Annotated in this window: 54 protein-coding genes and 4 pseudogenes (1 of these 58 cut by a window edge); 17 read left to right on the plus strand and 41 right to left on the minus strand. The window is 69.5% G+C overall.

All coding sequences use genetic code 11. From position 1 onward, the window contains the following. On the plus strand, positions 1–372 hold a 372-nt coding region (locus NRK68_RS37075; protein WP_444465707.1), incomplete at its 5' end, for a DEAD/DEAH box helicase family protein. Between the two features lie 3,258 nt (positions 373–3,630). Here NRK68_RS37075 and NRK68_RS35290 read toward each other — a convergent pair. Both NRK68_RS35290 and NRK68_RS35295 read right to left on the minus strand, forming a co-directional pair. Beyond that, on the minus strand, positions 3,631–4,725 hold the full coding sequence (locus NRK68_RS35290; RefSeq protein ID WP_183068873.1) for a lytic polysaccharide monooxygenase auxiliary activity family 9 protein: 1,095 nt from the start codon (positions 4,723–4,725) through the stop codon (positions 3,631–3,633). 247 nt (positions 4,726–4,972) lie between these two features. Beyond that, the gene (locus tag NRK68_RS35295) at positions 4,973–5,248 is read right to left on the minus strand and encodes a hypothetical protein (RefSeq protein WP_257858275.1); all 276 of its coding nucleotides are present in this window, start codon (positions 5,246–5,248) and stop codon (positions 4,973–4,975) included. 122 nt (positions 5,249–5,370) lie between these two features. Between NRK68_RS35295 and NRK68_RS35300 the strand changes: the two genes are divergently transcribed. Next, positions 5,371–5,517, plus strand: a complete 147-nt coding sequence (locus NRK68_RS35300) for a hypothetical protein (protein ID WP_183068871.1) — start codon at positions 5,371–5,373, stop codon at positions 5,515–5,517. Between the two features lie 247 nt (positions 5,518–5,764). On the opposite strand, the gene NRK68_RS35305 is transcribed toward NRK68_RS35300, so the two are convergent. The 7 genes from NRK68_RS35305 to NRK68_RS35340 form a co-directional block, all read right to left on the minus strand. Next, positions 5,765–6,901 carry a hypothetical protein gene (locus NRK68_RS35305; RefSeq protein ID WP_257858428.1) on the minus strand — a complete coding sequence of 379 codons (1,137 nt, stop codon included), beginning with the start codon at positions 6,899–6,901 and terminating at the stop codon, positions 5,765–5,767. Positions 6,902–7,078: 177 nt separating this feature from the next. After that, entirely contained in the window at positions 7,079–7,513 is a 435-nt protein-coding gene (locus NRK68_RS35315) for a hypothetical protein (protein WP_257858276.1), read from the minus strand. Further along, positions 7,510–8,280, minus strand: a complete 771-nt coding sequence (locus tag NRK68_RS35320; protein WP_257858277.1) for a methyltransferase domain-containing protein — start codon at positions 8,278–8,280, stop codon at positions 7,510–7,512. Before NRK68_RS35320 ends, NRK68_RS35315 begins: the two co-directional genes overlap by 4 nt. Beyond that, positions 8,277–9,056: a DUF2071 domain-containing protein gene (locus tag NRK68_RS35325; RefSeq protein WP_257858278.1), complete on the minus strand. Its 780-nt coding sequence runs from the start codon at positions 9,054–9,056 to the stop codon at positions 8,277–8,279. The genes NRK68_RS35320 and NRK68_RS35325 overlap by 4 nt, the downstream gene beginning before the upstream one ends. Beyond that, positions 9,053–9,427, minus strand: coding sequence for a metalloregulator ArsR/SmtB family transcription factor (locus tag NRK68_RS35330; RefSeq protein WP_257858279.1), 375 nt, complete (start codon positions 9,425–9,427; stop codon positions 9,053–9,055). Before NRK68_RS35330 ends, NRK68_RS35325 begins: the two co-directional genes overlap by 4 nt. 265 nt (positions 9,428–9,692) lie before the next feature. Next, positions 9,693–10,274: a hypothetical protein gene (locus NRK68_RS35335; protein ID WP_257858280.1), complete on the minus strand. Its 582-nt coding sequence runs from the start codon at positions 10,272–10,274 to the stop codon at positions 9,693–9,695. Positions 10,275–10,509: 235 nt separating this feature from the next. Continuing rightward, positions 10,510–10,707: a hypothetical protein gene (locus tag NRK68_RS35340; RefSeq protein ID WP_257858281.1), complete on the minus strand. Its 198-nt coding sequence runs from the start codon at positions 10,705–10,707 to the stop codon at positions 10,510–10,512. Positions 10,708–10,952: 245 nt separating this feature from the next. Here NRK68_RS35340 and NRK68_RS35345 point away from each other — a divergent pair, with 245 nt between their 5' ends. Together NRK68_RS35345 and NRK68_RS35350 are read left to right on the plus strand one after the other, a co-directional pair. Then, positions 10,953–11,240 carry a hypothetical protein gene (locus NRK68_RS35345; RefSeq protein WP_257858282.1) on the plus strand — a complete coding sequence of 96 codons (288 nt, stop codon included), beginning with the start codon at positions 10,953–10,955 and terminating at the stop codon, positions 11,238–11,240. A gap of 90 nt (positions 11,241–11,330) precedes the next feature. Then, complete coding sequence (locus NRK68_RS35350) at positions 11,331–12,101, plus strand: hypothetical protein (protein WP_183068863.1); 771 nt, start codon at positions 11,331–11,333, stop codon at positions 12,099–12,101. Positions 12,102–12,109: 8 nt separating this feature from the next. On the opposite strand, the gene NRK68_RS35355 is transcribed toward NRK68_RS35350, so the two are convergent. After that, positions 12,110–12,739 (minus strand): UDP-N-acetylmuramate dehydrogenase, encoded by a 630-nt coding sequence (locus tag NRK68_RS35355; RefSeq protein ID WP_257858283.1) that lies wholly within the window; start codon positions 12,737–12,739, stop codon positions 12,110–12,112. Continuing rightward, the gene (locus tag NRK68_RS35360; protein WP_257858284.1) at positions 12,736–12,993 is read right to left on the minus strand and encodes a hypothetical protein; all 258 of its coding nucleotides are present in this window, start codon (positions 12,991–12,993) and stop codon (positions 12,736–12,738) included. The genes NRK68_RS35355 and NRK68_RS35360 overlap by 4 nt, the downstream gene beginning before the upstream one ends. 399 nt (positions 12,994–13,392) lie before the next feature. On the opposite strand from NRK68_RS35360, the gene NRK68_RS35365 reads away from it, so the two are divergent. Continuing rightward, positions 13,393–14,493, plus strand: a complete 1,101-nt coding sequence (locus NRK68_RS35365; protein ID WP_257858285.1) for a hypothetical protein — start codon at positions 13,393–13,395, stop codon at positions 14,491–14,493. Positions 14,494–14,622: 129 nt separating this feature from the next. Here the strand turns inward: NRK68_RS35365 and NRK68_RS35370 are convergent, their stop codons facing one another. From NRK68_RS35370 to NRK68_RS35405, 8 genes are all read right to left on the minus strand, one after another. After that, positions 14,623–15,051 carry a hypothetical protein gene (locus tag NRK68_RS35370; RefSeq protein WP_183068859.1) on the minus strand — a complete coding sequence of 143 codons (429 nt, stop codon included), beginning with the start codon at positions 15,049–15,051 and terminating at the stop codon, positions 14,623–14,625. A 5-nt stretch (positions 15,052–15,056) separates the two neighbouring features. Continuing rightward, a complete protein-coding gene (locus NRK68_RS35375; RefSeq protein ID WP_183068858.1) occupies positions 15,057–19,781 on the minus strand; it encodes a putative T7SS-secreted protein in 4,725 nt (1,574 codons plus the stop codon). Continuing rightward, on the minus strand, positions 19,781–20,425 hold the full coding sequence (locus NRK68_RS35380; RefSeq protein ID WP_183068857.1) for a hypothetical protein: 645 nt from the start codon (positions 20,423–20,425) through the stop codon (positions 19,781–19,783). The genes NRK68_RS35375 and NRK68_RS35380 overlap by 1 nt, the downstream gene beginning before the upstream one ends. Then, complete coding sequence (locus tag NRK68_RS35385; RefSeq protein WP_257858286.1) at positions 20,422–20,970, minus strand: SseB family protein; 549 nt, start codon at positions 20,968–20,970, stop codon at positions 20,422–20,424. Before NRK68_RS35385 ends, NRK68_RS35380 begins: the two co-directional genes overlap by 4 nt. Then, entirely contained in the window at positions 20,967–21,398 is a 432-nt protein-coding gene (locus tag NRK68_RS35390) for an ASCH domain-containing protein (RefSeq protein WP_183068856.1), read from the minus strand. The genes NRK68_RS35385 and NRK68_RS35390 overlap by 4 nt, the downstream gene beginning before the upstream one ends. 279 nt (positions 21,399–21,677) lie before the next feature. After that, positions 21,678–21,842, minus strand: coding sequence for a hypothetical protein (locus NRK68_RS35395; RefSeq protein WP_257858287.1), 165 nt, complete (start codon positions 21,840–21,842; stop codon positions 21,678–21,680). A gap of 603 nt (positions 21,843–22,445) precedes the next feature. Next, positions 22,446–23,735 carry a hypothetical protein gene (locus tag NRK68_RS35400; protein WP_183068854.1) on the minus strand — a complete coding sequence of 430 codons (1,290 nt, stop codon included), beginning with the start codon at positions 23,733–23,735 and terminating at the stop codon, positions 22,446–22,448. 1,519 nt (positions 23,736–25,254) lie between these two features. Continuing rightward, on the minus strand, positions 25,255–26,895 hold the full coding sequence (locus tag NRK68_RS35405; protein WP_257858288.1) for a hypothetical protein: 1,641 nt from the start codon (positions 26,893–26,895) through the stop codon (positions 25,255–25,257). Positions 26,896–27,132: 237 nt separating this feature from the next. Between NRK68_RS35405 and NRK68_RS35410 the strand changes: the two genes are divergently transcribed. The 3 genes and pseudogenes from NRK68_RS35410 (at position 27,133) to NRK68_RS35420 (ending at position 30,046) form a co-directional block, all read left to right on the plus strand. After that, entirely contained in the window at positions 27,133–27,540 is a 408-nt protein-coding gene (locus NRK68_RS35410; protein ID WP_257858289.1) for a hypothetical protein, read from the plus strand. 653 nt (positions 27,541–28,193) lie between these two features. Next, positions 28,194–29,125 (plus strand): annotated as a pseudogene (locus NRK68_RS35415) (FAD-dependent monooxygenase); the annotation flags it as partial. Positions 29,126–29,404: 279 nt separating this feature from the next. Then, positions 29,405–30,046, plus strand: a complete 642-nt coding sequence (locus NRK68_RS35420) for a carbonic anhydrase (protein ID WP_183068849.1) — start codon at positions 29,405–29,407, stop codon at positions 30,044–30,046. A 313-nt stretch (positions 30,047–30,359) separates the two neighbouring features. Here the strand turns inward: NRK68_RS35420 and NRK68_RS35425 are convergent, their stop codons facing one another. The 6 genes and pseudogenes from NRK68_RS35425 to rpmF form a co-directional block, all read right to left on the minus strand. Further along, positions 30,360–31,346 (minus strand): L-threonylcarbamoyladenylate synthase, encoded by a 987-nt coding sequence (locus tag NRK68_RS35425; protein ID WP_257858290.1) that lies wholly within the window; start codon positions 31,344–31,346, stop codon positions 30,360–30,362. 440 nt (positions 31,347–31,786) lie between these two features. After that, a complete protein-coding gene (locus NRK68_RS35430; RefSeq protein ID WP_183068847.1) occupies positions 31,787–32,119 on the minus strand; it encodes a hypothetical protein in 333 nt (110 codons plus the stop codon). A gap of 1,034 nt (positions 32,120–33,153) precedes the next feature. Continuing rightward, positions 33,154–33,531 carry a DUF6247 family protein gene (locus NRK68_RS35435; RefSeq protein ID WP_257858291.1) on the minus strand — a complete coding sequence of 126 codons (378 nt, stop codon included), beginning with the start codon at positions 33,529–33,531 and terminating at the stop codon, positions 33,154–33,156. 136 nt (positions 33,532–33,667) lie between these two features. Beyond that, positions 33,668–33,834: pseudogene (gene rpmG, locus NRK68_RS35440) on the minus strand (50S ribosomal protein L33). Between the two features lie 77 nt (positions 33,835–33,911). Further along, entirely contained in the window at positions 33,912–35,096 is a 1,185-nt protein-coding gene (locus NRK68_RS35445; RefSeq protein ID WP_257858292.1) for a GTP-binding protein, read from the minus strand. Positions 35,097–35,100: 4 nt separating this feature from the next. Further along, positions 35,101–35,271, minus strand: a complete 171-nt coding sequence (rpmF, locus tag NRK68_RS35450; RefSeq protein ID WP_183068845.1) for a 50S ribosomal protein L32 — start codon at positions 35,269–35,271, stop codon at positions 35,101–35,103. Between the two features lie 408 nt (positions 35,272–35,679). Between rpmF and NRK68_RS35455 the strand changes: the two genes are divergently transcribed. After that, entirely contained in the window at positions 35,680–36,555 is an 876-nt protein-coding gene (locus NRK68_RS35455; RefSeq protein ID WP_183068844.1) for a DUF4394 domain-containing protein, read from the plus strand. A gap of 479 nt (positions 36,556–37,034) precedes the next feature. On the opposite strand, the gene NRK68_RS35460 is transcribed toward NRK68_RS35455, so the two are convergent. The 4 genes from NRK68_RS35460 to NRK68_RS35475 form a co-directional block, all read right to left on the minus strand. Next, the gene (locus NRK68_RS35460) at positions 37,035–37,274 is read right to left on the minus strand and encodes a chaplin (protein ID WP_183068843.1); all 240 of its coding nucleotides are present in this window, start codon (positions 37,272–37,274) and stop codon (positions 37,035–37,037) included. Between the two features lie 269 nt (positions 37,275–37,543). After that, a complete protein-coding gene (locus tag NRK68_RS35465) occupies positions 37,544–37,792 on the minus strand; it encodes a hypothetical protein (protein ID WP_257858293.1) in 249 nt (82 codons plus the stop codon). Positions 37,793–38,072: 280 nt separating this feature from the next. Beyond that, positions 38,073–38,708 carry a TetR/AcrR family transcriptional regulator gene (locus tag NRK68_RS35470; protein ID WP_257858294.1) on the minus strand — a complete coding sequence of 212 codons (636 nt, stop codon included), beginning with the start codon at positions 38,706–38,708 and terminating at the stop codon, positions 38,073–38,075. A 140-nt stretch (positions 38,709–38,848) separates the two neighbouring features. Then, positions 38,849–40,465, minus strand: coding sequence for a right-handed parallel beta-helix repeat-containing protein (locus NRK68_RS35475; protein ID WP_257858295.1), 1,617 nt, complete (start codon positions 40,463–40,465; stop codon positions 38,849–38,851). Positions 40,466–41,051: 586 nt separating this feature from the next. On the opposite strand from NRK68_RS35475, the pseudogene NRK68_RS35480 reads away from it, so the two are divergent. From NRK68_RS35480 to NRK68_RS35490, 3 genes and pseudogenes are all read left to right on the plus strand, one after another. Beyond that, positions 41,052–41,529 (plus strand): annotated as a pseudogene (locus tag NRK68_RS35480) (ATP-binding protein); the annotation flags it as partial. 81 nt (positions 41,530–41,610) lie between these two features. Beyond that, positions 41,611–42,114: a hypothetical protein gene (locus NRK68_RS35485; RefSeq protein ID WP_183068888.1), complete on the plus strand. Its 504-nt coding sequence runs from the start codon at positions 41,611–41,613 to the stop codon at positions 42,112–42,114. Positions 42,115–43,094: 980 nt separating this feature from the next. Next, a pseudogene (locus NRK68_RS35490) lies at positions 43,095–43,253 on the plus strand (IS5-like element ISDge16 family transposase); the annotation flags it as partial. A 91-nt stretch (positions 43,254–43,344) separates the two neighbouring features. Here NRK68_RS35490 and NRK68_RS35495 read toward each other — a convergent pair. The 3 genes from NRK68_RS35495 to NRK68_RS35510 all read right to left on the minus strand — a co-directional run bounded on the left by NRK68_RS35495 (position 43,345) and on the right by NRK68_RS35510 (position 45,708). Further along, positions 43,345–43,701, minus strand: a complete 357-nt coding sequence (locus NRK68_RS35495; protein ID WP_183068838.1) for a PRC-barrel domain containing protein — start codon at positions 43,699–43,701, stop codon at positions 43,345–43,347. 482 nt (positions 43,702–44,183) lie between these two features. Further along, positions 44,184–44,636: a hypothetical protein gene (locus NRK68_RS35500; protein WP_257858429.1), complete on the minus strand. Its 453-nt coding sequence runs from the start codon at positions 44,634–44,636 to the stop codon at positions 44,184–44,186. 910 nt (positions 44,637–45,546) lie between these two features. Further along, a complete protein-coding gene (locus NRK68_RS35510) occupies positions 45,547–45,708 on the minus strand; it encodes a hydrophobic protein (RefSeq protein WP_183068836.1) in 162 nt (53 codons plus the stop codon). 279 nt (positions 45,709–45,987) lie between these two features. Between NRK68_RS35510 and NRK68_RS35515 the strand changes: the two genes are divergently transcribed. Next, positions 45,988–46,164 (plus strand): CsbD family protein, encoded by a 177-nt coding sequence (locus NRK68_RS35515; RefSeq protein WP_183068835.1) that lies wholly within the window; start codon positions 45,988–45,990, stop codon positions 46,162–46,164. Between the two features lie 286 nt (positions 46,165–46,450). Here the strand turns inward: NRK68_RS35515 and NRK68_RS37025 are convergent, their stop codons facing one another. Next, positions 46,451–47,335, minus strand: a complete 885-nt coding sequence (locus NRK68_RS37025) for a DUF4241 domain-containing protein (protein WP_373024773.1) — start codon at positions 47,333–47,335, stop codon at positions 46,451–46,453. A gap of 137 nt (positions 47,336–47,472) precedes the next feature. Here NRK68_RS37025 and NRK68_RS35520 point away from each other — a divergent pair, with 137 nt between their 5' ends. Continuing rightward, positions 47,473–47,616: a hypothetical protein gene (locus tag NRK68_RS35520; RefSeq protein ID WP_257858296.1), complete on the plus strand. Its 144-nt coding sequence runs from the start codon at positions 47,473–47,475 to the stop codon at positions 47,614–47,616. Here NRK68_RS35520 and NRK68_RS35525 read toward each other — a convergent pair. Together NRK68_RS35525 and NRK68_RS35530 are read right to left on the minus strand one after the other, a co-directional pair. After that, positions 47,595–48,254 (minus strand): hypothetical protein, encoded by a 660-nt coding sequence (locus tag NRK68_RS35525; RefSeq protein ID WP_257858297.1) that lies wholly within the window; start codon positions 48,252–48,254, stop codon positions 47,595–47,597. The genes NRK68_RS35520 and NRK68_RS35525 overlap by 22 nt on opposite strands. 272 nt (positions 48,255–48,526) lie before the next feature. After that, positions 48,527–48,784, minus strand: coding sequence for an ATP-dependent DNA ligase (locus NRK68_RS35530; RefSeq protein WP_257858298.1), 258 nt, complete (start codon positions 48,782–48,784; stop codon positions 48,527–48,529). Between NRK68_RS35530 and NRK68_RS35535 the strand changes: the two genes are divergently transcribed. Beyond that, entirely contained in the window at positions 48,704–48,943 is a 240-nt protein-coding gene (locus NRK68_RS35535) for a hypothetical protein (RefSeq protein ID WP_257858430.1), read from the plus strand. The genes NRK68_RS35530 and NRK68_RS35535 overlap by 81 nt on opposite strands. A 312-nt stretch (positions 48,944–49,255) precedes the next feature. Here NRK68_RS35535 and NRK68_RS35540 read toward each other — a convergent pair whose 3' ends face one another. The 6 genes from NRK68_RS35540 to NRK68_RS35565 form a co-directional block, all read right to left on the minus strand. After that, positions 49,256–49,741, minus strand: coding sequence for a hypothetical protein (locus NRK68_RS35540; RefSeq protein ID WP_257858299.1), 486 nt, complete (start codon positions 49,739–49,741; stop codon positions 49,256–49,258). 216 nt (positions 49,742–49,957) lie between these two features. Beyond that, positions 49,958–50,527 (minus strand): hypothetical protein, encoded by a 570-nt coding sequence (locus NRK68_RS35545; protein ID WP_257858300.1) that lies wholly within the window; start codon positions 50,525–50,527, stop codon positions 49,958–49,960. A gap of 655 nt (positions 50,528–51,182) precedes the next feature. Then, entirely contained in the window at positions 51,183–52,106 is a 924-nt protein-coding gene (locus NRK68_RS35550; RefSeq protein ID WP_257858301.1) for an NADP-dependent oxidoreductase, read from the minus strand. 105 nt (positions 52,107–52,211) lie between these two features. Continuing rightward, positions 52,212–52,607: a MerR family transcriptional regulator gene (locus NRK68_RS35555; protein WP_183068831.1), complete on the minus strand. Its 396-nt coding sequence runs from the start codon at positions 52,605–52,607 to the stop codon at positions 52,212–52,214. A 10-nt stretch (positions 52,608–52,617) separates the two neighbouring features. Then, positions 52,618–53,157, minus strand: coding sequence for a hypothetical protein (locus NRK68_RS35560; protein ID WP_257858302.1), 540 nt, complete (start codon positions 53,155–53,157; stop codon positions 52,618–52,620). Positions 53,158–53,263: 106 nt separating this feature from the next. Beyond that, positions 53,264–54,115, minus strand: coding sequence for an NmrA family NAD(P)-binding protein (locus tag NRK68_RS35565; protein ID WP_257858303.1), 852 nt, complete (start codon positions 54,113–54,115; stop codon positions 53,264–53,266). Positions 54,116–54,650: 535 nt separating this feature from the next. On the opposite strand from NRK68_RS35565, the gene NRK68_RS35570 reads away from it, so the two are divergent. Together NRK68_RS35570 and NRK68_RS35575 are read left to right on the plus strand one after the other, a co-directional pair. Continuing rightward, positions 54,651–55,526, plus strand: coding sequence for a potassium channel family protein (locus tag NRK68_RS35570; RefSeq protein ID WP_183068828.1), 876 nt, complete (start codon positions 54,651–54,653; stop codon positions 55,524–55,526). Between the two features lie 793 nt (positions 55,527–56,319). Then, positions 56,320–56,938 carry the 5' portion of a bestrophin-like domain gene (locus tag NRK68_RS35575; RefSeq protein ID WP_257858304.1) on the plus strand. 80 nt of this gene lie beyond the right edge of the window, so 619 of the gene's 699 nt are visible here — the first part of the coding sequence; it begins with the start codon at positions 56,320–56,322; the stop codon falls past the right edge of the window.

A 56,938-nucleotide genomic window follows, 5' to 3' on the forward strand; every position in this document is an offset into this window, starting at 1 on the left:
GGACTGAGGGCTACGGTCATTTCCGCGTGCGGAACCGGGAAGACTTTCATCGCCGCCGCGGCGGCGCTCCGGCTGGCGCGGCACGGACGGGTTCTGGTGCTGCTGCCGACGCTCGATCTGCTCACGCAGACGGTGCGGGAGTGGCGGCTCGCCGGGCACACCGGGCCGGCAGTCGCGGTCTGCTCTCTGGAGGACGACCCGCAGCTGTGGCAGCTCGATGTGCGGACGACCACAACTGCCTCCTCCTCATATTTTTTTTATTCCCTTTCTTTTCCATATCCTTTTTTACCTCTTCCCTACTCACTCTCCCTTATCAACTCCTCTTCCCCCTCCTTCTCTAACTTTCATCCTCTTCCTACAAATCCATTATAAAATTCTACTCTTCTCCCCTCCCACAAAAAAAATAAAACCCTTTACTTCTATTTCCTTCTTTTTCTTACTTCCCCCTCCATTCTTACCACCCCTCTCATCTCCCTCACACCCATCCCTCCCCCCCCCCTTTACCATTCATGTCACTTTCCTCCTCTTACCCTTTCTCCTTCTCTTTCTCTTCTTAGTCCTCCTCCTCGCCTATTGATTATTCTCATCTTTTACTGTCTGATTCTTCTTCTAAATGATCTTCTCTGTTGACTTTTTATTGTATTCTAGTTACTTCTCATCTCACTTCTGTCCTTATTTTCGCAGTCATCCTACTTATCATGTGTGTTTTCACTCAGCGTGTTCGTAACCTTTAGATGTAGATAATCTTCCTGTTATTATCATCTCATTTCGTCAAATCAATTGTACAAACTCAACCAATGTATATTTCTAAATGCTACATCTAAAGCTCCAACATACTAAGATGTGTTTAAGCGTAAGAACTACCCGGTACAACACACTCTGTGATCCACGCTACTACACATCCGTTCATCAGTGTGAGACCATAATTCAGTATGTAATCTGTTTCACTACTGCTTTCTCTCCGCAAATCTTCTGAGTAAATTTTTCTCCTGCTTCCTCGCCGTCTGACATCATTTATCTATCTTCCTCTTACTGTAATGTGTGAGACGTAAATTCGTACTATCGACTCCGGCTTTAACATCACTTAACAGTTCCACCAACCCTATCACGAACGCCCGACATCATCCCATTTTAATCTTCTATTGTTGTCCGTCCAGACTCATTTCTTACGTGCCGCCACTGAGATACTTCCTACTACTTCTTTGACCACTCCTCGCTGCCACTCCCCTTTCCACTCTGTCCTCCTGTCCATATACTACACCTCAAACCTGCATGTATTCCTCGTGCTTGCTAATATTTCATATTCTTGCTAACACCTACCCTGCATGTAGTCCGCACACTACCTGAGTACCTGTCACCATTACGTTACTCTCAGTAACTAAATACCTACTGTTGTAACTCCTTTCCTTGTCTATGATAGCCTCTATCCTATCAGATGTGTACCAATACTTTACTACTAACCTGCGCGCACTAAGAGGGCGACGCGTCTCGAATTATTTTTTATTAAACGCACGCTAATGTACGGTGCTCTGTTAGCACACTACTCACTCGGGCTCTACCCCATGGTGAGCTAGTAGTCGACATTTGATCCAGAAGTACCATACGGCTGTCAGCTATGAACTGCTGTTCTAACTATGAAAGCAACCGGCCAGGGCAAGACTCGAGGCCACTACTGAAGTCGGCCTGTTTCCATGGCTCCGAACCGGGAAAAGCTCCCAGAAGACAAGTCTTTCGTCCGCAATTCTAGACGCCCTCGTAATTTCGTGTACTGGAATGGGCTAGCGAGAATCTCACGTATGTGTGTGTCGGACCGTGGAAATGCTGTGTGTGTGTGTGGTGTGAGCAAACGATGAGAATCGCGCACCGGTGAACACACGGAGCATCAGGCCTCAGGTCCGGACAGGGCGCCTCAGATGCGATAAGAACGATATATTTGCTGTCTTCTTGAACAAGCTGAGTTATGGTGTGAGAATGATTCCGGCTGCTCGCTCCGACTTCGACGACCCCCGCGGAACCCGAGCGCTCCATCGCGAAGTGGATCACTACCAGGTGCTCGCACACACACGCTGGGCAAGGACTGGCAGCCGGTGGGAGGCTCAGACGCTCAGCACACTCGCGTATCTACTCGGATCTAGGGGAGTCTGCGCGAGCTATACTGGAGGTCTCCACTGACTCTCGAGCATCGTCGAGGCCTCCGGGGCGCTTCACAGTGGTGTGTGAGGTGTAGGCACTGTCGGACCAATGAATCAGACGCGCTCGTCGAAGTTACCGAGCTCGAGAAGACCATAAGATGACCGCGAGTGAATGTGGATTGCCCTGGATCAGTAGCCTGGCGTGCAGCTTGTGTAGTGCAATGGATGGGACATAAAACGCACTCGTGAGCCAGGACTGTCGACGGCTCGTCTAACACGACGGAGCTTGGCTGCGTGGGCTAGACTAGCGACTCCATCCACGAAGGGAGCCATGCAAGGCCGACGTGGCAGCAGTGGCGCTATAGCTACTTCATTGGCACTCTCGTCCTAATGACTCGGTGCAAGAGTGGAACAGACGTGAAAACCAACAGTCCGCTCCGCCGGACTGAGCGCTCAGAGCGCGCTCAAGACGCTCGGTCAACGCGGACAGCGGAGAGAGCTATCGATGTATGAGAGATATAGAGATATATAGATGTGATCGAACCAGACTGGGAGAACCCGGGACCGAAACCGCCGTGGAAGTAGTGGAGCGGTTGCCGCCTCTCGCGCCTCACTGAACAGGTCCTCTCATAGTGATTCACGCCTCCTATGACCCCTGAGCGACCATGCTATCCCTCCGCCTCGCATCGGCGTATGAGATGTCACGACCGAGCCCCCCAGGCACCACCTCCCGTGTCGTGCCGAGAGATGTGACCCCGTTACCCAGACACCTCGGCGAAACGAGTCTGACACGCCGTCGGCATCGCCTCTCCGCCACGAGAAGGAGATCTCGCCCGGCGAACCGGCAGCACCGCCCGACACCGCCCGGTCACAGTCCAGCCGCGGCTCCCCGCGCCTACAGAGACCCGCACGCTTCGAGACCGTATGCCGCACCCCAGAATAGGGCCCCCTGCGCGGTGGCCCGCTACATCGACCCCGAGCGAGAACGCTCCATCATATCGCGCTCACACGCCCCACGCGCCGCGGCGCAGCGCCGCCCACCCGGAGGGACGCCCTTCCAGAACAGGCCCGCCACGGCTCCCAACCCGCTCGATCTCCATCGCGCGGGAACGCCTCACGAATCCCGCCCCGCGCCGCAGACCCCGCCCAGCGCTCTCTCCGTCTCTCACGCAAGAAAACTATCCCGCGCTCAGCGTCACCTCACCGTGTGGGCATCTGGGTCGGGAACCAGAAAGCCCGCCGCGACCGGCTCAACCAGGCGCAGCTCGCCGCACTCGCCGAACTCGGAGTGGACTGGGCGCAGTAGGAGCCGCATCGGCGCCCGTCCTGTCCGCGGGCGCCGCCCGGGGAGGCTGTCGGCCGGCGAACGCTCCGCGCGGCCACGGCTTCGGGCAGTTCCGGGGCCGGCACCCGCTTTCCTGCCGGTGTGGCGCCCGACCTGCTGCGGGCCGGTCGGGGCCCCCGGCCCGCACCGGCCCGCAGCACTCATCCGCGGCTGTCAGCGCAGGATCACGTCGCAGGTGGACAGGAAGAACTCGCCCGTCTTGCCGCCGTTCTCACCGTGCGGCGTGTCCGGGCCTCCGTGGCCGCCCCAGATGCCCACGATCGCCGCCCGCCCGGTCCGGCGCGGGAACGACGCGAACTCCCAGCTGGTGGACTCCGCCTCCAGGGGCGAGCCGTGTACCTCGACCAGGAACGGGGTCGGGTCCAGGTCGTGCCAGCTCAGGCCGTCGGCCGGGACCCAGTCCTCGCGGGTGAGGAACCACCGGTGGGACCAGGTCTCGCCCCAGTGGTAGGCCATGTAGTCGTAGGTGAAGGTCTGGGTGGGTGCCGAGGTGTCCAGCTCCGTCAGGGGCCAGTCCCCGAGGGTGGCGTCCGGTGCCAGGTCCAGGCCGCGGAAGGCCGGGTTCCCGGTGGACGCGAGCGCGCCGTCCTCGAAGAACTTGCGGTACTCCAGGTACTTCTGGGCGTTGTTCCAGGGGTAGTCGGCGAGCATCCTTTCGGCTCCCGGCAGTACCTCCTGCCAGTCGGTGCTGGTGTTGAGACGGCGCGCCTCGGCGCAGATCGGTGAGGAGTCCTTGTCCCTGATCGCGGCGCCGGCCCGGCTGCGTGGGTGGTTGGCCGTGCCGTGGCGCGGATCCGCGGTGGCGGTCCCGGACCTGAGGGGTGCCCTGCGGCGCGGCTGGCGCACCACCCACTTGGGGACGAAGCTCCGCTCCGAACCGATGGTGACCACGTTGGTGAACGGCGTGAACTGATCGCCCACCTTGGCGCGGATCTTCACATGGAACAGGTCCTGCGGTTCTTCGTCGCCCAGGTCCACCCAGTGGGAGTTGGACTGGAACCAGTTCCACGCCGACCAGTGCAGGAAGACCGTCTGGCGCAGCTCGTCGTTCAGCCACACCTCGTACATGCGCGGATAGGGCGCGTTGCCCTCGTCCCAGTCCGCCGGAGGCGGCCAGGATCCGTGGTCGGGGGCGTTCTGTCCGATCTGCCAGCGCAGGCTGATCCCGTACATCGTGTACTTGCCGTCATCGCGGTACCTGACCTCGGCACGAAGGTCAGACGGCGCCGTCGTGTTGCTGCTGCCCACTACGTCTCCTCTTCTTGGTCGAACCCGTCCCGCAGGCCGCCACCACGAAGAAACACACAACCCACAGTGACGACACTGCTACAGATAGTGACTGTAGATCATGCGGGCCTGCTCCGACAGACGAACATCAGCCACCCCACGAACCCCACGCCCGCCCACCACCCCCGGCGACCGCCCCCTCCGCGGGCGCGGTCGCGGAGGCTGTCGGCCGACGGATGCTGTGTACCGTCCCGGCTTCGCCCCGGTGTTACGAGCGGTCGGTCCTTCGCAGCGCGGGGCGCAGCAGGGCGCTCATGAGGAGGAGCACGCCGAGGATCTGCAGCCAGAGTCCTGCGCCCGCTGCGGCTGCGGTCTGGAACCAGCGGGCGGTCGGGGTGGTGGCCGGTGCGGTGCCGTCGGCGAGCCAGTACAAGAGCTGCCCGGCCGCGATCAGCACGGCGCCGGCCGCGAGGCAGCTCACCTCCCGGGCGCTCAGCGCCGGCCACCGGCCGGTCGGGGTCTGCCCGGTTGTGTTGTCCGCCATCGGCTCGTTCCCCTCTCCCCCTGTGTCGCGGGTTGCCCCCGGTACAAGGCCCGGGCCGCCTTCGAGGTCACGGCCGGAGACGGGGGTGAAGCCCGGCGCGGGGGTCAGGTGCGCGGGTAGTCGTGGCCCGGTGGCGGGTACTGCCGGCCGGGGAGTTCGGCGACGCCGAAGAGGACGATCCGCTCGAACTCCGACAGCTCCCCGGCAGGCCGGACCCGTCGTCGGCGGCCTCGTCGATCGCCTTCAGCAGGCGCATCGAGCGCTCCTGATCCGCCTTCGCCCGCGCCGAGGACGGCTGCCCCGGCACGGGGGCGTCCGGGTCGGGTTCGGCGGGCTGCGGGAGGTGCAGGACGCCCGAGCGCCACGCACCTGCCAGCACCGCGCCCCGGCCAGCAGGGTCAGGACCGTGCCCACGACCTCGTACCCGGACCACTGCGCCCACCAGCCCGCCGCGACCAGCACAAGACCCGCCAGCGCGCTGCCACCGGCCCGGCGCCGCCTGCCCGTCATCACCATCTATCTCCCCCTCTTCCTCGCGGTTCTTCCCCGGTCAGGCGCCGGGGGCCGTGCCCGCCTCGCGGGCGGCGTGCCGCTGGACTTCCTCCGAGGGCGCGACCAGCGGCCCGGCCGGAGGCGGGGCGGACCGCGGCCGGTGGACGGCGCCCCGGTACAGGGCGGCGACGCGCCCGCCGTGCCGCACAGGACCGACAGGACGAAGTCCGCCTGCGCCATGCCGAGGTGGCCCGCCCGCCAGGCGGCCGCGAACAGCAGGCCGGTCAGCAGAAAACCTTCGACCGCGATCCGGTCCCGGCCCGGCAGCGCCCACCAAGGCGCCCGCAGCCGCTCCCCCGCGCCCGCAGGGCCCGCAGGGCCCGCCGTCCGGGAGTCTTCGCCGTCACCGCGTACGCCCTGCGCCCCTGGCCGGTGCGGCCTGCTGCCGGTGCGCGGGTACCGCGGCCTCCGCCGGGGCCTGCTGGCCGGGAGCCGCGGCGGCGGGGGTGGTGGTGGAGCGGAGCGGGCGGCGGCCGCGGAGACCCGGGGCCGGGAGGCGGCCGGAGCGCCGGGTGGGGTGGTCAGGGAGGTGAGGGAGGTGAGGGTGGCATCGACGAGGCGGCCGACCAGGGCGGGGCCGGTGGCTTCCTGCCAGGAGGTGGTGCCGGTGGTGAGGCGGCCCAGGTGCTGGGCGACGGTGGCGGTGCCGTGGTGTTCGCCGAGCTGCTGCATGCGGGCGGCGAGCAGTGGCCAGGGGCGTGAGCCGATCAGGAGCCCGGCTTCCCGCTCCGGCAGGACCTCCTTGACCATGGCGACCATCTGGGAGTGCGCGGCCGGCTGCACCTTGAGTTGTTTCAGGGCGTGGGGCCGGTTGCCGAGGTCGCGGTTGCGGGGAACGGTCAGGCCCTCGGTCAGCGGGCCCCATACCCGCTTCGCATCCCAACCCGCAGGAGCGGGCGCGGAAACGGGCGCGGGCGCGCCCGCAGGGGCGGGTGCCGGAGCGGGTGCCGGAGCGGGGGCGGCCCACGGATCGGCGGCCTGGCCCGCCCGCGGTGCAGCAGCAGGCGCAGCGGCGGCAGGCCCGGTGCCCGGGGCGGTCGGCGCCGCGGGGGCGGACCCGGCCGGGCTGCGGGCGGGAGCGGCACCGCTCTGACTGCTCACCCGCCAACGCCACGACGCACCGCCGCGCGGTGTCGAGGAGCGTTTGGCCTACCACTCGGCGTTCGTCACCTTCCGTACCCCCGCCATCGATACCCTCGCCGTCAGCGTCCGCACCCAGCGACGGTGGGCAGTCCGTGGGGGGGGTGCTGGTCCGCGACGAGTGGCCGCGGCCCTGCCTCAGGCCGGGCCGGCCAGCAGGGCGCAGGCGAACACGGCCGTCACCCACGTCCACAAGAGGGCGAGTGCGAGGTGTCCGGCAGTGCGGAAGCGGTCTCCGCGCCATAGGGCGGGTGAGAAGTAGACGAACTGGAAGGCCCAGCGGGCGCCCCAGAACAGGGTCTGGCCCGCCAGCAGTGCCGTGCCGAGGGACGTGCCGGCCAGCAGCTCCGGGGCGTGGCACAAGGGCAGCAGACCGAGCAGGAAGCAGGTCAGGCCTATGAAGAAGAGGTGCGCGTAGGAGACCTGGCGGGTGAGCAGGCTGGTGACCGCGAGGTCGGCGGGCCAGTCGACCAGGCGGGGCAGGACGATGTGGAAAACGCCCATGGCGGTCAGGGCGAGGCCCACGAGCCGGAGTTGGGGCTCCAGGGCGAACACGGCGAGCAGGTGGTTCACGCGGGGCTCCACCGGAAGGCGAAGACCGTGACGAGGTTTGCGATCCGTGTTTCGGTGACGGTGTGCAGGCACGCGCCGTCGGCGAGGCGGAGCCACTCGCGGCGGGGCATGAAGTGCCAGGCCCCGGGGCCGAAGGCGGCAGTGTTGGACCCGTCGCGTAGGTGCTCCGCCATGACGAGCGTGCCGCCGGGTCGCAGGGTGCGGGTGATCTCCGCGAACAGCGCCTCCCGATCGGCCGCCCGGCGCAGTTCGTGGGCCGCGAAGACTGCGAACACGGTGTCCTGCGATCCGGTGGCCACGGGCAGCCGGGAAGGGCGGCCGGGCAATGTCCCGGGGCGCGGAGGAACGCGTCGGCGGGCACGGCGGATCGAACCTTCGGTGGTGAGCGCCGGGTCGTAGAGGTCGACGACGGTCTGGGGGGATCCGGGGTGACGGACGGCCAATGGCTGGCTGATCTCGTCGAGACCGGTCGACAGGACGAGATGGTCGCCGGGGCCGTCCGGCAGAAGGCGGGCCAGCCAGTCGAGGGAATACAGCTCCGAGTGGTCGTACACCCACCAGCAAGCGGCCGTGCTGCCCAGGAGCAGGGCGGCCGCGGTCAACGCGCCCGTGCGGGCCAGGGTGGCCGGGACGCGTGGAAGACGCGGTGCGAGGGCGAGGCCGCCGGCCACGACGGAGAGCCCGCCAGCGTACAGGGGCCAGTTGTACCCGATCACCTCGCGGACGCCGGACGGCCGCTGGGGCGGCGGGATGGTGGGCGCGCTCACAGGGCTCCCCCGTCCAGGGCCCGCCGGCAGCCGCGCTCCCAGCCGTAGTCCAAGTTGCCGACGTGGAAGGCGTTGGCGAGGACGGGCTTGGTTCCGGCGAACGGTCCGTGGTCGAAGAAGGTCAGGGTGGGGACGTCGACCGCGACGGGGACCGGATCCCACTGCGTCCGGGTGGCCTTGACCACGATCACCGTCCGGGTCTGCGGCTCGTACTCGAAGGTGTAGGGGAGAGGGCCCGCGTACCGGCGGGCGTCCTTGGCGCTCGCGAACGGACTGCCGTCGGGGAGCGGGGCGGGGATGTCGGCCAGGTCGGCGCGGACGTGGAGGTCGGCGATTCCGTCTGCGCTGACCACCTTGAACTCGAGAGTCCGCCCGACGGTCCGGGTGCCGATCCGGGCGAGGCGGTAGTTGTAGCGGGAGAAGAGGTTTCCGCCGTGGACCATCATCCGGTGGTCGGTGTCGCTGCGCAGGATGCGCAGGCCGCGCATGGTGCGGCCGCCGGGGGTGGAGAACCGGGTGAAGATCCGGTAGCCGGTGAGGATGAAGTCCCGGCCGAGAGCGGCGGGCAGGAACGACGGGCGCAGTGCCCGGGTGTCGACGACCGCGGCGGCGACGAACCCGTGCTCGGTGCCGTCCGCGTCACGGTAGGTGTCGAGCGCGAGCCCCGGCGGGACCAGGGGGGTGAGCAGCTCGGGCGGCAGTGCGTAGGTGAGTACTAGGGAGTGCGCGAACGACGTCCGCATCGGCAGGGGGTGGCGTTGCAGCAGGTGTCTCATGCGCCTGTCCGCTCGTCCGTCGTGCCGGACGGTGCGGCGGGGGGCTGACTTCCGCTGGCCTTGCGCCACTTGGTGTGGCGCAACACCACCTGCTCGGGGCAGACGGCGCTGAGGAAACGTCCGATGTGCATGGCAAGCCGTTCCTCGGCGAGCGTGTAGAGGATGCGGTTGCCGACCCGTCGTTCGGTGACCAGGCCCGCCCCTTTGAGCACCCCGAGGTGCCGGGAAATGGACGGCGCGCTGATCGCGAACCGGCTCGCGATCTCCCCGGCCGAGAGCTCGCCGTCCCGTAGGTCTTCCAGGATCTGACGCCTCGTGGGATCGGCCAGCGCCCGGAACGCTCCCGTCTCGTCCTCGCTTGATGTGTCCATGTAGAAGAATTTAGCAGATTAGCTAAATACAAAAATAGAGGGTGGTGCTCACACGGCGGCGAACACCCCACTCCTTCCCGCCGTCACCACGCGCGCCCGGGCCCGCGCCCACTTCCCCGCCTGCGCCGTGCCTCATGAAGAGCGGGGCTCACCTGATGCTTAGGGTGCGGGGATGACTGTCCCCGAAATCGTCCCTGTCGCCCATGAGCCGGATTACGAACGAGCACCATCGGCCGGTTCAGTGGCGGCCAGTTTCTGGCTTCGGTCACCTCTGCGTTCGCGGCCACGGGGCAGGGACAGGTCGTAGGCGAGCGTCGAACCGGAGAACCACACCGGCCGGGACCCGCGGTCCGCGCGGTCCCCGGGGCAGCGCGACCGCGTAGCCGCCCAGGGCGCCGTCGTCACCGTGGCGCTCCCGCACGCGCAGGCCGGCGTCGCGGAGCCGGTCGAGGAAGTCGGCATCGTCGTGCGCGAGCGCGGCCGCGATGCGGACGGTGCGCTGCAGCACCTCGCGAGCGGTCTCGGCCAGGCCCCGGCGGGCGGCTTTCGCCGCCTCGCCGGTGGCGGGGCGGCGGCGCGCGGTCCGGTCCAGGGGTGACATCGGCGTGAGGCCCCGGCGGGCTTCGAAGACGCGGACGGCAGTGTGCATCGCGGGGATGTCCCCGCGCAGCCGGGGGTGGCGGCCGTCCTGGCGGGCGAGGGTCGCCGCGATGTGGATGTGGTCGCCTGCGTGCCGTACCGCGACCCACCGGCAGGCGTGCTCATCACCGCGGGCGGCGATACCCGCGGCGTGCACCATCGCGGTAGCGACGGGTGCGGTCGCCGGCGTGGTTGCGGACCGAGACATGCCACACGTGCTCGGCCGGACGCGGGCCCCGCAGCCCTTCGACGGGGGCGTCCAGGAGCAGGACCAGGCCGGCGAGCGACATCCGGCCGGGGTCGCGGGCCGGGCAGGGCAGGTCCAGGTCCAGGTCCCAGGCGGCGATCAGGTGGGGGCCGGTGTGCTCGTCGCGCTCCCCGGAACCGAAGAGGTACTCCAGGAACTCGACCGTCTCCGACCCGCCCCGCAGCTTTCTTCGGCATCACGACCGCGGACGCCTCTCCCGCATCACCCCCACGGCCGGCGCATCCACCCGGGCCACCGCCGCCAGGGCCCGCGCCACCACCTCGGCGGCTGTGACCGGACCGCCGGCGGCGGGCGGGCCGGTGGCAGCCAGGGCGCGGAGCGCGGTGACGGTCTCCCGCAGCTGGGCCCGTGCCGCGATCAGCTCCCGCAACACGTCGCGGCGTCCCGGGAGACCGGCACCAGCGCGTGCTGCGCGACCGCCATCACCTGACGACCCGCCCAGGCGGCGGACGCCATTCCCTCCCGCCCCGCGGCCGTGCGGACGACCGCAGCTCGGCCGGGCTGAACGCGACGCCCACCCGCTCCGAGCGCCGCTCCCCTGCCTGGCGTTCACGACGCCGACCATCTTCGTGCTCGCCGTTCCACGGGCCTCCCACTGCGGACTGGCAGGCTGATCCCGTGATTACCGCAACCGCAATGCAGCGGATCCGTACGGACCGCGCCACCATGATGCAGTCCCTCCAGGCGTGGCAGAACGCGCACGCTGCGCTGTCCGACTCGATCGCGGCCGCGCTCCCTTACGGCTACAGTCCCGTGGACGTCGAACAGATCGCGCAGGCTCTGTCGTGGAGCACGGAGGGCGTCGAGAACGCCCGTACCGACTCGCTGTGCCGCGCTGCTGGACACCCTGAGGAATGCCCTGAGTGCTCACCCCTGGTCCAAGGCGGAGTCATCCCCCTCGGGTGATGCCACGTACCCGTGCGCGCAGGCAGGGCCTGTGGGTATCGGTTCCGAAACTCGGCACGCCGGTCGGTCCGTTGCTCCTACGCTCGTTCCATGACCTGGGACGAAGCTCATGGAACGGTGAGTCGGGCCTTTGACGACTGGCGCAAGACCGATGCGGAGAACCGAGCGTTTCTGAAGCTGACGGCCCAGTGGTCAGCGGAGGCCTACGAGCGTCAGTGGAAGCAGGCCGAGGATGCCCTGAGCGAGGTGTTCGACCCGGAGATCCACGACGGCGACGAGCACGTCGACATGTTCCACGACGCGGTAGGAGGCCTTTGGCCGTTCTCCCACCAGTGGATGGTGGAGGCCTCGGTCTTGAAGAACGGCGTGACGGCATTCGAGGTCTACCTCGAAAAGGCAGCCCAAGAGGTCATCGAGGGCTGGAGCGTCACCGTCGACGGCAAGCCGGGCCCTCATCTGTTGCGCCTGAAGACTCCGAAGGGGTTCACCTCCCCGGGCTGGAAGACCCTGGTCACCGCGCACACCGTTCTCGGAAGCGCCGTCGAAACACCAGACGTCGAGTGGGCCAGGGACCTCCGGCACCTCCTGACCCACCAGAACGGTGAGCTACGCGACGACGAAGCCGTGGAGAAGTTCCGGGACGCTGATGCCGAGGACACCGCAGACTTCCCCCACGACGCCCATGTCGGCGGACGGGTCCACCTCGGGGTAGAGCGGGTCGTCGGTGTGCTGGACAACCTTGCTTCCGTCGTGCGCCATGCCGACGTGGCCGTCCACGCCTACGTCTGGGGGGCCAAGCGTCACACGGTGCCACTGGAGGAACTGCACGCCGCGAAGTGCCTCGATCTCGTAGCCGAGTGAGTGGCCGGTCACACCGCAACGGGCTCGGCCTGTAGACGTACGCCTGTGGCCATGCTTACGTGGCCGGCCATCGTCGCCAACGCGCTGTGGAAGCTGTGCGCGGTGGCGCCGGGCTGGGCAGTGAGCGTCAGCGTGCGGTGGGTGGAGCAGGAAACCCCGCAGGTGATGGCGGCGCCGGGCCGGTAGCCGCAGGCCTCCAGCAGCCAGCCCGCGCTGGCCCGCCAGGTGCCCAGGGGCATGCGGTGGACGGGGGCGCCTTGGCTGCGCAGGTTGCGGGCCTGGTGGTCGGTGACGGTGGGGTTGAGGAAGCAGGAGCCGGCCTGCCGGTGGTCGTGGCCGGTCTCGGGCAGAAGAAGTCCTCGGGCGGCGCGGTCGTGGAGTACGGCGGCTGCCGCTTCGGTGAGCGGGGGCCTGCTGCCTAGCGGGGCCCGGAGTGCTGTGGCGAGGTGCTGGTAGGTGACGGGGGCCGCCGCGGTGGAGGGGGTTAGGTGGAGGGTGAGGGAGAGGATCGTCCCCCGGCCGGGCTGTCGTTTGGCTCGCTGAGGCCGTGACCCGCAGGCTCGCGGCCGAGCCCGGTTACGCGACGGCGCTTCACGGCCCGCGCCGGTGGACACTTCCTGGCTGCGGGCCGTGCTCAAGGGCGGCGGACGGCGTCCGCCGCGATCGCCGCCAGTGCGATCGCGACGGTCGCCCAGGTGATGTCGCCCTGCGTGTTACCGGTCGCGATCCACACGCCGAGGCCCGAGCCGGTGACCGTTCCCAGCCTCGACGCGAGGTGGCCGTCCTTCACTAGCTTGCTCACCGGTGGAACGGGGAGGGTCACCCGCCGCCAGCGAGGAGCGGCTTCAGGGGCGTTGAGCGCGGGGTCGTCGAGATGCTTGTCGAAGGACATGAAGGATCCTCTTTCCGCTGGTCGGTGACGGCGCAAAGCCGCTGAAGGGGGCGCCTGGCGCAACTCCACCAAACTGCGGAACCGGGACCGGTATTCTTGGCCTAAGCGGGACAACCAGGGATTACTGGGGGGTAGTCAATGCCTCGTTCGCGTCCGTTGGATCCGTCCAAGCCGCTGGAGGCGTTCGCCTCCGACCTGCGCCGACTGCGCGACTCCGCTCCGGCGCGGGAGTACAGAACAGGCGTTCCGGAGCCCGGCGAGGGCAAGAAGCCGGAACGCTCTCGGATGCCCGCACCCTTCGGTGTTGACCAAGTCGTCGCGAAGTACGGTGTGGGCCGATCGACTGTCTACGCCGCCCTCAGTGCACGGCGCCTTCCGTCCGTCACTGTTCTACGGGCCATGGTTCTCGCGTGGTCACCCGCGGGCGAGGCGGCGATGTCCGACTGGATGAACAGGCGCCGCGAAGTCGAGGTGGCGCTCGCGACACCGGCGTCCTCGCCTGCGACCGGGACGTCACCTGCTCGAAGCGCGGATGAGCAGGGCGCGCAGCCGACCGTGCTTCGACCCCCTCCGGAGACCCCAGAACTCCCCTCACCGGATCCGTCGTCGCCCACGGTCGCTGCCCCGGCCGCCATCGCCAACGAGGTCAGAGAACTCCACCGGGCAGCAGGCAGCCCCTCTGTGCGGGCCATCAGTGCGGCTATTCTCGCCGACCCGCGCAGCGCCGACATCAGTCCGGAGACGGTACGACGAGTCGTCGCGGGCACGAGTGCGAGACCCGCCAGCGTCTTGTCGGTCGTCAGGGCACTCGCGGACATCGGAGGTCACGACGCTGCTGCGGCCGAAGAGAAGGCGAAGCGGCTCCAGGACCTCGAGGAGCCGCCGGGTGACCGAGGTTCCTCGGAGCCCCCCGCCGTGAGGGGAGCGAACGGCGTGGATCTGAGGGGGGCCGTCATCCACGGGCTGCAGCTGACCGGCGGCGACGGCCAGACCATCGATCTGCGCCATGCGGTTCTGCACGACGCGGTTGTGTACGCCCGGGACCAGCAGACGCTGCACGTGACCGGCAGCGCTGTGCAGAACGCCTCGGTACACACCGGAGACCAGCAGACACTCCACATGACCGGCAGCGCTGTGCAGAACGCCTCGGTACACACCGGAGACCAGCAGACACTCCACATGACCGACAGCCCCGTGCAGAACGCCTCCGTACACACCGGAGACCAGCAGACACTCCACATGACCGACAGCCCCGTGCAGAACGCCTCCGTACACACCGGAGACCAGCAGACACTCCACATGACCGACAGCCCCGTGCAGAACGCCTCCGTACACACCGGAGACCAGCAGACACTCCACATGACCGACAGCCCCGTGCAGAACGCCTCCGTACACACCGGAGACCAGCAGACACTCCACATGACCGACAGCCCCGTGGCGGAATTCAGTGACCGAGGCCGCCTGATCCCCGGCGGCCCGCCCGCGGCGATCCCCGGGTGACGGAAGTCAGGCCCGACGTCGTGGTCGCCCGGACCCGGGGCGACACCGTGTTCGGTGGGGCTGCGGAAGGGACTGCGCCGGCGGTCCCCTCCACCCCACGTCCCGTCGCCCCGCGTCCTTATGGCGGGTTCAGAGGCGCGGGCTCCTCAGCGGTGGCTCCGCCCCGCCCCAGGAGAAGGCGTAGGGGTCCGCGCCACCCGTGTACGAGCAGGTGATGCCGATATCGGGCAGGTCGAACTCCTCGCGCAGCCACCCGTCCACGGCGAGGGCGGCGACCTCCGGCCGGTAGTCGGCCAACGGGAAGTCGAGGGAGACGATCTGCAGGTGGACACCGTCCGGATGCCGGGTGCGCAGCTCGTCGGCGCGGAGCGCGATGACGAAGGAGAGCCACGCCAGGTCCTCCCAGTAGATGCCCGACGCCGGCAACAGGAGCCGCACTCCTCGGTGGATCCCCACGGAGGGAGCCGCCGTCTCACCGGGTGACACGGCCTCGGCCGAAAGATCCGCCGCCAGTCCGCCGATCGGACTCCTGAGCCGGTACTTGAATCCTCGAATCATTTCACTCAATCCACGAACTTGAGAAGGTGGAAAACGCCTCGGCTGAAGTAGTTCTCGACTCCCATGCCGGTGGGACCGCGAACGTAGTCGAAATTGTGCGGCTGCGCTCCCGCCTCGCTGTACAGGCGGCTGTGTTTCTCGAAGAATTCGTCCATCTTGTCAGGCGTCATCTTCGTGATGTCCACCTTGTTCATCATGTTGAAGTCGTCCGCGGACACCTTGAATGTGAGGATCTCCACCTCGATGTCCCGTCCGCGGAGGCGTTCCGCGTAGCGGACCGCTTCGTCCAGCGTGCCCCAGGAGTAGACTCCCTCGCCCCACTGGCCTCGTGTGTCCGCCTCCGGCCAGGGGTTTCCGTCACCTCTCAGCCGGGTGGCGTTCGCGGGGTCCTGCACCGTGTGGAACTCGTGATAGTCAGGTGCGAGTCCCAGGTGATCGGTGGCCTGGAGAGGGTTGGGCACGTATGCCGAGGGATTCGGAGACGGCGCGAGGCCGAGGGGGTCAGCGCTGAGGTACCGGCCGACTTCGGGATCGTAATAGCGCTGACAGTTGTAATGGATTTCGGATTCCGGGTCGAAGTACTGACCGGCGAACCGCAGGGGCGTGTAGGCCGACGCATCCCTGTTCCACGCCGTGGCCCCCCACAGCGTGGCCTGCGTCCGCCAGCAGATCCGGTCCTCTTCGTCGATCAGCTCCGTAGGAGTGCCGACGAGGTCGCTGACGATGGCGAAGAACCGTTCGTCGATCACCTCCTGGGATGTTCCGTCGCGTAGGACACGTTCCGTCTGGGCGAGCGGGCGCAGGGCCTCGTGATCCCAGGTCAGGACTACGGTCGGAGCCGCGGCGTCGGCCGCTGTCGTCGTCTGCTCGCACAGGAGCGTGCCGTCCCATGTGAAGGAGACCTGCTCCACGGCTTCGTCGCTGTCGGGCGCCAGGCGCTGCTTGCCGACGCGGCGGCCGAGCGGGTCGTAGGAGTACCGCCACACTGTGCCGTCGGGCGTGGTCACCCGTGTCAGCCGGTCCTCGGGATCCCACTCGTAGTGCCAGGTGTCCGGTTTCGCGGAAAGCCGGGCCTTCTGGCGCAGGACGACCCGGCCCAGTTCGTCGTGCTCGTACCGGACCCTGCCCGCCCGGGTGAGGGTCGTGCCGGCGTAGTGCCGTTGCCCGGTCGCCTCCCGGCCCGGATGGGTGGCCGGCCAGGAGGCTTGGGTCTGGTTGCCGCTCGCGTCATAGACGTAGCGCTCGGTCCACGCCTCGGCGGTCACACCGGTCACGCGGCCCACGGCATCCAGCTCGAAGCGGCGGCTACCGGAGAGCTGGTCGTCCATCGCGACGAGCATGCCGTCGTCACGATAGGCGTAGGACCGGTGCTGGAGGCTCCGCTGCGCGCTCGAAACGAGGTGGTCCGTAAGGCGGCCGTGTGTGTCGTAGGTGGAGGCGAAGGTCAGTCCGTCCCCGATGCGGCGGACGGTCTCGCGCCCGGCGGCGTCCCTCTCGAAGGTCAGCGTCCTGCCCGCGGTCGTGAGCTCCGTCCGTCGGCCCATCGCGTCGTACGACCAGGAGCTCACGGCCCCTGAAGGGGTCGTGCGGGAGACACAGCGGCCGAGTTCGTCGTGGGTGTAGGCAATGGTGCGGCCGTTCACGGTCTCGGCCTGGAGGCGTCCGTGGCGGTCACGGAGGTGGGTGACCGTGGCGTCCGGGCCGACGGCTTCGGCGAGCTGCCCCGAGAGGTAGTAGGTGAAGGTGGTGACCGTTCCCTGTACGTCCTTGGCGATGACGCGGCCCAACTCGTCGCGTTCGAAGCGGATCGTCCGGCCTGAGGCGTCGGTGCGGCTGGAGAGCCCGCCCGTCGCGTCGTGGGTGTAGGTCAGCGCGCGATCGTCGAAGTCCGTCTCGGATATGAGGCGTCCCGCGGGGTCGTACCGGTAGTCCCAGCTCTGGCCGGCGGGGTTGACGACCCGCGTCAGGCGCAGCTCGGTGTCGTGGTGGAACTCGTAGCGTGCTCCGTCGGGTCCGGTTCGGGCCGCCAGGAGGTCGAAGTGGGTGTAGGCGAATCGGGTCACTCCGCCGACGGCGTCGGTGTGGGTGAGGCAGTTGCCTTCACCGTCGTACGTCCATGACTCTTCGCTGCCGTCGGGGCCCGTTCGGCGGCTCAGTTTGCCCTCGGGCGTCCACTGGAACCTGGTGGTGGCCCCGAGCGGGTCGACCAGAGCGACCGGTCGGCCGAACGCGTCACGCTTCACGAGCGTGGTCGCGCCCGTCGGATCGGTGACCTCCACGGTCAGCCCGGCAGCGTCGGTGCGGATCCGGGTCGTATGCCCCAAGGCATCCGTCACACCCGTGCTGTGGCCCTTCTCGTCGTACGTGTAGCGCGTGGTGACACCCGCAGGATCGGTGACCGCCGTCCGGTTGCCGCGCTCGTCGTGCTCCTGCACCGTCGTCGTGAGGTCGGGGTGGACGACCTTGACCGGCAGCCCGCGATCGTCGTACTGGACGGTGGTCTCCTGCCCGTCCGGCCGGACGGCGGATGTCAGCTGGCCCTTCTCGTCATAGGTGAAGCGGCTGGTGCGCCCGAGGGGGTTCGTGCGGGAGAGGAGTCGGTTGTAACGGTCGCGCTCGAAGGTGGTGACCGCGCCCAGCGGATCGATCTCGGCCACCACGTGGTGGGCGGCGTTGATCAGATACCGGTGGACGGCGCCGGTCGCGAGGGTGGTCGTGGTGGCCCGCAGTCCGGTCGCCGGGTCGGGCGCGGCGTAGTCGATGCGCAGTGCGACGTGTCCCTCCGCGCCGCCTTCGGCCACGCAGCGGTCCTGGTCGTCGTACTCGTAGTCGTAGCGGCTGCCGTTGGTGTCGGTCCACGAGGTGACCCGGGCCCGGTCGTCGTAGGTGAAGGCGAGCGGCTTGCCGGAGGAGTTGAAGACCTCGGTCAGATTTCCGCTGTCGTAGCCGTAGCGGCGTATCTCCTGGTCGCTGCCGTCCGGTGCGGCGCCTGCCAGGTGCAGGGCGGTGATACGGCCTGCGGCCGTCGTCAGCACGAGGCGGTACCCGGCACTGTGGACGATGTTTGTGGGGCTGCCGTCGGCGGCGTACTCGAAGGCGATCCAGTTCCCGTGCTGGTCGTCGATCTGGGTCAGTGGCGCCAGGCCCGTACTGCTGGGGGTGAAGTGCCATACGCGGCCGGTGTCGGGGTCGCTGATGCGGTAGTCGTCCCCGGCGCGGTCCAGAGGCCTGCGCGGGCCGTGGCTGGGCAGGACGGGTACACCCGGTGCGGGGTGCGGGTAGGCGAGAAGGAGGCCGTCGTCGCCCACGAAGACGACTCCTTCGGAGTCGATCTCCAACCGCTGATCGGCGGTGGACGACCAGGACGGGCCGAACCAGCGGCCCGCCCGGTAGTCGGATGCCACCCGGCGGCGGAAGACCAGCGGCAGGACGCCGGGAAGCACGACGTCCCGCTGGGGCAGGTACATCACGCCGGTCGCGAGGTCGATGGGGTCCGTCGGACCGTTCTCGACCGCGTCCTCCGTACGCGAGGCCTGGGTCGGTCCGTCCGTGCCTTGGCGGGCGGCACTTCGGGCGGCGTCGTCCGCACCGTGTTTGACGCTGTTCTTCACCCCGGCGCTGATGAAGGACTTGACGCCGCCGGCGCCCTTGGTACCGAGGAGTTCGGGGACGAGGCGTCCGAGGAATTCGGAGGGGTCGCCCTTGGCTGCCTCCCAGGCGTTCTTCAGGGCCCGGTCGGGGTTGGCAGCGGTGGAGACCAGCCCGGCGAGGGTCAGGTTCACGTTCTTGTAGTACTCGGCCGGGTGGGTGAGGTTGTACGGGTCGAGCGCGTTCACCGACCGTACGAAGTTGACCAGCCCGGCGGCGCCCTTGACGATGCCGCCACCGAAGTGCATCATCTCCACGCCCTGCCCGAAGGCGTAGTCGGCGAGTTCGAGCTTGGCCTTCTCGCGACCGGTGGGCTCCTTCGGGGCGTGCGCCATTGCTGCGGTGACGGCCGCCTTGGCCGTGTCGGCGGCCTCCGTGCGGGCGCTGCGGGCGGCCTTGAGGATCTCCTGGGCGCGCTGGCGCTTGTCCTTGGTCGGGTCGGTGAAGTCGGCCGGCCGGGGAAGCGGGTTGTCGCTGTTGCGGGCGTCGTTGTAGGCGTCGACCTTCTTGTTGTGGGCGTCGGCGGCGGTCTTGTAGTCCGCTTGCGCCTCCTTGTAGAGGTCGATCGCCTCGCGCGCCTTGCCCTGGGCGGTGGTGACAGCGGTCGAGTACGTTTCCAGGGCCTTGGCTGCGTTCTCGAAGGCGTCGGCGGCGTGCAGCCAGTCGGTGGGCAGGGTCTGGAAGTTCTCCCGGAAGCTGTCGGCCGCCTCGCCCTTCCAGTGCGCGGAGTCGAGTTTCTTCATCCCGGCGCCGACCAGGTCGAACGCCTTCTGGAAGTCGCGAAGGTTCTTCACCGATTCGGCGATCTTCGACGGGTTGCCGTGGACCAGCTCGTTGGGCTCCTCGGTCTGGCCGAGCTGCTGCTCGCCGACCTCCGCGCCGAGGGAGGAGGCGGTCTCGTCGCCCCAGTCCTCGACGGAGTCGGCCCAGTCCTCGGCTCCGACCTTCTCCAGGCCCCACCCGACCGCGTCGGTGGTTTTGTCTATGCCCTCGCCGACGAGTTCCTTGCCCTTGTCGATGCCCTTGTCGACGAGGTCGATGCCCTTGTCGAGGCCCTTGCCGAGGTCTTCCCAGCTGACCATCAGTTCTCACCCCACCGCGGCTGCTCCGCCTGCTCGACGGCGCCCTGGGAGGGGTCGAACGTATCGCGCATCTCCTGGTCCATCCTGCCGCGCAGCGAAGGATCGAGCAGGCCGGTGCGCTGCATCGAGTCCAGCTGCGCGTCCATGACGTCGTAGCCGGTGTCCTGCCAGGTCTGCTTGACCTCCTGATGGGCCTGGCTGAACGATTCGGCGCTGTAGTCCGGGTTGTCGATCATCGTCTGGGTGCTGATCTTTTCCCAGCTCATCTTCTTGACCTCGTCCTCGGTCAGGTGCGGGTTCCCGTTGACCGAGTTCACGGCGATCTTGAACGAGTCCTTGACGTACTGTTCCTGCTCCGCGTACGCGCCCGCCGACAGTCCCACCCCCTTCGCGAAGCCGTTCCCGCGGATGGTCAGCGCCCGCACGCCCCACTCCCAGCGGTCGCAGAACGTCTTGAACTCTGCCGTCAGCCCCGCGTCACCCAACTCCAGCCCGGACAGCGCCAGGTCGGAGAAGCCCCGGCCGGTCGTCGCCTGCCCGATCATTCCGAGGTCCTTCAACTCGGCGTGCGCCAGGTCGATCCCCGCCGCGATCTCCGCCAGCGCCTGCGCCGGCGCCTCCAGCCCCGCTTGTCCGCCGCTCACTGCCCAGCCCCCTCGAGATCGACCGCCACCGCATCGGGCACCACACCGGAGACCGGCGGGAACAACATCCCGCCCTCACTGCCCGCGTCCAGCGCCACCCCGCCCGGGCCCGGCAGCATCGGAACCATCACGTCCAACAACCGCGCACCGAGCACCGTCCGGTACGTCCACTCCCGTGCGGCGTCCCCGCGTGCCCGCGCGAACGCGGCCAGCGCCTCGTCGTCCGAGAACGCGCAGATCCACCGCACGCCGTTCAGGTCTGCGGTCCACATGCTGTCGTGCTCGTCGAACGGCACCAGGACGGACGTCCGCCGGAACTCCCCGAGCAGTACGGCGAACTCCCGCCGCATGGCGGACACCGCGGCGTCATCCGATTGCCGTGGCAGACGGTTGCGCGCCGGCGCGGGCACTGCTGTGCTCGGCGGCGCTTCCGGCTCGGCGGGCGGCTCGTGCGCCGCAGGATCACGCGGATCGTCACTCGCTGCCAGATCGGCCAGCCTCAGACGCCCGCTTGGTGAAGGTATGTGCTCCCCGTTATCACTCACCGTTCGGATTCTGCCACGTTGATCTTCCATTCTGCGTAGAGGTTCCGCGGGCGGACGATTCCCGGGACGCGGGGTGGCGCACTGGCCGGCCCCACCGCGGGCCAGCTGCGGTTCTCCACGGCCTTGCCGTGCAGCAGGGCCCAGGCCCACGGCTGCCGCATGGTGAGCCCGCGGACCTCCGTGGTCTTGGCGGCGGCCTGGTGTCGGCAGGTGCCGTAGAAGCAGGGCCCGGCCTGCGTGAGCCAGTCCGGGTGCGTCAGGCGGCACCAGAGTCCAGCCCTCGGCGGCCTCCCGCGGCGGTCGGCGAGCTGGGGGACGAACGTCTTGTACGCGTCCTCGGCGAGCAGGCCGGCCTCGGTGACGTAGGCGGAGCTGTGGGCGCACCCTGCCGGGTCGAAGCGCACCCAGTGGTCGCTGGAGTCGGTCACCGGTTGCCGCCTGTCGCCGGGCGACGCTTCTCCTGGAGTTCGCGCAGGTGCTCGTTGTGCCGCTGGACCTCGAGGGCGGCGACCTTCTCGCCAAAAGCGAGGGCCTCCTCCACCGTGTGCTGGTGGACGAGTCCGGGCCCGATCTCGCTGAGGTAGTACCAGGTCCCGTTGCGCCAGACCTTCTTGGCGTGGTGCGCTCCGTCGGTGATTGCCCAGCGCTCGTCCAGGTGGGCGGCGCCCCCTCGATGGTCAGCTCGCCGTACCCGCCGCGGTCGTGTGTCATCGGGATGCGGAATTCGCGGACGAGGTGCAGGCGGCGGCCTGGCTCGCGACGTGGTGGTGGAGTTCGCGGATGATGCCGAGGAGGCGGTCGGCGTCGGTGCGGGCCTGTGCCATGAACTCGGCGTCGTGCAGGAGCTGGCTGTAGTCCTCGTCGCGCTCCATGTGGCGTGCTCGGGGATGTTGTCGATCGGCTCCTCGTCGAGCCGGACCTGGTTCCGCCACCCCCGCGGCCGCGACAAGAACACATCATGCTTGCGGGCCTCACCTCACCACCGGCAAGCCCGGCCCGCTCCCCCGGCGTCAGATCACGCCGGATCGCCCGGTGCAGCGTCGAATCGACAGAGGTGGACCGCCCTCGGTCAACAGATACGACGGGGGGAACTATGTCAAGGAGGCGTTGACGGAGCGTGCTGGGGTGCGAGTCTCTGTCCGGCACTGGTTCCTGCAAGTCCCGCGGGGACACCTACGCCAACCTGATCATCAGCATGCACGACACATCGTTCCGGACGCCACGAACCAACACCCGATAGCACTGGACACACCGGGGTGTCGCCGTCGAGGGCCGGGTCCGGGGTGGGGCTGTGGGGGTCGCTCAGGCGTGGGGGCGGGGGATCCGGGGGTGGCCGTCCTCCTTGTCATGGCACGCCAGTGGGTGCTGGCGCTGCCGTGGGTCGCAGGGGCGCGGTGTTGGGGCAGGGCCGTGCGGGGGCGTTGAGGTGCCCCCGCACGGGATGTGCTCGCCGGTGGCGGGTTGAGCGTGTGTCGTTAGGCCGAGCGGCGTCGGCGGGCGGTGGCGTACAGGGCTGCGCCGAGTGTCAGGGTCACGGCGGCGAGCCCGCCCGCGGCGAGTGCGGTGGAGCCGGTGTCGGCCAGGTTGCCGCCGGTGCTGCCGTTCGGGCCGGGGGCGTTGCCGGTGGCCGGATTGGTGCTCGCGGAGGCGGAGGCCGAGGGGGTGGTCGAGGCGGACGGGCTCGGGGAGGCCGAGGCGGACGTCGACGGGCCGGGCTGCGTCCCTTCGGCCGGTGTCACGGTGATGGTGAGCGCGGCCGTGTTGTTGCGGAGGTCGCGGTCGATGTCGGCGATCTGGAGACGGCCGGGCCCGCGGTCGGCCTTGTACCGGTACTCGCCGTGGTACGTACCCGGCTTGACCCACGACTCGATCTTGAAGGTCCCCTTGACCGAGCCGCCGGTCCCGCCGAACACCCGGCGCCCCTCCGGGCCCGGGCGGCCGGCGACGAAGCTGATGCCGGGCGGCAGCACGAACTCGGTTTCCACCGCGTTGTCGTCGGCGGCCGTTGTGGCGGCCGAACCGGTGCCCTTGATCTGCCACCCCGGGTCGAGCAGCACCTGGCCGCCGGCCGGGCCGCTGCCGGTCGCCCCGTGCACGGTGAAGTCGGGCTGATTCGCGGGGTTCTCGACCGACACCTCGCGGCCCCAGAAACGCCACTCCTTGAACGGCTCGGACGGTGCGACCTTGAGGGCGGCGGCAGTTCCCTTGACCCCGCCCTGCTGCGGCTTGTAGGCGGGCTTGCCGCCCGGGTTCCAGGAAACGTAGAAGTGGTCCCGCCACAGCTCCGGGGTCGCGGTGAGGTTCAGGCCCGTGTCGAGCCGGTGGTAGGTGCCGGGCTCGAAGGTGCCGGTGAAGCTGCAGAACAGGTACTCGTCGCGGTAGTCCCGCACGGGGTCGACCTTGAAGTGTTCGCAGTTCGAGGGCAGTTCCTGAGAATTCAGTTCCAGGCCCGGCGGCAGGTGGACGCCCAGCTCCGCCCCCTGGACGGGCTTGTCGCTGGTGACTTTGAAGCCCAGACGCAGGCTCTGCTTCTGGCCGTTCTCGACGGTGGTGTCGAGGAGTTCCTCGGAGGTGACGAGACCGCCGGACGGGTCCGGCTGGGTGGCCGGGGTCCGGCTCGGGTCCTGCTTGCCGGCCGCGGTGGCCGGCGGCATCGGGGCCGGTGCGGGCGCTGCGTGGGCGGTGGTCGCGGCGCCCCAGACCACCGTGCCGGCGGCCAGGGCCGCTCCGATCCGTCGCGCTGCTGGACTGTGCGTGCGGTTCAACCGCATCAAGATGATTCCCCCTCGTGTCATATGGGTCAGGCGTTCGAGCGCGCCCGACTCCTGTACGACCGGCAAGGGGCCCGATCGGTTGCCCGGAATGATCAAGAAATCCGTGGGCGGGATCTCCACCACCGGTCCGACGTAGGGGCGTTGGGCGCGCTCTCTGTCCGTGCGGTCAGTGGCCGGACGGGGCTGCGCGGTCCAGCCGTTGGGGATGGCTGTGGGAGCCGGCGGCTCGGCCGGAGCGGAGGGCCGCAGCCGGATTGAGCGCAGCCCGCGGGTTCTGCAACGGCTGCATGGACGGGGGCTTCCGCGGCGGCGATGCGGTCATAGTAATCCGCAGGTGGCGCGGGGAACGTCCTGCCGTCCAGCGTGATCTGGATGCTGGTGAGCGCGGGCGGCGTGAGGGCGCGGCCCGGCTACGGGCAGGACGGGTCAGGCTGGCGAGGACGTACCGGTCCGATTCTGGAGGGGTGGGGTCGGGCCCTGCAGCGCCATTCCCCCCCCCCCGGAAGAGAAGTAACGCCAGAATGGAAGAAATCACCTGTACCGGCAACTCGCCTAGAAGCTCAGATGATCCTCAAGACCCTCGCAGATTACGCGATCTTGGGCATACGATTCTACTGACCAAGTCGCCCGACGGGCGCGCTAGCAGGGATTCGGGGAACTGTGAAGCATAAAATCGGCATGGCTCTGGCAGCTCTCATGATGATATCCGGCCTGGGGATTGCGGGTGCGACGCAGGCGTCCGCGCGGGAATGCCAGTACGAGACGGCTTCCTGCAAATGGGAGGCCACCGACAAGCTGTGTGCCATAAACCGTGACACGATCAACAGGCTGTACCCGTACACGAAGACGTGGGACCTCCCTCAGCCGTACAAGAGCCGCTTCAACTCCTGTTCGAAGTACGGTTGGAAGTCCCGGGGCTGACCACCCCGATTTTCCGCAACGAGAGCCTCCGGCACCCGCCGGGGGCTCTCGCGTATGAGCACATGCGTCCTCAGGTCTCTGCGCGTTCGAGGGCTCGGGATTGATCACTGGTTTTCGAACACAGAATGGCTCGCCATGCTCCTTTGGTCACCGCTGCCACATCTGCACACGCCGCCTCCTCCTCAGCTCACCCGATACCTGCACACCCCGCAGAACACACTCCTACGCGGCCTGCCCCGTCCGGCCGCCGAGGACTGAGCCAGATGGACTGCCCGGTCCCCGGCGTCCTCCTCACAGGTAGTCCGCGTCCACGATCCGTACGATGACGCGCGCAGGCGGACGGGAGGGGTAGGGGAGGTCGTAACCGGCATCGGCTAGCCAAAGGGGGCTGCGTGTGGGCAGCTCCCCGGCCTCGCCCACGGGAATGCTGCCGGAGAGACCGACCTCCATCTGAAGCCGGAACCGAACGACATTGCTTTCTGCACCCGCCCGGAACACACCGTGAGGTGTTCTTCAACGCCGGCCGGCGGGTCGGTGGCCGGATGGATACGGGGGCTCGCCCGTTTCCTGCCCGGCTGCCGCGCAGCCGTCACTCCCTGCAGCCGTACGCTGCGGCCACCTCCGCCAGCCCCTCCAGGCCGCCGTCCGCGCCGCCCTCGCCCACGCGGGCGAGCAGGAGTACTCGGGCCGGTACGCCTGCGGCCGCGTATGCGGTGAGCCGGTGATGACCGTCCAGGATCGCGCCGACCAGCCACCGCTCCTCGTGCAGGGCCTCCACGTACCGGTCGTCGATCCAGCCGAGGACCACCGCGGCGGGCCGCTCCCCCGCCGCCACAGCGGCCGCGTGCCGGGCGACGGCCGCCGGGTCGAGCGCTTCCGGCGGCTGCGAGGGCAGGAAGGCGCCGTACGTGAACGGCACCCGGCCTCCCGGAACGGGCGCGGTGAGCTGGAAGTGCGCGGCGCCGGGCCAGTAGTCCTCGGGACGGTCGCACTCGGGGCGGGTACCGTCGTCGCCGTCCGCCTCCGCCCGGGCTGCCGCACGGCGGTACCACCACGACCGGGCCGGCTCGGCCACCCGCTCCAGGGGGAGGTCGAGGAGGAGGGCGCGGTAATGACCGGTCTCCAACTCGCCGAGTACGGGGCTCCATTCGGCGAGCAGCGCGGTGTCGAGCCGATCCAGGTCGGCCAGCCGCCCGCGCATGCGGGCCGCGATCCGGGCCGCCTCGTCATCCGGCCAGTCCAGCAGGGTCAGGCCCAGCTCGCACGTGTCGCACAACGAGCCGACCCGGTACAGCGGTTTCCGGTCGAACGTCAGGGACCGGTCCCAGCGCGGCCAGGAGGAGCCGGGCGACGGCGGGTCGAAGGCGACCCGTATCCGGCCCGCGCCCTCGTCGACGGAGAACCTGGCCCGCGCGCCGGACTCGACGACGAGGTCCCGCACCGCTGCGGGCGCGCGCTCGGTGCGGCCGTCGGCCCAGGCGGCGCGCACGGCCGCCGCGTACGCCGCGCCGCTTGCACGCTCCGGCAGAAGCGGGTCGCGGCCGGTGAGCCGTACGAGTGCGTGGTGGACGTCGTACACGCGTTCCTCGCCGCTCTCGGCCAGCCATCGAAGCAGGTGCGGTACTGCGGCGGGATCGCCCATCAGCTCCAGGGCGACGGTGAACGCGGTGTGGTCGAGTCCGGTCACCTCGGACAGCCGCCCGGCGATCGGCGCCGTCCACGCTCGGGCACCGAGGCGGCCCAGCGCGAGCGCGGCACGGCCGCGCGGGGCGGCGGGGTCCTCCAGGAGGGCGCCGAGGAACGGCGCGAAGGACGGGTCGTCGGAGAGCCCCATGGCGTCGACGAGCTCGGGGGCGGGCGAGCCGCCGGTGCCGGCTTTGCCCCCGCTGGATGCAGGGGCGTCCTGTGCGTAGGTGCGCAGGAGCGCGGCGGGTAGTCTCAGCCCTCGCACCACAGTGGTCCTCAGGAGGTCTCGGCGGTCGTCGCCGGCGAGCCCGGGCGTGGCCAACAGCCGCAGCAGCACCGCGTCGCCCGGCTCGCCGAGGCTTCGCAGGAGCCAGGTGAGGTAGGCGCGGAAGGCCGTGTGGTCCGTGTCGGATCGGTACAGTTCCTCGACCGCCCCGGCGAGAAGGCCGGGCCGGTCGGTGTTCAGCGAGTACAGCGCGGTCCACGGGTCGTCGGCACACAGAGCGGCGCGGAGACGTACCCGGATAGTGTCGTGATCCCCCATGCGGGAAGTATCGGCCACGAACGGGGGCGGCGGACGCGGCAGGCGAAGCGGCGCCTTAGGGGCGGGCTCGATGCACATGACGCGGTTCACCGAGACGTCGGTCTACGTCGGATCCGGCGACGGGACTCCGGTGCGGAACGGCACACCGCTCGGTGCAGATCCCCGGCTTGACCGGTCTCCGGGCGAGGCGAGCCTCGCGTAGGGCCGCCGGATCCTTACGGAACAGGGGAGTTGGAGATGGGGCACACATTACGACGGGGCGCCGGCACGGCACTGACGGCGGTGGCGACAGCCGCGGTGCTGATGGGCTGCACGGAGGAACCCCGTGAGCAGGTCATGCCCGGTCCGACGTCCACGGCCACGGCAGCTCCCCAGGAGGCCCTGGCCCTGGCCGAGCGCTACCGGGCGGCCGGCGGGGACCCGGACGTGTACGGGATACAGGTCGAGGACGGACCGGAAGGCGTACCCCGGGTGGTCATCCGGACCCGCAATGCGGATCAGGCCGATGCGATCTTCCGCAGACAGAACACCTCGGTCACCACCCACCTGACGACGAAGGAGGGGGCGTCCTTCAAGAAGGGCTACTTCATTGACGTCTTCGGCCCCGACGGCCGGCTCATCCACCGCATGGACGCCCGCCTCTGAGCGGGAGCGGGCAGCTGTCGGGGAGACCCGGGGCAGGGCCGTGGCCGGGGCACCGCGTCTCACCCGTGTACATCTTCGGTCTTCTACGGACAGGGCCGGGGAGCGGCCCCGTCGCGGCCCCTGATGGCCAGGCCGCACCCCGGCCCCCTACGTACCCCGCGCCGTCCGGGCCAGCCGTCCTCCGGCTGCGCGCCCCCGGAGACCTTCGCGGCAGGAGGGGACCCCCTTCCGACTCCACCACCCGCAACCCGGCAAGCGCCCCTGCGGGCCCTCTCCGGACGGCCTGATGACGCCGAGAGCCAACGCGGACGCACGTGACCGCGAACCGCCACGCCGGCGAGAAGCAGCGTCCAGACAGCCCGGGCCGCGCAGCCACCCTCCGCAGCGCAGCGCCGGCCGTCGCTACCGGCAGCCGGGCGGTCCTGGTACGGGCGGCATAGCTGCCGGTGGGCGAGAACCGCGGCCCGGCCGGGGGCCGGCGTACCGGGAGGCACGGCGGGGGTCGTGGAAGAGGGGAAGCGGGCGAGCAGCGGCCGGAGAGACCCGCGGCGGTGAGAAGGCAGTCGAACTACACGGGCCGCCGCAGCCCGGCCAGCCAAGAGCCGGGCTCAGCGGCCCCGGAATGCCCGGGTCGCGTGGTGCGGGCGGCTCATTTGGGCACGCCGATCACGGGTCTCCCTGGCTCCACCTTGCACCGGCTGCTTCGCGACTCCCTGCCCGCCGCGTCACCGCTGATCGGTGCCGAGGCGGCTTCGGTCGAGCAGGTCGACACCGAAACGGTGCAAGTCGACTGCGGCGACACGGTCCTGGACGCGGATCTGGTGGTGGCGGCCGACGGTATCGGCAGCAAAGTCCGCCGCCGTCTCTTCCCAGACCATCCCGGCCCGATCCACAGCGGCTCGACGGTGCTGCGCGCCATCACCGAGCACACGGTCGACCTGTGCACCGACTTCGAGCTGACGTGGGGCCGAGGCGCGGAGTTCGGGCACACGCCTTTCTGGACGGGCGGGCCGAGTGGCACGCCGTCCTCACCCTCCCTGCCGGAACACGATTCGCCGACCCGCTGGCCGGACTGCGCCGACGGTTCCGCACCTGGCACGAGCCCGTCCCCGCCCTGCTCGACGCGACCCGGCCCGACGCCGTTCTGCACCACGACGTCAACGAACTGCGCACACCGCTCCCCTCGTACGCGGTCGGACGGATCGCGCTCCTCGGCGATGCGGCACACGCGATGACCCCCCCACCTCGGACAGGGCGCCTGCCAGGCGCTGGAGGACGCGGTCACCCTTGCCGCCGCCCTCAACACCGGGCCCACCATCCGGGCTGCGCTCGCCCGCTACGGCGCCGAGCGCCGGCCGCGCAGCCAAGCCGTCGCGCGGGCTGCTCGACGGGCCGGGCGCACGGGCCAGCGGCTCTCACATCCACTGGCTGTCACCCTGCGGAACACGGCGATGCGGCTGACACCGTCCGGGCCTCAACACGCATGATCCTTCGACACCACACCTGGGTCCCGCAGCGCCTCGACCCGTCAGGTTCACACCCTTTCGGCTCACCGACGGACACCTGCTGGGAGGAGTCGAGCTGAGAGCCTGCCCGTCGGCGGCCACGGCGGGCAGAGCGTCTGTGTGTGCTGATCTTGTTCCGGACGACCGGACGGCCGGACGGCCGGGCGACCTGTAGGAGCGAGTAGCGGGCTACGGCCTGGGTCGTACTCGTCAAGGTCCTGTCTCGTCCGGTCATTTCTGGCCCCGAGCGTAGGTGGGGTGCGCGGCGTCTCTCAGGCGCGTGGGAGTGTGGCCTGCGGCTGGCCCGGTCCGCGGGACCAGGTGGTGCGGGGGCTGGGGCGGGATCGTAGGCTGCGGACATGGCCGAGATCCAGACCCCGACTCCCCGCGACGCCTTCGAGCTGCTCATGGCAGGTAACCGACGTTTCGTCTCAGGCGCCTCCGAGCATCCCAATCAGGACGCCGCCCGCCGCGCCGAGACCGCACCCTCACAGCAGCCCTTCGCTGTGCTGTTCGGGTGCTCCGACTCCCGGCTGGCAGCCGAGATCATCTTCGACCGCGGCCTGGGCGACCTGTTCGTGGTCCGCACCGCGGGGCACGTCGCGGGTGCCGAAGTGCTCGGTTCCATCGAGTTCGGTGTGAGCGTCCTCGACGCGCCGCTGGTCGTCGTCCTCGGCCACGACTCGTGCGGCGCCGTCGCCGCGGCCTGCTCCGCTCTGGAGGACGGGAAGACGCCGGGAGGCTTCGTCCGCGACGTTGTCGAGCGGGTGACCCCGAGTGTGGTGGCGGCCCACGCAGCGGGACGTGAGACGGCCGAGGAGATCCTGGCCGAACACATCGAGCAGACCGTGGATCTGCTGCTGGAACGCTCCCGCGTCCTGGCTGAACGAGTGGCCGATGGGCGCCTGGGCATGGTGGGGCTGTCTTACCGACTGGCCGACGGCAGCGCCCAGCTCGTCGCCGCTCGCGGCCTCGATGCGGTGCTTCTCACCGCGTCGTGACCGCGCCACGATGATTCTCAGCGGCCCTTGCCGAGGTCGAAGGAACACCCGTGCACGTGGATGAGGAAGACCCGTCGGGCCCCCTTGATCATCCCTGGCAGGGTGTTCTCGATGGCCCACGGAGCAGACCGCCCGCCCAGCACCGCGCCCCGTGCCGACCTGGCACGGGCCGTGGACTGCGATGTGTGCCGGGGACGGGGAACCCTCGTCACTGACCAGGGGCGGCGTGAGCTGTGCCTGGCCTGCCAGGGGCCACCCACGGGCCGGCACGGCCCGAACATGCCGGAGCGGTGAGGGCCGGCGTCGGGGCTGGTCACACAGTGGGCCGAGGCCCCGCAGCGCGGCGGAGCCGATTGGCGATCGCCAGTCCCATACCCTCCTCCGACGGCAGGGACGCGACGATGAGGTCGCAGCCCTGCTGGTCGAGTTCGCGCAGAATTCTGTACAGCTTGTGGGCGTAATCGGTCATCGAGGCGGAGACTGCCACCACAGCGTGCGCCTTCACCTGCGCGTGGGCGACCGAGGCGGGCACGAGGACGCCCACCTGATGCCCCAGCTCCTGAGCGAGTTCCGCTTCGGCGACGACCTGCTCCGGTTCTACGAGGACGACCCTTGCACGTGGTGCGTAGTGGGATGGATGCTGGCCAGGCACCCGGACCCGGCTTGTCGATGGGGCCGCGAGCGGGCCACCCCATAGCGCTTGGAGGCTCTCACGGGTCACTCCGCCGGGCCGAAGGATGGTCGGAGTATCGCCCGTGGCGTCCACGATGGTCGACTCGACGCCGACGGCGCAGGAGCCGCCGTCCAGAACGAAGTCGACGGCATCGCCGAGTTCCGCACGCACGTGGTCAGCTGTTGTCGGGCTAACCGAGCCGAAGCGGTTGGCGGACGGGGCCGTGATGCCTCCGCCGAAGGCCGACAGCAGCTCGAGTGCGACCGGGTGGTCAGGCACCCGCACAGCCACCGTCTCCAGCCCACCGGTCGCTTCCAGCGGCACCCGGGAACCACGCCGCAGGACCAGTGTGAGCGGCCCCGGCCAGAAATGTTCAGCCAGCAGGCGGGCTGGGGCGGGCACGTCCTGGACCCAGTCGTCCAACAGCTCCGCGCCGGCAATGTGGACGATCAGCGGGTGGGAGGGCGGACGTCCTTTGGCCTGGAAGATGCGCGCTACGGCTGCGGGGTCCTCGGCGTTGGCGCCCAGACCGTAAACGGTCTCGGTCGGGAGGGCCACCAGGCCGCCGGCGCGCAGCACATCGGCTGCCTTCTCGATGTCACTGGTACTTGCCGTCACCCTCGCCATCCTAGGAGCACGACGGACCGGTATTTCCCGGGCCGGCCCACAGTGAAGCCGGCTGGCCTCATGGTTCGCGTACGCCTCTCCCCGCGGTGCCCGGGTGCGCGACGATCCGGACGCCGGCCTCGCCGAAGGAGCCCGCCTGCCTGGTCTGCGTGGCCGAGGTCCCTTCCGGACACCTCCCCCGCCCACCCAGTCCTTGCGCGCCCGGAGGGCGGAGTGCGTTGTGGACCGATGTGATGATCTTGCGGCACGGCTCTCAAGCCCTACGACCCGGCGACCCGGCATCCGAGGAGTCGACCGCGACGACCCGGCCGTACTCGGCGGGGGGAGGTGCACCCGCTGAGACCCGGCCTGAGACTTCCAGGCGATCGCATCGATCACCCGGCGGTGATCACGCCACCGACCGCCCCGCCGCGGCGTCCGATCAGGCAACATCGGTTCGGTCAGCAGGCTCGGACGGAGATCTGGTTGCGCACCTGCGAGGCACGGACGTACTTCCAGCTACCGGTGTCGTAGATCTGCCCCCAGAACCAGCGCTGGCCCTGGTTGTCCAGCCAGCAGTTCATGGCGAACTTGGTGCCGCTCTTGGACCAGTGGTGCGGTGTGGTGCCGGTGTGCGGCACGTTGTAGATCGCCACCCAGCCGTTGGCGTCGTTCTGCCAGACGTACGAGATTCCGGCCGCCGAGGCGGGAGCCTGCACGGCCGCTGTCCCCGCCAGTAACGCCCCGGCCACTGCGAGCCTGCCGATGAAACGCGCGGGTCGTCGGTCGTTCACGACGTGCCTCCTCCATGGACCCCGTGTGGGACCGCGAGCATGCCAGGCCAGGCGTGCGGGCGCAGACGTTGACGCGAAAGGGGGACATGTGGCTCCGGAGCAACGATTCCTCTGGGCCACCGGTCCAGAACGAGCAGGGGGCGGGTGAGGGCTCGGGCACCGCCGCCCTCCCGCCGCATCGGGCCGGCCTCGAGCGCAGTCGGCCCGCTGAACCCGCCACCGTGTCTCGGGTGGGAGAGTTGATGTGAACAGCCCGGCCCAGGTCCACATCCACCCCGAGCGCGTGCGCAGTGACCTCCGCCCGCCCTGCGGCGACACGGGCCATGCACCCAGCGTGCGGTGTTCCGGGGTGCAGGGCATCCGGAGCGGAGTTCTCTTCCGCGTGGCGACCAGCAGTGGAGCGGCGCCGCAGGTGCCCCTGAGAGCAGCGGAACGTGACGTCCTCTCAGGACTGCTGCGAAAAAGGGGCGTTTGGGGAGGAGGAGCCGGGTCAGACGCGTACATGTCGGAGGCCTCCCGTGGGGGGTGGGCTTCCGGAGCGGGCCCCGCCCCCGTGACGCCTCTCCTCCCCCCGGCGTCATGGGGCAGGCCCGCCCGCACGACGGGCTGCCGCCCGGATCCGTACGGCACCCGGACACCCGCACCCCGGCCTCCTCCCCGGCCGGGGAACGCGGGCCCGTCCGGCAAAGCCCCCGGCACCGGCGCTCAGACCACCGGCCCCCGGGCAACGGGTCCGACGGCAGCAGCCCGACGCACGTCAATCGCCGAGCCGGACAATGGCCAGGACGGAGACGTGCCGCAGCACACGGTTGGCGAAGTGGATGACGGACAGCCGGCCGGCGGACGCGATCCGGGACGTCCTCGCCTTCGGGGTCGCCGGGGTCGTCGGGGTCGTCGGGGTCCCACTGGCGGAACCCCACGGGTCGGCCGCGGCGGCGTCGAGGAGGTCCCCGACGGTTTCTCGGCGTGCTCGGGGAGTTCGGCGAGAACCTTCGCGGCCGGGGTCGAGAGAGGGACCGCGTACGGGGGCAGGCTCACCGGCGCAGCCGGCCGCGGAGCTCGGCCATGTCCACGAACCCGTTCTCGTCGCGGCCGGAGGCCACGAAGGCGTCGACCGCGGGGGCGGAGGCGGAGGCGAGACGGGCCTGCCAGACGTGCCCGACCTCGTAGAGGGTGGTCAAGGAGAACGTCCGGCGCGACTCCTCCGGCGCGGCCGCCCACTCCCCCTCGAACGCCGGCACCCACCGCTCCGCACGCCGGTCCGCCCGGAGCTGCGCGAGGAGTTCGGCGGGCGCGCCGGGCGCGGGCGCGTACGGGGGTGGCGTGGGCGCGCTCCAGGTGGGCGGTGAACGTCTCCAGCCGGTCGGGTTCCTCGGGCCGGTCCGGATCGGCTGCGGCCCTCCTGGCGACATCGCCGAAGGCGTCCTGGTCCCTCACGTGCCGCAACAGCCGGGCGGTGAACCCGTCCATCGGCCCATGCCTGCCTTGGGTGACCACGAGCCCTGACGCATCCGAGGCAAGGGGGTGACTCTCTCTGGGGAGGTGGGGTCATCGCTCGTCGGGGAAGTCGGCGTGCCGAGGGGCGACCGGGTCGTACGTGCGCAGGGTCATCCGGTCCGGGTCGTTACGCCCGTTCCTGCGGGGGTGACGTAGGTGTAGCCGGTTCCGGCGGTGGAGCGGAGCTTGATGAGCGGGCGTACTTCGTTGCGTGCCATGGCTTCGCTCTCTGGCGATGTGTGCAAAGCCGGGCCGGACGGTGCCGTGGCTGCGACCACCGTCCGGCCCGGAGTCTTCAGGCGGCGGCGACCACGGCTTGCCCGTGTTCGTGCTCGCAGGTGTCGTCGATTCCGTACGTCTCCCAGTCCGGGAAGTCGTCCACGGCGGGCACGGCTTCGCCCGGGCCGAGGAGGCAGGCGGCCAGGGCGGCCCGCAGCGCGTCGGCGCGCAGGCCCGTACCGATGAAGACGAGCTCCTGGCCCTGTGTGGTGTCCGGTCCGCGGGCGCCCGAGGGTTCAAAGCGGGCGACGGCGCCGGCCTGGGACCAGAGGCCGGTCACGCGGGGGCGGCTGGCCAGCCAGAAGAAGCCCTTGGAGCGCAGGATCTGCCCGAAGGTGCCGCTGTCGAGGCCCTTGGTGACGAAGGTCCACAGCCGGCCGGGGTGGAAGGGGAGGTCCGCACGGAAGACGAGCGAGGAGATTCCGTACTCCTCGGTCTCCGGGACGTGGTCTCCGTTCAGCTCCTTGACCCAGCCCGGGGCCTGCTGAGCACGCTCGACGTCGAACAGGCCGGTGCCCAGTACCTGTTCGAGGGTCACCTGACCGCGGACGGCGGGAACGATCCTCGCCTCGGGGTTCAGTCGGGAGAGGGTCGCGCGCAGCCTGGCGACCTCGGTCGGCCCGACCAGGTCGAGTTTGTTGAGGACGATGACGTCCGCGAACTCGATTTGATCCATCAGAAGGTCGCTCACGGTCCGTTCGTCGTCCTCGTACTGGTCGAGGCCGCGGGCGGCGAGTTCGTCGCCGCCTGCGAGTTCCGGCAGGAAGTTCGCGGCGTCCACGACGGTGACCATGGTGTCGAGACGGGCGAGGTCGCCCAGGGTGGCGCCGTCGTCGCGCGGGAACGAGAACGTGGCCGCCACCGGCATCGGCTCGGAAATCCCGCTGGACTCGATGAGGAGGTAGTCGAAGCGCCCGTCGCGGGCCAGCCGGTCGACCTCCTCCAGAAGATCGTCGCGCAGGGTGCAGCAGATGCACCCGTTGGTCATCTCGACCAGCCGCTCCTCGGTGCGCGACAGTGCCGCCTCTCCGCCGCGAACGAGCGCGGCGTCGATGTTGACCTCGCTCATGTCGTTGACGATGACGGCGACACGCAGGCCCTCGCGGTTGCCCAGTACGTGGTTGAGCAGCGTGGTCTTTCCGGCTCCGAGAAATCCGGACAGGACGGTGACCGGGAGTGGTGTGTTGGTCGGGCGGGCCATCGGCTCAGCCTTCGGGGTGCAGGAGGCCGCGTTCATATGCCTTCACCAGCCGCTGAGGGACCTGGTACACGGAGCCGTCGACCGTGATCGGGACGAGCTGCGGCGTCGTGGCCTTCCACTGGGCCCGGCGGTGACGGGTGTTGCTGCGGGACATCTTCCGCTTCGGGACGGCCATCGGGATCTCCTGTGAGGTGTCGAAGGTACCCGCCGAGCCTATATGAAAACGACGACCATTTTCAATTCGCGCGCGTGTGGATCGCCAGGCCCTCGGCGCCCCTGAGGAGCGGGTCACTCATCAACTTTCACCTCTCGCGCCCCGGGGACAACTCGGTGTCGGTGGCCACCCCGCAACAGCGCGCCGCCAAGGCGGCGGACGTCCCTGGCAACAGCGGGCCGGCTGGGACAGGACCGCCCACGCGCCCAGGTACGGGTACCTGAACCGGCGGAAGTCTGCGACAGAAGCCCCCGCGAACTGGGCCATGCGGGTGGCATTTTGCCGGTCACACGTCCGCGGCGGCGCCGGCCGCGAATCCCGGTCGAGCCTGCGGCCGCCTGGCCGAGGTAACCCGATCCGGGAGCACCCATGCGAAAGCACACCTTCACTACCGCGTCCGCCGTTGTCCTCGCGGCCCTGTGCGCGGCGCCCGCTCTGGCCGCCGCTGCCGACACCCCGCCCCAGGCCGGGCCGACGATGGAGGGCAAGGGCGGCCTGAGCGCGATCGGTCTGACCGGCGACCAGCGCCTGGTCGAGTTCGACGTGAACAAGCCGTCCAAGACCTGGTCTCTGGGAAGGGTCTCCGGGCTCTCCGGCGACACGCGGCTCGTCGGCATCGACTTCCGGGTGCAGAACGAGAAGCTGTACGGCGTCGGCGACCGGGGCGGCGTCTACACCCTGAACACCACGAACGCGGCGGCGGTGAAGGTGTCGCAGCTGACCGTGGCGCTGGCCGGGACCGCGTTCGGCGTGGACTTCAACCCGGCGGCGAACCGGCTGCGGGTCGTCTCCGACACGGGCCAGAACCTGCGCCACAACATCGATGACGCGGCCGCCCCGCTCACGACGACCGTCGACGGCACCCTGACCAACCCCACCACGCCGCCGTCGACCGCCATGGGCGTCACGGGGGCCGCCTACACCAACAACGACCTCAACGCCGCGACGGCCACCTCGCTGTTCGACCTGGACACGACGGCCGACCGGATCTCCCTGCAGTCTCCCGCGAACGCCGGAACCCTCGCCCCCACCGGCAACCTCGGCGTCGACGCCGACCTGGACGCCGGCTTCGACATCCACTACAGCCCGGCCACCGGAGTCAACCGCGGCTTCGCTGCCATCGGCACCGCAGGCACCTACCGCCTCTACGCCGTCGACGTGCTGACCGGCAAGGCAACCGACAAGGGCGCCTTCCCGGCCCGCTACCAGGTCACCGACCTGGCCCTCCCCATCAACCAGAAGTAGCCAGGAACTCCTGCCGGCCCGGCGCGTGCTGTTCCCGTGGCGACGACGGGGCAGCAACCGGGCTGGGCCCGGCAGGGTCCGTACGCGCTGATCTTGAGCCGGGAGGCCGGGCGAGCCCGGGTGGACGCTGGCGACGGATCAGCCGGACCGTTCGGGTATCGGCCCGGCGAGGACCGACTGGGACCAGGCGGACGCGGCCTGAACATCGTCCGGGCGCCGGGCGCCGGGCGCTGACCTCGTCACCCACCCGTCGGCCACGGAAAGCAGGTCATCGCCGTTCTCACCTGGGGAGAGCGTCGCGGGCCGCAAGGTGCTGCGGGGGCTGGGCAGACAGCCCCCGCAGCCGCCCCGACCGGCATGCGGAACGTCCAGCGCGAGGTGTCCCGGAGGCCGTCTCGTGCGTGGTGCCGGACGGGGAACCGGTCCGTGCCACCGCGTCTACTCGGCAGCACGGTCCGGGGACTTCGGGTGGGGCCGGGTCAGGCGTTGACGCAGGTGTTGCCGAACGCCGGGTTCAGCAGACCGATGACGCTGACGCTGTTGCCGCACGCGTTGACCGGGATGTGGATCGGCACCTGGATGAGGTTGCCCGAGCCCACGCCCGGCGAGCCTACGGCTGCACCCTGCGCACCCGCGTCGGCCGCCGCCAGGGAAGCTCCCCCGATCACCACGGCACCGGCCGCAGCGGCCACCGCCAGGCTCTTGAGCACACGAACCATCGTCTTGCCTCCAAGGGGAAAAGGGTTCCCGGCCGGTGCGGAAGTCCCGCACGGCCGGTGAAGTACCGGGAACTGCCCCGGGCCCTCATCCCGCCCTTCGTGCTCCCCCGGCCTGCGGCTGGGCCCGGACGGGCGGATTCACCCGCCCGGGGGAACGGACCGCCGGCTGGGTGACGGCGCGCTCCCATCCGCCACGACGCCCCCTCCGAAGACTCCAGCCGCTGCCTTCCGGCTCCGCCGCTCCAGCGGCCGCGTCGGTCTCGCCGCGGTCATGCGGCAAGTGGCCCGTGGCGCCCCGTGCCCCGTATCAGGACCTGGGCCTCCCGGCCGGAGGGCAGGCGCAGCCACAGACAGGCGGTGCGGCAGTCCACTCCGGCCCGTCCGGAGCCGATCTGCACAACGGTGCCGGTGACCTGCTCCGGCTGCCGGCGGGTGCGGCCTTCGGGCGGTACGACGGTCCAGCCGGTCACCGTGCCGCCGATCTCGTACGGGCAGCGGGCGCGGGTCATGGTGGTCACCTCTCCCCCGGGTGCGACTGGTCGGCATCGTCGGGCAGGCGGGCTTGCCGGGCACCGGTGAACGCGTGTCCGAGGTCCCGGTATTCGGTCGGCGCCGGCGGCGAGGAAGCGGGCGAGGCCGTCGGCGGCGCCCTCCCGCGGGCCGGGGCTCGGGGCCCGTGCGGGGCGGGGAGCTTGGGGCGGGGTCCGGCGGGCGCGGTGTTCACCGTCTTCCTCCGGGGGCGGTCCGGGGCGGCGCCGGCCCCTGTCGGGGCGGCAGGTGGCCAGTGGACGCCCGGACTTACCGGAGAAGCTTCAGGGCTGTAGTCGCCAGTCTTTGTGCGGTGAGGTGTTGTTCGTCGGCCGGCAGGATGAGATGGCTGATGGTCATGCGGACGATGACGTCGGCTGCCATCTGCAGGGACTCTGTGCGCTGTTGGGGGTATCGCGTGGCCAGCCAGCCCTGGACGAGTGTCTGACCGGCATCGAAGATCGGGTCCGCTCGGGCGGTGAGGTAGGGCAGGAGGCTGTCGGAGCCCTTTCGGGCGGCTGTGATGACGGCCCTTATGAGGGGCTGATTGTCGGCCTCCTGAAGTACGTACAGGATGGCCGCTTCGAGGCAGGCATGGGAATCGGGCACGCCGGGATAGAGGGCATCGGCCACACCCGCCAGAAACTGCTGGGTCTCCAGGATCACCAGCGCACGGCCCAGGCCGGCGCGGTTGCCGAATTCCTTGTACACCGACGGGCGCGACACTTCGGCGCGGGCGGCGACGGCCGAGAGGCTGACCTGGTCCCAGCCGGCTTCGCACGTGAGGTCGCGAGCGGCCTCCAATACGCGCTGCCTCGTCTGTTTGCGCCAGGCGACGCGCGGGGGGTCGGGTACCGACCCACCTGTGAGTGTCGCCGCTTCGATCCGGTGCCGTGCCGCCGCCATGGTCGCCAGTCTGTCAAGGGTCGAAGCCCGTTCGGCGAACCGGGCTCGTGCGTGCAGGTGGAGCGGGCGCGCGGTGGTGCCGGCCCTTGGAGAGGGGCGGGGCCGGCACCACGTCTTGGCGTCCCGGGGATCCGCAGGGATCAGGAGCGCTTGCGTCGTGCCACGAAGAGGAGGCCGCCGCCGAGGGCGAGGATCACCGCTGCGATGCCGAGCGGGATCGCCGGGTCGGAGCCGCCTGTCTCTGCGAGCGGACCGCTTGCGCCGTCCGGCTTCAGCCCGGAGCCGCCATCGGTGCCGTTGGGCGCTTGTGCGCCGGGTGAGCCGGCGGGGTCACTTCCGGCGGACTGGGCGCTCCCTGCGGGGGCGTCACTTTGCCGGCCGGGGGAGGCGGTCTCGGAGGCACTTCCGAGGATGCCGCTGTTCTTGGCGCCCAAGCCGTAGGCGCCCCTGTCGGGCGCGCCGCCGGCCCGGCGGGCTCCGGTGAAGTCGGTGGTGACCGCGGCGAACGGCGTACCCGTACCGGCGGCGGGGGAGCCTCCGCTCAGCCGGAAGTCCGCGTCCGCCCCGGTGCCCGGTCCGGCGAGCTTCGGATCGGCGATGACATCGTTCGGACCCTGGACCTCGGGGGACTTGCCGCCGAAGTAGATGTTGTAGTCGTAGGTGACGTCCACATTGCGGGACTTGCTGTTCGTCGCTTGCCCCGCCCGGCCGTACGCGATGTTGTTGAGCAGCCGCACGTCGGTACTGTCATGCGCGAAAATGTTGGCGTAGCTCTCCATGCGGGTGCTGCGCCCGTTCGCGAAGGCCGTGTTGTGGACGATGTCGACGTGCTGGCTCTTGTAGGAGTGGATGCCCGAGCCGCCGTTGTCGTACGAGAGGTTGTTGGCGACCAGGACGCGTCCACCGTAGGCGGGGTGATCGGCGTCGCCCTTGAGGGTGTCGATGATGATGCCGTTGCCATCGGAGTAGCAGCCGCACTTCTCCCATTTGATCTTGGTCTCATTGTCGTGGACGCGGTTGCCGGTGACGCGGATCTTGTACGTCCCGGCGTCGCCGCCTCCCACGTCGCGCGGGGTGAGGACGGAGATTCCACTGGTTCCGTACACCGCGTACCAGGAGGTCCCATGCACGTGGTTGCCGGAGATGGTCAGGTGGTCGGAGTTGATGGCTGATATGCCGCCGCCGGCGCAAGCGTGCACCTCGTTGCCGGTCACCTCGACGTGGTGCGACAGGGCACCCGTGGACCGGTCCTGTTCCACGGAGATGCAGTTGGTGTTGTAGGTGGGGTCGCCCTTCTTCGATTCTCGTTCGGCTCCGGCCAGAGTGAGGGCTCCGTTGTTGCCCTTGACCTCCAGGTTTTTGATGGAGATGTAGGAAGCGCCGTAAACGCTGATGCCGTTCCACGCCTTCGCCGGGTGGATCACCGGATGGTGGCCGGGATGAGCGGTGAAGGTGATGGGCGCGCCGGGGAGGCCGGAGCGCTTGATGGTCAGGACGTTCGACCCCGCTGAACGCTCGGAGTACGTGCCGTTCATGATGGAGACGGTGTCGCCCGGCTCGACGCTGTCCGCGGCCTTCTGGAGGGTCCGGAAGGGAGCTTGGGTGGAGGTGCCCGGGTTGCTGTCATTGCCGCTGGGACTGACGAAGTACGTGCGGGCTGCGGCGTGCGCAGTACCGGCTCCCATGGTGGCGAGGCCGATCGGGGCTGATGAAGCGAGCAGTGCTGCGGTCAGGGCGAGGGTGCTCGTGCGTTTCACTGTTGCCTGGTCTCCCAGTTTGTCCTTGCGAAGCGGCTGGCGCCCTCCGTCGGCCGTAGCCGCGAGCGGAGAGCACGCAAAGGGAGGCATTTCGTCGGTATCGCCGCGCCGGGGCAAGGCGCCGGGAAGTGAAGCCCGGGGACGCAGTCCCTCCGAAGTCCGCTGTGAGGGGGGTGAGTTACTCGAGCGACAGTTCCAGACGCGAAAAATGAAGGCAACCCCGGACTCTCTGTAAACATTCTGACAGTACGTCATTCATTTGCTCTGTCGGGCTGCCGCCGCAGAGGGACTGCACGGCGCCCGGCCGGCTTCCGGGACCGGCCCGGGGGCGACGGCAACCGCCGCAAACCTGCAGGGGGGCAGAAGCTGGAACGGCACCTGCACGCGAACTCGTGCTACCGGCTCGGCTCGAAAGCACCCTTCGGGCGGCCGGACCGACCGTCGTAGGCGTGCCACTCCGTCGACGACGGCATACGGCGGCACTGCCGACGTCGTAGTACACCGGCCCCGGTTGGCTCCCCCCCTCGGCGGGCACCCCACCGAACCCTCATGCGCCGCAGCCGGGTCTCTCAGCGTCCGGTCCACCATGGCCAAGTGCGACGACCGGGCCCGTCACCGGTCGGAGAGGCGGATCAAGGCAGCCGGCTTCCCGCTGGAGAAGTCGCTGCGGGCCTTCGACTTTCGACGCCAACCCGAACATCGACCCGGCCACCATCCACACCCTCGCCAGCTGCGAGTGGATCAAGAAGAGCCAGCCACTCTGCCTGATCGGTGACTCCGGCACCGGCAAGTCCCACATGCTCTTCGCTCCCGTGTCGATCTGCTCTGCATCGACGAACTCGGCTGCATGGAACTCGACCGCCATGGCGCCGAGCCCCTCTTCCAGGTGCTGACCGAACGCGAGGAGAAGAACAGTGTCGCGATCGCCTCCAAGGAGTCGTTCGGCGCTGGACCAAGACGTTCACCGACCCTCGGCTCTGCGCGGCCATCGTCGACCGGGCTCCACCTTCAACGGCGCCATCATCGAGACCGGCACCGACTCCTACCGCCTCGCCTGCACCCGGGGTCCGAACCGAACAATCCGCAGCGGCCTGCCCCCTGAAGCCGCTGGACTGCTGGTCAGGGCACCTGTCAGGCTCCGCCTCGTGGAGATACTCGATGTCCTGACCGGCATGGCGAAGACAGGTCGGTTGGGCCCGGTGTTCAGCGGGGCCGACTGGAACGATGTGACCGCGGCACTCGGCGAACCGTGGGACATCGGAACAATGAGCCGGAACAGAAAGTGGCCGCGGCTCTTCGCTTACGGAGACCTTGAGCTGAGTGTCTGCCGCTGCCGCAAGGTTTCCCTCATCTGCGTTCAGACCTGGCGTGACGTCGTCGAGCTCCCTCCGTCGGTTGCCGGGGGAACGGGCACCTTCCCGGCCGGGCTCAAGCACGCGGACGTCGTCTCCGCCTTGGGCAGGGCCGGCTGTTCCTGGGAGCCGCATGCTCGGCTGACCTTCGGCAACCAGTGCTCGCTCACGGCGATCGCGTCAGGAGCGAACTTCACCTTCGAGATCCCCGAGGGCGAGGAACCCGTGCTGAACGTCATGGGCCTGCCTGGCGACGGACACGACTGCTTCGCACGGACCGCAGGTTGCGGAGGGTGAGGGTGTTGTTCGATTGCAAGGAAGGGGTACGAACCCCGGGCCCGTCACCGCGCTCCCCGACCACCGCAGGCATGAGGCCCCGGTCCGACTCGGCACATACGCTGTCGCCACGGAACTCAGATCCTGAAGCTGGAGGACCGGCGGCCTCCCTCTGAGTCAGAAATGGCGCTCCCTGGTTGGCTCAGCGTTCACGCATTCTGGTCCACCACCAGCCGGACATTGCCCACTCGATGTTGTTGGGTTCCGGCAAAGTGCGGCGCTCGAACTCCTCATCGATGCGTGTAATCAGTCGGCCCAAGTCCCGTTTGGCTCCGGGAGGCAGTTGTCGAATCGCCGACTCCAGGTCATCACGGGCATCTTCCACTTCTATGCCGGGCGAACAGGCCTCGGATGCGTTCAGATACCGTCCGGGCTGCTTGAAAGCCGACTCGAAGCGAGAGAGCGCATCAGCGACCGCATTAGGCCACATCTCCTGGTCTTCGACCCGGCGGATCGCTGCACGAGTCCGCGCGGAGACGCCACGGACCCTCAGGACTGGATACTGCCATCGTGGCCGCCACCGCTCTGCGCGGACGGCCTCCGCCGCGAGAGCGACTGTTGCTCAGGGGCGAGAGCACCCAGGTGCTTGCTTCGGGACCATGGTTGTGCTGCGCACAAAGGGGGCCGGGGTGGTGCCGAAGTCCAGGGTCAATCTGTACGCGGCGATCCGCCGTGATTCGCTCAGACCTGTCGAATCGTGCTCTCCAGCGCAGCGTGGCACGTCGGGAGCCTCCACCGATCAGCGCTCTCGGATTCGCCACCACCACCAGCGGCCCGGCCTCACGCGTCGGGAGCACGTCGACCACGCAACGGTCTTCGACGCTGGTCGAGGCGGTGGAGTAGGTCTGGCGCCGACGAATCGCGAAGTCGTCCACGCCCAGGACACGTGGAGTGCTGAACCGCGGATCGGGCAGTGCCATGACCTGCGTAATAACGACAGCCAGGCCGCCCGCCTGCGCAAAGGGTCACGCGGCGGACGGCCACCCGGCTTCGATCAAGAGCGGTACAAGAAACGCAACACCGTCGAACGGGCGATCAACCGGCTCAAGCACACCAGAGCCGTGGCCACCCGCTACGACAAGCGCGGCTACGCCTTCCTCCGGGACCGCGACCGCCGCAGCCCTCGTCATCCGGCTCCGCACATGATCGGCCGGACAAGTCCTGAGCGGCGGTGGTCTCAAGGGTCTGGTCTCAGAGGCGGTTCGACAGGTTGCCGTAGTAGCCGCCGACCTCACGGTGGTACTCCTCGTTGCCGAGGTGCTTGTCCTTCTCGAACTCCGGAGCCGCCTTGATCTGCTCCTTGGTCCAGCCCACGTAGATCTTCTCCTCCTGCACGTCGACCCGGTCGATCGTGCCCGCCGGCAGAAGGACTTCCTTACCGAAGATCCACGGGCCGGTGTCGACCACGACGTACGACGAGCCGACCTCGTCGGAGTGCTTGTCGACCTTCCCGATGGAGCCGTCGGCCGCTTCGACCTTGTAACCCGTCAGGTCGGTCCCGACCGTACGGCCGGACGTCTCGCGGTAACCCCACACATTCTCGGTCATAGCAACAATCCCTCCACGTCGTCTCCTCGGAGCGCGAGCCCTCAATCCCACGGGCCGCGCCGCCGTCGCACTCGCGCCTGCCCCGAAAGGCGCAGCCAAACCAGGCGCCGCCGGATTCAGAGGGGTCGATGTCGTCAACCAGCCACACTGCGCCCGGGTCCCTGCCGCTGACCCGCTGTGCTGGGATTAGGCATACAACGAGTTGACGGGTGATCACGCCGAGGCCGCCGCCTCCCCCCGCCCCCAGGCCCCTCCCCCGTACAGCTGCCGGAGGGGCGGGACGAGGCAGCGGGGCCACGCGTGGCCCCAGCGGCGCCCTGTTGAGGCGCCCGCGCAACGCCCCGCCGCCGGCTGCTCCCTCACGGTCCAACGCGCCGCGGCCGTCGGAGCCGGTGCCGGAGAAATCGGCCACGGTCAGGAACGCTTCGCGGGTGCGGTGCCCGGCCCTCTTACGGCCCGGGGCGTCGTTCTGCAGTCAGGAGTCAGCCAAGCAGGTCGTGGCCCACACCCGGCCGGCTGACGTCGAGCAAGTCGTTGGGGTCGGCGAGGGTGTCCAGGACGGTCCGCTCGCCCCGGTGGCCGGAGAAGCTGGTGTGTGCCGTCTTCCTCCCGTCGTCGGCGTAGCCCTTGACGCACTTCGCGCCGGCCCACTTGCCGGTGTCGGTGGTGTCGGCGATGAAGTCCTGGAAGGCGGACCCCTGGCCGGCTGCGAAGTCCTCATGCTGAGTGGGGACCTCGGAGTACAGGCGGACGACCGGCTTCGCCATGCCACGGTCAGGCCAGTCGACCCTGACCGAGGCGATCTTGTTCAGACCGGTCGCCTTCAGGGAGTAGGTACAGCCGTCCATCGGCAGGACACAGCTGTCACCCGTGTGACCGCTACCGCTGAACAGGGTGACCTCGGGCCGCACCGCCTGCCGGGCAGAATCGGACATCGTGTTCCTCCAGGATCGGGAACCTCAGCCCTACCCCTTCGGAAACTCTCCGTAACAGATGGACACTTCCCGTGAGGGTGCGATGGTGGGACGGGCCTGTGCCCCTGGGTAGTGCCCCGGGGTGGTGCCCCTCCCCCGCGCTCGCCATCCGCGCTGGGGCGGGACGCCCTGCCTGGACCGACACTGCCGGACCGCGGCCTCATCGTGGTGTCGCCGGAGCGGGCGAGCATGAGGCCGCGGTGCATCTCCAGGTGCGTTGCGAACCGGGGCCACGTCGCGGGGAGCTCCGCGGCCGCTGCGTCCCTGAGCGGCCACCGCAGTGGTCTCGTCGCCGAAAGACGGACGGCGAGCAGGGATGGGAAGACGTTGACGCGTCGGCGGGGAGGGCGTAGTCGGAGGTCTGCTCGTGCGAGCCGGCCCGGTCGAAGACGCGTCGGCCCTCGGCGAGCAGGCGGCGGGCGGTGGCGTGGTCGCCGCGGAGGGCTGCCGGGTGGGCCTTGCCGAAGACGGTGTTGATGAGGGCGAGGGAGGGCTGGCTGTTGCTGAGGGCGATTGCCTGGTCGGCGAACACGTCGGCGACCGGGAGGACGGCACCCTCGTGGCCGAGGGCGATCGCGGCGCGGACGCGGACCCAGAGCCGGGTGGCGACGTCGCCGGGGGGCTGCGTGCGGGAATCGGCGGGCCGGGGCGGCAGGCGTGTTGGGAGGCGAGCAGGTTCCCTGCTGAAGCACGGCGGCCGCCCCGGCACAGCCGGATACCCCGCGTCGCTATCCGCACGGCACCACCTCACCCGGACTGCGCTCCGCGCGCGTCTGCGGTGCGCGGTCTGCAGTTCCGTGCCCGGGCATGCCGGTGGGCCCACCCCCGTGACGGGGGTGGGCCCACCGGCATGCAGTGCTCGGGCTGCCTGCTACCAGCGGTACCAGCGGCCGCTGCTGTTCTTCGGGCGGGCCACGAAGCCGATCAGCCACAGCACCAGGACGGCGAGCGCGACCCACCAGAGGATCTTCACCGCAAAACCGGCACCGAAAAGGATCAGAGCAAGCAGAAGAACAAGAAGCAGGGGAACCATAGTTATCAACCTCCGAAGCACCGACTGCCCGACCGACCGGCATCCATGCACATGATCCTTATGTGTTTCTTATCCACGCAGGCGGGCAGACGCGCGCCCGGCTCCTCCCTCGCGGCCCGCCCCGCCTCGATCCGGCGCACCGCGGCACGTCCCGACGGGCCGAGTGCCGGAGCCGACCGGTGGGGTCCGGCATCGGCGGACCGATTCGGGGGTTTGGGCCTCGGGATCGTGAGAAGGCGAGTCGTCACGACCAACCCGGTACTACACGAGGAGGTCCCCATGTCGGGCACCGAGAAGACCAAGGCGCAGGCCGAGCAGGCCAAGGGCAAGGCCAAGGAGGCCATGGGCCGCATGGTCGGCAACGAGCGGATGACCGCCGACGGGCACGCCGACCAGGCCAAGGGCAACGCCCGCCAGGCCAAGGAAGACGTCAAGGACACCTTCCGCCGCCACTGAACCATCCCCTGCCGCGGCCCTGACCCGCGGCACCTGCTGGGCCCCGGCCACCCCCCTGGTCGGGGCCCAGCCACGTATCGGACCAGACACCGGAGCACCAGCCGTGGCCGAGCGTAACGGGATCCGACCCTGATCGCGATCTTCCGAAGTCGTTCCAGTACCATGTCCCGCTCGTTGCAGGGCTCGGAGACCGAGCGCCACTGCCCATCGGAACCGGCGTCGACCCACCAAAACCCGGCGGTCCTCCTCGGTCTCTTCCCCCGCCATCGTCATGCCCGCCGCAAAACTACGACCGCTCGGCCGCGCCCAGCTCGGCACACGTCTCCCACCCACTCGTCCCGGGCCTGTTCCGCAAGGATGTTCGGCCACGCGAGCGGATCCGGCGCGCCGCGTGCCACCCCCTCGCTACGGGCCGTCGGGGATGTTCCGCCCGGCGAACGCACCCGCGGCGGTCATGCTTTGGCGCCGGGCATGCCGCTGGTGACCACGATCGCCGCCACGTCGCCGGTCTTCGTGCGGCCCAACCAGACGACGCCGCCCGACTCGGCCCGAACGTGACCAGATCGGCTTGCTGCGACTCATCGCGTACGCGTTCGCACCCGTCGGCCAGCTGCTCGGTTTCGAGCGGGACCCCGTCCATGAACGTACGAAACCGCGCGGACAGGGTCGTCCACGCGCCTGCGTCGGCGAAGCAGCCGACATTGGCATCGGAGAAGAAGCGGGGCTCCTCGCCCGGCTGTAGCCGGGCGATGTCGTCCTCGACACTCAGGCCCATCTCCCATCCCACGACAGGGTCGTCACTGATGCACAGGCGCGTCGCGGCGCACTCAACGCCATCCACGTGCTCGCCCATGAACTCGTACGGGCCCGCCGTCCACGCGATCTCTACCCGGTAGACACCCGGGGGAATGCGCACAGCCAGCTCCCGCGGGGGCCTCGTCGGCAGCCCCCTCCCGTACTCATAAACCTGGTCGTCGTGCCATGGCGCATCGACCACGAGCCGACCACTCGGTACGCGGATCGTCGTCAGCTCCTCGATGCCCGTCACGACTACCGGCGTCGTCGGATCGTCGTACACCGTCCCAAGGTGAGCACCGGGCGTGAAAGCCGCCTCCAAGTACCAGGTGGCCTCAGGCCCGGCTGCCAGCCGCGCGTTCCCGACCCACGCCATGTCTTGCTCCCTCCTCGCCACCCGGCCGGGCGGTCCCCCGCAAGCTACGTGGGCCCGCTGACATCGGCTCCTCTGGCAGGTCGGCGTCGGCCGTTGGCTCAGTCAGCGGTCGAGGAGTGCGTTCGAGGAGTGCGTGCATGCGAGGGACGGGGAGGGGCCGCGCCCGAACCACCGACCTGGTGTCCCTCGCATGCGGCCTCCAGCCCACGGCCCTCGGCCCGATGCTCGGCCTCCACCCGATCACGGCCGTCCAGGTGGATCAGTGCTGGTCGAAGATGTAGCCGTGTCCTTCCCCGGCCGGGCAGGCAAAGATCCGGAAGTCGCCCCACCTGCCCACCGTGATTTCAGTGGTGTTGTCGCTGGCCACGGTGAACAGCAGGCGGCACGGCGCGCCGCAGGTCTGGCACAGGATGTCGTAAGGGTGGGTCAGGTGCCAGGTGGGCCACCCGCCGAACTTGATCCCGGACACCCTGGTGATGACGTCGCTTCCGTCCCCGGTCGCCTCCGCATACTCCTGAACGGCCCTGACGAGTTCTTCGTCTGGCAGGGCCTGCGGGTAGGGGAAGTCGACGAGGGGGACCGGGGTGAGCGTGCACGGCGCCGGCGTGTATCCGTAGTCCGGGTCCTCCTGCCGTACGGGCGATGGGGGCGACGCGAGTATGCGCGTCACGTCCGCGCTGTTGCGCCAGCGGATCTCCGCGACCGGGCTGACGTCGGCGTGCGGAGCCGGCGGATCCCAGTGCACGTTGGGGCACCACAGCAGCTGAAACACGTCCTTGCCCTCAGGCCACCAGTCGCCCGGTGCATCCTTCCGATACACCTGCGCGACCACCACCATGGCCGTCGCCGGTGTCCCGGAACCGGATTTCTCGTCCGGGACGTCGCAGCACGGCCACGCCTCGTCGGCCGGCCAGAGCAACGGTCCACCCACGGAACTCTGGTGGACGGTCGGTTCCCCCCGCTCGGGAACCAGTACCACGGCCGGCAAGGCGTAGGGTGCGAGTCCGGGCACTGCGGCGACGATGTCCTCCGCGGAAGGCCTGGCGTCATAGAACGGATCCATGGCCGGAGATTAGCCAACCCCACCGACAGCGACTCTGGCCGGTCCACTGCCCCTCCTGCGCCCGCTTCGGGTGCGGCAGGCGGCGCACACCAAGACCTGTACCCCCGATACGTGGGGCCTCATATGCGTCAGGGAAATCGAGGAAAGTGCAGTTGACGGGCAACCCCTCGGTACGCAGGCAACCGGCCGTTGAGGGGCTTGACCACGATCCCTTCGGCCCCGACGTCCGTCCAGGACTCCAGCCACTCCCGCGCTGTGGCCAGATCCGTCGTCTGCGGGACAAGCGTCCACGGGGCCGTCAGGGCATGCTCGGTGAACAGGTTCTCCAGCAGGGCGCGGCGCTCGGCGTACGGGCGGCCCAAGAGCTCCTGGCCGTCGTGCTGCAAGAGGTTGAACCCGTCACCTACCAGATGGTCCGCGCCCACATCGCCACCCTCCGCAGGGCTCCGGCCGACGCGCCGCCGTGGCCGCCGTCGGTGTGTCAGGTGACCGGCTGGCTCACCCGACACCCCACGGCCCTGACCGAGGAAGAGCGGCCGGACTGAAAGAGGTCCTCGACCTCGAACGCAGGAAATCACCGGCCCGGAGATCGCACACCGATATGACGCTCCGTCACCGCTCCCCGAGATCTGTGCCAGAACCCTGCTCGGCGGTGACCCAGGTGCTGCACTCGGCCGCCTCCACCCCGGCCCCCACCGCCGTGGCGGACGACTTGGGGCAGGCGGCGCGGCTGCGGAGCGTACGAGGGAGCCGGGCCTCGGTGGTGGGCCGCTCCCGTGTGCCGCAGGACCGGCATGTCGATGTCGAGCCAGGTGACGTGTGGGCTGTACCCGTCGTGCTCGTCGGGTCTGAGTCGATCACGCACTCGGCTCTGGGTCTGATCCGTGAAGCGGCTCTCCAGGGCGTGGTGCATGGATGCAGCGCACGCGCTTCACCATCACCGCCGCCGGGAGACCGGTCAGGAGGAGGGACAGTGCCACCGGGAGCACTCCCGCCCACACCGTTGGTGAGACGTACGCGGTGCCGGATGTACCGTCCACCAGCCTCGCGCGGACCGGTTGCGAATCGATGTCGCCCTCGACGGCGACGTCGAACGACGATCCGCCGTCGTCCGGGGTGAAGACGCCCGAGCAGGACGTCGTCGTTCCCGCATTGGCCACGGTGTTGTCGTACGTCCGGCAGTCGGCTTCGGTCACGGTGCCGCGCTCGCCCCACAGCGCCGCCCGCAGCTCTGCGGTGAAGTTCGTCAGTACGACGTAGGCCAGAAACAGCCCGACCAGACAGGCCAGCGCCAGCCACGGGGCGGGTCCGACTTGCTCCGGCCTGCTCTGTTGCCCGTCCATAGCGTTCCCCACCCCCACCCTCGGATCGCCGACGGACCTTCAGGGTGACCGATCCGAGGTGCCCGCGGAAGCCTTCATGACGTGCTGGTGGGCTCGCACGATCGTCAAGTCGACCGCCACCGGCCATCGATGTCGTCGGCCGCGCCCTTCTCCGCCCGGACCCGCTGTCGGGACGTTCCTACAGCGGAAGGGCGCCACACGAAGGAGGTGCCGCTCTCAGGGGGCCACGCGGCCGATGCGGGATGCCAGGGCGTGGGCGCGGCGGGCAGTGGCAGAGAGCGCCGCGCGCGCCTGCCGCCGAAGCCGGGGTGGGCCCATGAGCGGTGTCCGCATCATGCACAACGCGAAGACCAGCTGCCCTATGGCGTAGACGGGCAGGAGCGGTGGGAGGGCGAGCAGGAACCAGAGAGGGAGGAGCAGGAGCCCAGCCAGTCGGCCTCGGAATGCGATACCGGTGTGTCTGCTGGCCAGCCCGTAGATGAAGCTGATCAGGATGGACGGGATCCCGAGGAATATGACGAAGAGCAGCAAGCCACTGGCGCCGAATCTCAGCTCCGCCGGCAATGACGCCTCCACAGCCCCCCAGGTGATCGCCAATGTGATGGCATACCGGACCACCAGCTCGACGAACCGTAGTGCGATGACTCCCGGGTTCCGCTGCGGTGTGCCGGCGTCCACAGTCTGCTCCTTCAGGGCATGCCTGATTAAGGCGGCACGCCACAGCGGCGAGCAATGCATGACATCCTGCCAGCTCCATTGAACACGTTCAATATCGAGTGTGATCACAGCAGCCCTCTTTGGACCAAGCGGGCAGTTTGCCGGGTGCCGGCCCGGTAGGGCAGCCCTGCAGCTGAGCCACTTACGCCCAACGCGCAGGCAGAAACCGCACCAGTTCCCACGGTGCGTCAGAGGCCGCCCGCGCCCCGGCCGGCAACCTCCTGCCCAACCGGAGATTCCGGTGGGGCAGGAGCGCACGCGCTGCCGCCCCGCCTCTGTCACGGGGCGGCGGGTCCGGCGTGTGGGGCGGGCTCGTGGACCACGGTGGTGGCCGCACAGTACTCGGCGAGGCCGACGGCGGCGAAGGCGAGCAGCGCCGGCAGGGTGAACCATCATCTGGGTAGCCGCTCTGCTGGGTTGACGGACACTCAGGTGGGTGCGCGATCACGGCGGAGCGAGGGCCAGGGCCAGGGCCAAGCTGCGAAATGTGGGTGGGCGACGCTTTCGCTGTCCCAGGGGCCGCCGGGTTCCGCGGCATGGGCGAGCGGGAGGAGGTATCCGGTCGCCGGGTTGCCCAGGGCAGGAGGCTGGCGCACACGGCAGCGTCTGATGCGCGGCGTTTCTGGGCTGCTGCCGGGTCATGGCCCTCGTCGCGGTCACCCCAGTGCTCTGTCGGCGTCGTCCGGAATGGGATGGTCGACAGCGTCAGACGGCCGGGCCCTTCTCATGTCATCTTGATGACAACCTTGCCGGAGGTGTGACCGTTCTCGACGGTGGCGAGGGCGCTCGGGGCGTCGGAGAGCGGATGGACCGCGGTGATGACGGGTGCGAGGAGGCCATCGAGGGCCAGCTGGGCCGACCGCTGCAGGTTCTCGCGGTCGACGCGACGCTCGACGAAACGCCCACCGAGATCGGGCACAGACATATCACCCACAGCGATGACGTTGCGGGGATCCTGGGCCAGCGGAGCGACCGTCCGCAGCGAGGTGCCTCCGGCCAGGTCGACGATCCCGTCGAAGCCGTCCGGAACCAGTTCGCGTGCCGCGGCGGCGACGTCCTCGGCGGTGTAGTCGATGAACTGCACCCCGATGGCTTCGGCGTGCTCGCGTTTGGCGGTACTTCCGGTGCCGATCACACGCAGCTCGCGCCCTATGGCCAGCCGGGCGACGGCGAGGCCGACCCCGCCCCCGACTCCGTTGACCAGGACCGTGGCACCGGTCGGGAGGCCGAGCTGGTCGAGTACGTCCACCGCGGTCGTCCCGGCGACCGGCAGCGTCGCCGCCACGGTCGCGGACAGCCCCTCCGGGATGCGCGCGGTGTTCGGCGCGGACAGCACCGTCGTCTCGGCGTAGGTGCCACCACTGGTGAGTGCGAAGCCGAAGACCGCGTCACCCACCTCGAGTTCGCTGACGTCCTCGCCCAGGGCGAGGACGGTTCCGGCTGCCTCCATGCCCAGCACGCGGGGAAACGGACGCCCGCCGTCGAGCCCGTCGACCAGACCGGAGCGCAGAAGGTGGTCGAGGGGATTCACCCCGGCGACGTCAACCTGGATCAGCACCTCGCCGCGACCGGGGACGGGGTCGGGACGATCGAAGAACTCCTGCACCTCGGGCCCGCCATACCTGCCGAAACCCCATGCCTGCCCCATCTTCCGCCGCCTCTCGTATGACCGACCCGGTGATTCCGGGCGTGTCGCCATCCTCATCTCTGACATTGATGTGAGGGGCAAGCGGCTGAGATGCAGATCACAGCATCAGGCCGGCTGTGTCACCGGTTCCGGGGCCGTGGACAGCTCAGCCCGGTGTCGGCTGTTGGCCGTGATCAGCACGTCGAGTGCATCTCGGGTTTCGATCAGGTGCGCGATGTCGGCGTCGATCCGGTCGCGCTCGCGCATCATCGCCGTGAACGTCTCCTCGGCGACGCCCAGGTCACCCGGGACGTCCACACAGGGCAGCACAGTGGCGATCACCCTGCTGGACATACCCGCATCGAACAGCCGTCGGATGAGTGACACGCGCTGGACCGCGGCATCGGGATAGTGCCGCTGCCCAGCGTCGGAGCGTGAGCTGGTCAGCAGGCCCTGCTCTTCGTAGTACCGCAGTGAGCGCGGACTCACGCCCGTGCGCTTGGACAACTCGCCTATCCGCATCCCTGAGAGCCTACGCCCGCGTGCTCCAGGTTCGGACCGCCGTCGAGTCATGGACGCTCGCGGACACCCGACAGCCGCAGGGTTGTCCTCCCGCTCCCACGACTGCGCACGTTCGTCCGTACACGCCTGAGCTCTCCCCGGTACGCCGACACGGACTGCTACGCGTCATCGGCAACGGCCCCGTCCGCCGTCGTCGGTCCCACGTCTCGCGGTGGACGCTCTGGTCGTCCCCGGTGGGCTCCCGGTCGGCGTGAACGCGGACCGGGCTGGGGCTGGTCTGCCACGGCCGGGTGCCGTCGTAGAGCGGGGTGAGCAGGACACCGATCGCCGAGGACTCCTGGCGGCGGCCCGTTCCGGTGGAGCCTTCGTGGTGTCTGAGCTGCACGAAGGCGGTGAAGGCGACCTGGATGTCGCGCCCGGGGCGGGTGGCGGCGCCGACGATGAGCTGCTGGGCGAGGGGCCGGTCCAGCATGCGGCGGAACCGTTCGCGCTTCCACCCGGCCGCCTCCTGCTCGGCTACACGGGCCTGCTCGTACGGGACGTCGGCCACGTGGTCAGAACCGCGGCCGGTCCCGAGGCCGCCGCCTGCGCGGCGACCGGAGGAGGGCTCACCCGGGCCGAACTCCGGTCACGCGCCCCCGGCGGCGCAGCGCCCGTCACCGACGGACGCCCGAGCCGCCGGGGGGAGGAACGGGCCGCTCCCGGAAGCGGTCAGCGTGCTCGGCCGCCCACTGCGCGAACGTGCGGGCCGGGCGGCCGGTGATCCGCTCGACGGTGTCGACGACGGTCGTGGAGTCGCTGGTCGGGGTGGCGTACCAGCCCACCACGTACTCCGCGTCCGCCCGGGACACGCCGGTGGCGATCAGCCGGTCGAGGGCCAGTTCGTGCGTGATCGGCACGAAGTCGATGGCCCGGCCGGTCACCCGGGACAGGATGGTGATGCGCTCGCGCGGGGTCAGTGATTCGGGCCCGGTGAGGTTGTAGGCGCGTCCCGCGTGCTCGTCGTCGAGCAGGGCGGCGGCTGCGACCGCCGCGATGTCCGCCTCGTGGACGAGCGCGCTGGGAAAGTCGTACGGTTCCCGCACGACGCCTTCGGTCCGTACCGATTCGGCCCAGCCGAGGGTGTTGGACATGAACTCCTGTGGTTCCAGGCGCGTCCACTCCACCCCGGATTCCGCGACCGCCTGCTCGACCGGTCCCACGCCGCCGCCCCACAGTACGGTGATCCGCCGCACCCCCGCGTCGACGGCCCGCCGCACCAGTTCGGGCCCGACCTCGGCGAGCCCCGCCGTCACGGTGATGTGCAGCCGGGTGGCACCGGCGAGAGCCGCGTCCAGCCCCGCTGGTGCCGTGTGCGTTCCCGGCACGAGCTCCACCCCGGCCGGTAACCTCCCCGCGGCGGCGGCCGGGTCACGGGTCAGCGCCCGTACGGCCTCACCCCTGCGGACCAGCTCCGCCACGATATGCCGCCCGGTGTTCCCGGTGGCCCCTGTCACGAGTGTCGTCACAGTCGATCTCCTTTCGTCGGCCCAGACGCTAGGACCTCGACCGGACTTGAGGTCAACCCCCGTTCCGCCGGCGGCCACCGGGCCCTGCCGGACGTCCTTCACGCACACGATCGTGTCGGCGAAGGTGTCCGCCCCATGGGCCGGATCGAGCGGGACGCCTCCCGCTCACGCAGCATCACGCGCTCCGGAGAACAGGCTCTCCGCGGGTGCAGAAGCTGAGGTTGATACGGGCCCCGGGCGCGGTGAGGTTCCGCGAGGCAGGTCGTGAGCCGGCCCGGTCCGTGGACGGCGTGGCGGACCGGAAGCTCGGAGCCGTCGGAACAGGGATGGGGCCGCAGCATGCTCACGGTAGAGCGGTCCGGCCACCGGATCGTGGAGGACGTGGTAAGCAAGGCGGCCGAGCGCCGGATCCTCCGGGCGCGCAGCTCCACACTGTGTTTGAGGTGGGGCATCATGGCCGGCGCCCAGTGGGTCTCCCCGTGGATGGCCCGCCCACGACGGGGTAGGGGGCTGCGGCGGATGAAAGGGGAGCTGGGTGGACTGGCTGGTCAACGCCGCAGGGGCGGCCCTGGTGCTGTTCGTCCTGCGGGATGTCTTCCACACCCTCTGGCATCCGACCAGTCACGGCGGGCTGAGCAGGCTGGTCATGACCACCCTGTGGCGCGTCTCCGCCCCCGGCGCCCGGCGCCGGCGGGCATCGGGGCTGGCCGGGCCGACCGCCATGGTCGCCGTGGTGGCGGCGTGGGCGCTGACCGTGGTCGTCGGGTGGGCGCTGATCTACTGGCCGCACATGCCGGACGCGTTCACCTACGCGACCGGGCTGGAACCCGCCGAGCATGCGGCCTTCACGGACGCCTTGTACATCTCGCTGGTCAACATCTCCACCCTCGGCCTCGGCGACATCGCGCCCGCGCAAGGGTGGCTGCGGATCCTCGCGCCGCTCGAAGCCCTCGTCGGCTTCGCGCTGCTGACCGCGGCGGTCTCCTGGACCCTCGGCATCTATCCGGCACTCGCTCGCCGCCGGGCGCTGGCGCTGCGCCTCTCCCACCTCGCCCGCTCCCACCCCACAGCGGAACAGGTCGACACCGACGCCGGAGCCGCACTCTGCGACAGCCTGGCGGCCGGGATCTCGGTCCTGGCCGTGGACCTCATGCAGTACGCCGAGTCCTACTACTTCTACGACGGAGACGACCGCACCTCCCTGGCCCGTCACGTCGGCTACCTCTGGGACCTGGCCGACCAGGCGGCCGACGCCCGCCACGCCGACGTCAAGCTGGCCGCAGCAGTACTGCGCGCCGCACTGCAGGACCTCGCCGACATCCTGGACCAGCGTTTCCTGCACACCCGGGGCACACCACGGGAAGTCTTCAACGCCTTCGCCGACGACCACGGGCGCCACTCCGGCACTTGAGGTCGCCGCCGAACTCGCCGTTCCACCCGCGAAGAGCGCCAGGCGCTCCCCTCCCGGTCGACCTCCCCGGCGGCCGCGTTGCCCGATGCGGGGTTGTGGGCCCACTCGACCGGACACGGCGGAGGCGATGGCCACCGAGGCAGGCGGATCCGGCTGTGCGGGTCGTCAGGGTCTGGCGCTCACATCGTTGCCGGGCTGCTTCTTTTGTTCTGGCGGTGGGCTGCGGGTGCCATGAGCACGCCCCCACCTCTGGCAGTCGCCTCCCGGGGAGCCGCTCAACGGCGCTCGTCCGGGCCCGGAGGTTGACGGCGACGGGGGCGCGCCGCGAACGTGCCCGCCATCTGGGAAGTGGACGACGAGCGGGCAGGCCGCCGCGCCGGCGGGGTGGGGAGCCGGTCGCCGGTCGCCGGTCGCCGGTCGCCGGTCGCCGGTCGAGCAGATGTACTGGCCCCGGCGTCGACCGGCCGTTCCCGGACCGGCTTGCCCGTCCGGCCCGGCACCGAACATCCCCGGGAAGTCGTCGCGGAGCGGGGCCGCCTCGCCGGGGACCCTGTGGTCTGGCTGGGGGAAACGGTGTCCCTCGTGGGGAGGCGAGGGAACGTTTCCACCGTTCCGTCCGCCACGCCGGCATGGAAATGATCTTGTTACCCCGGTAGGCCGCCGGGATCCGGCCCTTCCCCGAAGGTGGCCCCGTGCTCCTCGTCATCGTCGTCGCCCTCCTGGCCCTGCTCGCGGGACTCGCGCCAACCGCTGGCTACGGCCGCGGCTGGTCGACTCGGCCGACGACGAGGGCATGGCCGTCAAAGACCTCGTCGGCCCCCTGCTGACCATGACCGTCCTGCTGCTGTCCTTCGTCCTGGTCACCGCCAACGGCTCCTACGGCAAAGCCGAAGTCGCCGCACGCGGCGAGGCCCGCGCCCTGGACCAGCTCGTCGAGACCGCCGAGTACGCCCCTGCCGCCGAACGGGCACGCATCCAGGCCGCCGCCGTCTGCTACGCCCGCGCCGTCCGCGCCCAGGAGTGGCCCGCGATGGCCGACGGCAACGGCTCACCCGCCCCCAGCATCTGGTCGACCGACGTCCGCCAGTCCTTCAAAGGCCTGGCCGGCCAGCCGGTCTTCGGCATGCTCGTCGCCGCCGACAACAAACGCTCCGACGAACGCGAGGAACGCCTCACCCAGGCGACCTCCAGCATTCCCCCCGTCATCTTCTGGTTCCTCCTCGCCACCCTCGTCATCACCGTCACAGCCCTCGGAATCTGCCTGCCCCGCAAGAACAACCGGGGCCAGACCGTCACCCTCGTCGTGATCACCGCCCTGCTGACCACGGCCCTGGTCATCATCCGCGACGTCGACCGCCCCTTCGGCGGCATCATCGACATCACACCCACCGCGATCACCGAGGCCGAACGTC

This window comes from Streptomyces yangpuensis, from assembly GCF_024666385.1.
Lineage (GTDB): Bacteria > Actinomycetota > Actinomycetes > Streptomycetales > Streptomycetaceae > Streptomyces > Streptomyces yangpuensis.

Bases quoted from the DNA above. Each gene is read 5' to 3' on its own strand.
- NRK68_RS35295 (WP_257858275.1), bottom strand. From the start codon at position 5,248: ATGGCGGACAACACAACCGGGCAGACCCCGACCGGCCGGTGGCCGGCG.
- NRK68_RS35325 (WP_257858278.1), bottom strand. From the start codon at position 9,056: ATGAGACACCTGCTGCAACGCCACCCCCTGCCGATGCGGACGTCGTTC.
- NRK68_RS35330 (WP_257858279.1), bottom strand. From the start codon at position 9,427: ATGGACACATCAAGCGAGGACGAGACGGGAGCGTTCCGGGCGCTGGCC.
- NRK68_RS35335 (WP_257858280.1), bottom strand. From the start codon at position 10,274: ATGTCTCGGTCCGCAACCACGCCGGCGACCGCACCCGTCGCTACCGCG.
- NRK68_RS35350 (WP_183068863.1), top strand. From the start codon at position 11,331: ATGACCTGGGACGAAGCTCATGGAACGGTGAGTCGGGCCTTTGACGAC.
- NRK68_RS35360 (WP_257858284.1), bottom strand. From the start codon at position 12,993: ATGTCCTTCGACAAGCATCTCGACGACCCCGCGCTCAACGCCCCTGAA.
- NRK68_RS35365 (WP_257858285.1), top strand. From the start codon at position 13,393: ATGGTTCTCGCGTGGTCACCCGCGGGCGAGGCGGCGATGTCCGACTGG.
- NRK68_RS35370 (WP_183068859.1), bottom strand. From the start codon at position 15,051: ATGATTCGAGGATTCAAGTACCGGCTCAGGAGTCCGATCGGCGGACTG.
- NRK68_RS35375 (WP_183068858.1), bottom strand. From the start codon at position 19,781: ATGGTCAGCTGGGAAGACCTCGGCAAGGGCCTCGACAAGGGCATCGAC.
- NRK68_RS35395 (WP_257858287.1), bottom strand. From the start codon at position 21,842: ATGGAGCGCGACGAGGACTACAGCCAGCTCCTGCACGACGCCGAGTTC.
- NRK68_RS35405 (WP_257858288.1), bottom strand. From the start codon at position 26,895: ATGGGGGATCACGACACTATCCGGGTACGTCTCCGCGCCGCTCTGTGT.
- NRK68_RS35410 (WP_257858289.1), top strand. From the start codon at position 27,133: ATGGGGCACACATTACGACGGGGCGCCGGCACGGCACTGACGGCGGTG.
- NRK68_RS35420 (WP_183068849.1), top strand. From the start codon at position 29,405: ATGGCCGAGATCCAGACCCCGACTCCCCGCGACGCCTTCGAGCTGCTC.
- NRK68_RS35425 (WP_257858290.1), bottom strand. From the start codon at position 31,346: ATGGCGAGGGTGACGGCAAGTACCAGTGACATCGAGAAGGCAGCCGAT.
- NRK68_RS35435 (WP_257858291.1), bottom strand. From the start codon at position 33,531: ATGTCGCCAGGAGGGCCGCAGCCGATCCGGACCGGCCCGAGGAACCCG.
- NRK68_RS35445 (WP_257858292.1), bottom strand. From the start codon at position 35,096: ATGGCCCGCCCGACCAACACACCACTCCCGGTCACCGTCCTGTCCGGA.
- rpmF (WP_183068845.1), bottom strand. From the start codon at position 35,271: ATGGCCGTCCCGAAGCGGAAGATGTCCCGCAGCAACACCCGTCACCGC.
- NRK68_RS35455 (WP_183068844.1), top strand. From the start codon at position 35,680: ATGCGAAAGCACACCTTCACTACCGCGTCCGCCGTTGTCCTCGCGGCC.
- NRK68_RS35460 (WP_183068843.1), bottom strand. From the start codon at position 37,274: ATGGTTCGTGTGCTCAAGAGCCTGGCGGTGGCCGCTGCGGCCGGTGCC.
- NRK68_RS35470 (WP_257858294.1), bottom strand. From the start codon at position 38,708: ATGGCGGCGGCACGGCACCGGATCGAAGCGGCGACACTCACAGGTGGG.
- NRK68_RS35495 (WP_183068838.1), bottom strand. From the start codon at position 43,701: ATGACCGAGAATGTGTGGGGTTACCGCGAGACGTCCGGCCGTACGGTC.
- NRK68_RS35500 (WP_257858429.1), bottom strand. From the start codon at position 44,636: ATGTCCGATTCTGCCCGGCAGGCGGTGCGGCCCGAGGTCACCCTGTTC.
- NRK68_RS35510 (WP_183068836.1), bottom strand. From the start codon at position 45,708: ATGGTTCCCCTGCTTCTTGTTCTTCTGCTTGCTCTGATCCTTTTCGGT.
- NRK68_RS35515 (WP_183068835.1), top strand. From the start codon at position 45,988: ATGTCGGGCACCGAGAAGACCAAGGCGCAGGCCGAGCAGGCCAAGGGC.
- NRK68_RS37025 (WP_373024773.1), bottom strand. From the start codon at position 47,335: ATGGCGTGGGTCGGGAACGCGCGGCTGGCAGCCGGGCCTGAGGCCACC.
- NRK68_RS35520 (WP_257858296.1), top strand. From the start codon at position 47,473: ATGCGAGGGACGGGGAGGGGCCGCGCCCGAACCACCGACCTGGTGTCC.
- NRK68_RS35535 (WP_257858430.1), top strand. From the start codon at position 48,704: ATGCTCGGTGAACAGGTTCTCCAGCAGGGCGCGGCGCTCGGCGTACGG.
- NRK68_RS35540 (WP_257858299.1), bottom strand. From the start codon at position 49,741: ATGGACGGGCAACAGAGCAGGCCGGAGCAAGTCGGACCCGCCCCGTGG.
- NRK68_RS35550 (WP_257858301.1), bottom strand. From the start codon at position 52,106: ATGGGGCAGGCATGGGGTTTCGGCAGGTATGGCGGGCCCGAGGTGCAG.
- NRK68_RS35555 (WP_183068831.1), bottom strand. From the start codon at position 52,607: ATGCGGATAGGCGAGTTGTCCAAGCGCACGGGCGTGAGTCCGCGCTCA.